Here is a 57,671-nt window from a genome sequence, read left to right on the forward strand (position 1 = left end):
ACACAGATTGTCTTGTCTAAATTGTTAAAGAACGTGGTTGCTAGTGCAACCTCACCGTAAGCCGTTGCTTCTTGGTGATTCACCTCTCTCGAAGTGGAAGCGCATTTTACATCGTTTGTTTTTGATGTCAACCTTGTTTTTAAACTTTTTAATTGTTTTTAAACTTGGTTTTGCGTTTCAGTTTGAAGTTGCTTGAAGCCACCTCAAAACGTGGAGCGCATTATAAATAGCTGAACTAAAAGATCAACACTTAAATGGTGTTTTTTTGCTGTTTAATGAAATTATTAGCTTAACCGTTCATTTCTCCATCATTTCTGCTAGTTTTATGCGTCTTTAGACTAGTTTTTTCACATTTTATTGTTCAATTTGTTACAAATGAGTAAACTAGCAACGGCCTTCAACCCAAAAAAACAATAGAAAGGTAGTTATATGAAAGTAGGCTTTATTCAGTGCACTATTATTAGTGCCATTTTTGCAATCGCAGGTTATTTATTATTTTCTTCAGCGAGTTTGGACGTTCACGTTCCATTGACTGTCTCCGCTGCACTTCTGATCAGCGGGATCGTTACGCCTTGGCTAGCTTCACTTATCCAAAGCTCACCTTCTTCAGATGGCGATGCTATCAGTTCAGATGCTGTTGAAACACTTTACGTCGGTAACTTGCCGTATCGTGCAAATGAAAGCGCAGTAAAAGAATATTTTAGTAGCTATGCGGAAGTTCAATCGGTTCGCCTAATGAAAGATCGCAAAACAGGTAAACGGAAAGGTTACGGCTTTATAGAAGTAGTAGCGAAAGATGTAGACTCTGTTATTGAAAAAACTAACGACTCCACTTTCCAAGAACGCACCTTAAAAGTGCGACCGGCGAAAGAGAAAGTCGAACACGCTTAAATAAAAAAGCCTGGTTTAAACCAGGCTTTTTTTATCTGTTACTTTTTACCTACCAGTTTTTACCTATGACTTAGAAGAAGACTCATTACTATCAATATTGATATCTGCCTGTGGCAATCCATCTAATAATGTCTGATTAAATGTGTGGAATCTATTTATCGCACTAATCAGGTCTGGTACCTGAACGTCTTCCATATTACTAATGAGTCCTGCTATTAATGCATTGTAATCTTCATTAGACGCTAAGGTAGTTTCAGCATTCTCAAACGTATTCATCATCTTTTCTAAATACTGAGATACTGGGCTTACTACATTACCATACTGGCTACGCTGATCCTTATCTTCGTTATAATGCTGTATATTTTCATAAGCCTTTAATACGTCAGTTTGGGTAGACCTATTTAACTGCAGTGCGTAACCCACTAATTCTTTATCGTCGAAGCCTAAACTCAATGCCTCTTCAAAGGCCTTGTCAACGTCACCTTTATAGAACGTATCTGCTAGGTCTTGAACTTGACCCACCAAATCGGCAATAGACTTCATTTCAGCTTCATCTAATTCTCCCTTCAGGGAAAAGCTAATTCCACTTCGTTCATAATATTCAAATGCCGTCGTTTGCTGTGCCGACACGCTAGTTGTTGTTGCGCCATCACCAGATCCATCACTGATTGATTGGGTTTGAAACGACGTTTGTTGACTAGCTTGGAATGACTGCAAGCTTTCAAAGCTAAAGGTGACTTCATCGCCGTCTTTTGTACGTATAGACAATTGTCCTGACTGCTCGTTAGATACCGACGCAGCGGCAAGTGTTGATACACGCGCTACATTGCCGTTCTCCACACCCTGTCGATTGAATATATCGGTTTCTAAATCGTCTATACCCGTATCGATAAGTTCACGACTTTTACTGATCCCGTTTTCAAGCTCTTCGTTCATGAAGCCTGCTAAGTCTTTTTCTGCCATTGCAAAGCCTCTGCTCACGCCTTCTCTTGCTTGGCTAAACAGACCGTTAAGCTTTTCATCACTCGCACCACCGTCAGCAGCACCGCGAATAACACCGCCCACAAAACGCATTACATTTTTAGCCACTTTTTCGAAATCGAATAGGCTATTGTTCTTTTCTTCTACTTTCTTATCAGCCAGCTCTTTTGGCTTCTGTCCATCAATCTCAAGAGTTTGACTAAGACTACCGCTGACTACCCGCAACCCAATACTCGTTTGCGTGCTGTTGACAGAAACTGTTGATGCCTGCTGCTTAGCTAGTTCAGCAGCCTGTTGCAATCCATCTTGCTGAAGCTGCTTTTTCAGTGCCTCATTAGGATGAACTGCTGTCTTTTGATCGGCCTTCTGATCGCCCATAAAAGCCTTGATTTGACCCACGTTCATAATTTGATCCTCACTATCCTCATATAGTTTATCGGCACTAACTCAATATTGTTTAATTTTAATACAGAATATTTTACTACGCTTAACATTTAGGTTTGCACATATTATAGAAGCCTCTACAATTCGCGTCCTTGTGAGAAGTGACATTTGAAACGACTTCTCTTGTAGATGTTAGCCCATAGCTTTTGATGGAGAACAATTGATGGAAAATAAGACGTCAGATACCAACCTATTGCAGTACCAAGAACAACTCGACGAAAAAGTAGCTCGTCTTGGTTCGCTGCTTTCTGCATTTGATGCACCATCATTGTCAGTATTTCCCTCATCACCTACGCATTACAGAATGCGAGCCGAGTTTAGGGTTTGGCACGATGGTGACGATCTTTTCCATATTATGTTTGATCAGCAAACAAAAGAAAAATATCGCGTAGATACGTTTGAACCTGCCTGTGAGGCAATCAATAAAGCCATGGCGGCACTTTTAGACATAGTGCGCCCGAGTGAATCACTGCGTCGAAAGCTGTTTCAAATCGATTACCTGTCTGCACTGTCAGGAGAATTAGTCATAAGTTTGTTGTACCACAGACAGCTAGACAGCGAGTGGGAACGCGAGGCAAATGAACTTAAAGATACCTTATCTAGGCTCTTTCCTGCAGTCAGTATTATTGGTAGAGCCCGCAAACAAAAGATTATTGTTGGGAATGACTTTGTAATCGAAAAGCTGCCCATTAATAACCGCGAATTTGTGTTTAAGCATATTGAGAATAGTTTTACCCAACCCAATGCCAAAGTGAATTGCGATATGATTGAATGGGCACTGGACTGCGTTAAGCCGCTTACTGGCGATCTGCTGGAAATGTACTGTGGCGCAGGTAACTTTTCAATTCCTCTGGCCATCCACTTCGATAATGTGATTGGTACCGAGATAGCGAAGCCTTCGGTAAACGCAGCCCAATACAATATTGAGCAAAACCATTTAAACAATGTAAAAATAGTACGATTAGCGGCAGAAGAATTTACTCAAGCCATGCGAGGCGAGCGTACTTTTAGTCGTTTGGAAGGTATTGAACTTAGCGATTATAACTTTACTACCGTGTTAGTCGATCCGCCTCGTGCAGGGCTAGACGAGGATTCATTAAAAATGATCCAAGATTACGACAATATTATTTATATATCCTGTAACCCTGAGACCTTAGCCGATAATTTGCAGGTATTGTGCACCACTCATGCTGTAGCTAAAACTGCGTTATTCGACCAATTTCCATTTACCCACCATATTGAAGCTGGCGTGTTGCTAACGAGAAAGTAATGGGTTGAAGGTAAGGTATTAATAGAAATCGCGCTGTTAATGCCTTATCTTTTTATCGTTGCTCCGAGTTGAACAAATCGCAATTGCGTTTTTACTTTCTCCCCAATTTCGCCGCGCAGCTTATCATCAGCCTCAAGGGCTTCTGCTCCTGCGCTAAAAACAAGTCTCACCATCGCGTCGGCTTGTATATGCGCCGATGCATATTCAACACCTTGCTTTTCAATTATGTAATCGGTTAACTCGTCAATAAAATGCTGAATCTCTCTGAATACGGCCAGTCGATAAGCTGACGACGTACCCGTGTGCTCTCGCAATAACAATCGAAATACATTGGTGTTTGCCGCAATAAACTCCATAAAGGTTTCAACGGATGTGTGAATAACACCACCGCCAGACGCAATTCGTCGCCTGGCCTGTCGCATTAATTGCCTTAGTGCTAAACCCGCCTCGTCGACCAACGTTAAACCAAGTTCGTCCATATCTTTGAAGTGTCGATAAAAGGAAGTAGGTGCAATACCCGCTTCTCGCGCTACTTCTCGAAGACTAATCGCTGATAAGCTTCTGTTTTCATCAAGCAAAGAAAATGCTGCATGAATAATATTTTGACGGGTTTTTAATTTTTGCTCTTGTCGGCTCACGTTAATACCACTTCTTTATTCCTTATCAGATTATCCCATTGTCTGCTTTAAGACGAAACATAACTTTGCACTACATTTTACATTAACGTCAGTGTTTTAGCATAAATACAGAACGCCAACGTAATAATAGTGTCCTAACATTGTCATCAAGTTTAAGAATAATCGAACTGGTCTATAATAATTAAAGTTTAGCTAGGTTAGCAGAACTTAACCTAGTTTTACTTGCCTGAGAATGCATAAAACGATAAATTAGCGAACAGTTGTAAGCCAAGTAGTCAAAAATGAAAAAACCTCCTCTTATATTAACGAACGTACTGGTATTTATTATATCCGGTGCGATTGCATTCATTGGTGCCCCACTGTGGGTGGCGCATCGCGGAATAGACTGGGTCGAAATAAGCGCAGCTATCTTCTTATTTTACTTTACCGGTATGTCGATCACTGCTGGTTATCATCGCCTGTGGTCGCACAAAACATACGATGCGAACATTGTAGTACGCGTAATTTTAGCGATTGGCGGTGCAATGGCGCTACAAAACAGCATATTACATTGGTCTTCAGATCACCGAGTCCATCATCGCCATGTAGACGACAATGACAACGATCCATACTCAGCAAAGAAAGGTCTGTGGTTTGCTCATATTGGCTGGATGCTTCGCGAGTACCAATCTAATCGTTACGATGATTATGGCAACTGCAAAGACCTGCAGAAAGACAAGGTAGTAATGTGGCAACATAACTATTACCTACCCATAGTATTAGTGGCTAATTTCGGAATTACTGGTCTGTTGGGTTGGTTGAACGGCGATGTAATGGGCATGATCCTAATTGCTGGCGTGCTTCGACTGGTACTTGTTCACCACGTGACGTTCTTCATCAATTCACTTGCTCATTTCTGGGGCGACCAGCCTTATACCGATAAGAACACAGCAAGAGACAATGGTTTGCTAGCATTTTTCACTTTTGGTGAGGGGTATCACAATTACCACCATATCTTTGAATATGACTATCGCAACGGCATTCGTTGGTATCAATTCGATCCGACAAAATGGCTAATTCGCGGGCTGTCGTTTGTTGGTTTAACCACGAACCTACGAAAGGTTCCTGAAGAGCGCATAGAAAAGGCGCTGGCGGCAATGCAGCTTCAACGAGCGAGCGAAAAAGTCTCGATGCTTCCAAATGCCGATGAAATGATGAATACCATTCAACAGGAGTACGATCTACTTATGCAACGCATGAGCGATTACTACTCTACGAAAAAGCGCATCATGCGAGTGAAGCAGAAATCTTTTCAACGCACACTCGAAGGTTTAGAGCTTACGTATAAGTACAAAGAATTGAAGCATTCATTTGCAGTTCAAAAAGAGAAGTGGCTGCAGCTTCAAACGCTCTCTTTGCAAATGGCTTAACCACCCATACATTACAACTGAAATGAAAAACCACATGTAATTCGTTGCATGTGGTTTTTTTTATGTGCTATTAACTACTAGAGTTATTTGTATAGGTAGTAGTAAGGTGTGAGTGAGATACAATGAAAGCAGCTCATACAATCCTTACGCGTTCACACTTAAACAGGAAGACAACATGGCAGCAAAGCAAAAAACTCCATCGTATCATTACGACGCAATAGTTATTGGCACAGGCCCTGGCGGAGAAGGGGTTGCGATGCAGCTAGCGAAAGCCGGTAAAAAAGTGGCGGTTGTTGAGCGTTATGAGGCAGTTGGAGGCGGGTGTACACATTGGGGAACTATCCCATCTAAGGCGCTTCGTCATTCGGTAAGTCGTTTAATTGAATATAACAGTTCGCCCCTCTTTGCTGACAATCATTTAAGCAGAAGCTTAACGTTTTCAGAAATCATGCGCCACGCCAGTGGTGTTGTTAATAGCCAGACCCGTTTAAGGTCGTCGTTTTACGACAGAAATCGCGTTACCTTATTTCACGGCGAAGCCAGCTTTATCGATGCACATACGCTTCAGATAACCCGCGAAGACGGGTCGAAAGACATTGTTACGGCAGGACAATTTGCATTAGCAACGGGGTCTCGCCCCTACACTCCTAAAGATATCGATTTCAATCACCCTCGTGTGTACAACTCAGACACCATTTTATCACTTAAGCACGATCCTAAATCTATTATCATTTACGGTGCAGGTGTTATTGGTTCGGAATACGCGAGTATTTTTCGCGGTCTGGGTGTGAAAGTAGACTTGGTCAATATGCGCGATCGCCTGCTATCGTTTCTCGATACAGAAATATCAGATGCGCTGAGCTATCACTTATGGAATAACGGTGTACTTATACGTCATAACGAAACCTATGCGTCGGTAGAGACAACAGACGATTCTGTCATTCTTAATTTAGAATCTGGTAAACGGATGAGGGCAGACTGTTTGCTATTTGCAAACGGAAGAACGGGTAACACAGACACGTTAAAGCTTGAGAATATCGGTTTAAAAGCTGACAGCAGAGGCCAGCTGAAAGTGAATGAAAATTACCAGACCGACGTAGATAATGTTTATGCTGTTGGAGATGTGATTGGGTATCCTAGTTTAGCATCTGCCGCTTATAACCAAGGCCGTTTTGCAGCTGAAGCAATGCTAGCTGGTAAGACTCATGCTTCATTGGTGGCCGATATTCCATCAGGTATCTACACCATTCCCGAAATTAGTTCAGTTGGTAAAACTGAGCAAGAGCTTACTGCAGCGAAAGTACCCTATGAAGTGGGGAGAGCTCAATTCAAGCACCTAGCGCGAGCTCAGATTGCATCTACCCAAACCGGTAGCTTGAAAATACTGTTCCATCGTGAAACTAAAGAGATACTGGGAATTCATTGTTTTGGTGAGCGTGCGTCTGAGATTGTGCATATCGGCCAGGCAATTATGCAGCAGAAAGGAGAAGGCAACACGATTGATTACTTTGTGAATACCACCTTTAACTATCCCACAATGGCAGAAGCTTACAGAGTTGCCGCTATCAATGGTTTGAACAGAATATTTTAGACAAAAAAAAGCCGGCAAATGCCGGCTTCTCGTATTAACACTTCATTTTAATTTCTGTTTGCTGCAAGCGCGTTTAGCGACTCTTTGTGTGCAACAATGTCAATATGCATTTTTTCTTGATCGAATGTCATAGTGGCAATCGCATAATCGCCTTGGCTTTCGCTCGCGATATTAACAAGTTCTTGTTGAGCATTACGGAAACTAATGTTGTTGCCAATTGTGTTGGCCATACATTGGTTATTCATTTCGAACGTTTTCGCGTCCATACAATCGAAAAGCTGGTCACTACCAGAGTCCGCATGCGCTATGCCAAATGAAGCTAAAAGGGCTAAACTGAATACTACTTTACGCATGTCTTTTCTCCTTAAGTACATTATTGTACTGTTAGTACAAGAATACGCCATTTATGGGAAGTAGTCAATCTGCATCATAGCTTTGTGACAGTAATATGACAAAGTGAAATATTTGGAGAAAAAATTGGCTGAATTTGCACACTTACTACACCGAGCCAAAACGTGTTCACTCTGCGCCAGTGAACTATCTCATCCGCCACGCCCAATTTTATCTTTAGCGGAACGCACAAAGGTACTTATTATTAGTCAAGCGCCAGGGTTAACGGCTCACAAAAACTATATCCCTTTTATTGACCCTAGCGGTACACGCCTGCGACAGTGGTTGGGCGTGGATAAAGAAACGTTTTACAAACCAGAACTGTTTTCCATTATGCCTATGGGCTTCTGTTTTCCAGGTTATAAGAATGGCGCAGATGCGCCACCTATGAAAATATGTGCTCCAACCTGGCATGAGTCTCTGCTTAAATTCGTACAACCCGAACTCACCATTTTAATAGGACGTTACGCGCAGCAGTACTATTTACCAAAATATAAAACGCTTACCGAAGCCATTAAAACAGAGCACGAGAACTTTATAGCGCTGCCTCACCCATCTGGACGGAACAATCGCTGGCTGGCGAAAAACCCGTGGTTTGAAACACAAACAGTACCCACTTTGCAAAAGACTGTCGCTGCGTTAATTGCCTAGGGCGCGATCTTTGTTGTATGGGTTTCAGACTTTACGTTTCGTCTCTAGGTAGCCTTGTGTTTTTTAGTAACTCAACTAACTGATCAAACGGCATTGGCTTGGCAAAGAAAAAGCCTTGAGCTTCATCGCAACCAAGTTTAATCATATAGATTGCTTGCTCTCGAGTTTCTACACCCTCTGCAATGGTTAACAACCCTAGCTTGTTTCCAAGAGTCACAATAGTTTCTGCAAGCACCGCAGCGGAGCCTGGTTGGATATCTTTTACAAAAGAACGATCGACTTTTAATCGGTCTAAGGGGAGCTGCTGCAAGTAACTCATTGAGGAGAAGCCTGTACCAAAATCGTCGATAGCTATTTTCACTCCGTAGTCTTTTAAAACGCGCAGTGCATCGATGACAATTTGTGGTTCATCCATAACCACGCTCTCGGTGATTTCTAGCTCGAGTAAACTTGGATCGCAATCAGCCTCGGTGAGCGCATTTTTGACTTTATCAACAAAAAACCGGTCTCTGAATTGCGGGATAGAGATATTTACCGCTACCCGCAGGTGTCCGTGACCAAGCTCTCTTAGCTGCTGGAGTCGTCGGCACGACTCTTCTAAAACCCACTCGCCAATATCAACAATAAGCCCGGAATACTCTGCTAGCGGCACAAAAACAGCTGGTGATATATAACCACCGTTTCCATCAGGCCAGCGCAGTAAACCCTCCATACCAACCACTTTGTCGGTCAGTAAATCTACCTGCGGTTGAAACCATAACTCTAGCTTTCGGGCTGCAAAATCGCTACGCAAACGTCGAATCATGTCTAGACGCCACGTTGTTTGGTCTTCAATATCTTTGGCGTAGTATTCAAAATTATCGGTAAGCTTTTTCTTTGCGCGGTTTAAGGCGATATTGGCTCGCTTGAGTAAATCGATGCCGATATTGCGCTCGTTATCTACTTTGCACAGGCCCACTTTTACTTTGACTGGCAGCACATGCTCATCAACCACAAAAGACGAATCGAACAGGGCATTGATTACTTCGGGGCAAACGTCACTTTCTGGGCCAATTAGGCCAAAAACATCGGCCGCTAATCTACTAAGACGTGTGGTGCTGGGTAACGTTGACTGCATTCTTTCGGCAATAGCTCGAAGTAAGTCGTTGCCGACTTCCTGCCCTAGCCCATCATTAACATCGGAGAAGTGATTAACATCAACAAGCGCGACGCAGCAATTTTTACTAGCGATATTGCCTGGGTTGTCTAGCATGTTGATAAATTGGTTGCGATTGGGAAGACGGGTTAGCCAATCTCTGAAAGCGGCGTTACGAAGCTCGTGAAATAAATTAACGTTTTCATATCCAACGGAAATGCTTGATAAAAACACTTCAAGCAGATGTTTATCTAATTCATTAATGCTCTGAGTTTGGCGCATATACACAGCAGCCTCAAAGCCTGCTCTACTTATGTATAAAACCGAACAGGATATATCGAATATATGTTGTTTTAATCGTAGGCAGCGATGCACATTTTCTGTAATTTCATCATTATGAATGGTATTTACAGGCTGATTGATAAATTCAGCATATTCTCCCGCCGCTCCAAGCACATAAATATTTTCATCATCTAGGTCAAGCAAGGAGCCCGCTCGCGCGCACAAGAGCCCTTCTGACTCAAGTCCAATCAGTGAACTAATTTGCGTAACTACGCCTTCACAAAATGCTTTGACAGAATGCTCTTCAAACAAATTTGCCGAGGAGGCAATAATTTTTTCGAGACCAATGCGACTCTGGCTAATGGTAATTATCTGTTGATAAGAGCGAATTGAGGAGATGATCGTTGTAAGTAGTTTAGACCTAGTAAGCTCTGTCTTGGTTTTGTAATCGTTAATATCGTAAAGCTTAATCACCTGCTCTTCAGGAGCAAAGCCAGGCTGACCGGTTCTAAGAATAATACGAGGCTCATTTAAGCCCATTTCTTCGCGAATGTACTTTACTACGTCGAATCCCGCGTCGTCGGTTTCCATCACTACGTCGAGAAGAATAATGGCAATGGTGTTGCCATAGTCATGGAGGCGCTCTTTCGCCTCTTTAGCTGAGTGGGCGTGAATGAAGTTCAACTTACGATCGTTGACTGTCAAATCAGACAACGCAAGACGGGTGACCGTGTGAATTTCTTCATCGTCATCAACAATAAGAATATTCCAGTCTTTCCCGAGCTTTAGCTCAATATCTGTCGCATCGTCATCTAAGAAGATAAGTTCGTCGTTTTCGTAATCCGTTGCCGACATAACCGCTTAATTCCCCAATTTAAATAAAACATAACTGCGCACAACTGTATCGAGCTTAACGATTACATTGATAAAACCGATGTGCAATGCAATAGTGACATCCTGTTACTCATTGTTACAAATGAAATTGTCACAACTTTTATGAAAATTAACCCACAGCATCTAACCCAAGAGGTAAAGAAAACGCCACCGCCTCTGCGTAGTAAAGAGGAGCCCGTTAATCCAGCGGCTCACACTAAAGACTCTACAAATAAAAATGCAGAAATTGAGGCGAGCAGGCAGCGTATGCTGTCTTGGTTTTCTAGAGTAGGTATTACCCCGTCGGCGCTGTCATTAGATCCGAAAAAACAAGAACATGCCCTCGAGCGGCGTAAAAAAATACTTCAGATACAAAAAGCGAATAATTTAAAATCTATACTCAATATAGCACTAAATGTAACAATCAACGAACAAACAAGCGACAACCTTGATCCAGATTGGTTTTTTGCATTTAGCACGTTAGCTGAAGAAATTTATAGCGCGCCAATGCAAGAACTATGGGGAAAAATTTTTGCTGTTGAAGTATCCAGGCCCGGTAGTTTTTCACTGCGAAGCTTACAAACTCTGAAATCTCTTACACATCGCGATGCCAAAGTGTTTATCAAGGCGGTTAACGTAGCGAGTAAACAAAATAATGACTCTGTGCCGCGTATCTTAGTGGGTTATCACAAGAGAAAAAGGCTGCTTTCAATTTTCAAAAAACCTGTGCCAGAACAGATTAACCTTGCGAGTGTGGGATTAAGCTATCCGGATTTGCTATCACTTCAAGAGATGAAACTGATTTATGCCAGTGAAATTGAAAGTGGTGAGTACAGAGAAGGACAGCAGACATCGTGGCGATGCGTTAACGACACCTTTTCACTTACGTGTAAAACCCAAGGCGTAGCGCTGGTTTATTATAAGTTTACGCCCGTTGGAAGTGAGCTGTTTAAGCTTGTGGGGAAAAATACAAACCCGCTCTATATGCAAAATATAAAAGCGATTTTAACTGAAGTGTTTAACATTGCATGACTGCTTGCCTCACACAAGTGAGACACATGCAGTCAGCCATGTAAATTAAATACCATCACCGAATTCGTGCAATCCGCACTCTCTTTTAAGACCAAAGAAGCGTGTATCTTGCTCTTCCATGCCCTCTTGTAACGACTGTGTGGTATGCCAGTCGCCAATAGACACGTAGCCTTGCTCCCAAAGCGGATGATAAGAGAGATTGTGCTCTTTTAGGTAGTAGTGCAGGTCTTTATTGCTCCAATCTATGATGGGATAGAGTTTAAACTGCCCAGACACTTTTTGCAGAACAGGTAACTTCCCTCGAGAATCTGACTGACTGCGACGCAAACCAGCAAACCAAGTTCCAGCATTAAGCTCTTGCAGCGCTCTTTGCATAGGCTCAACTTTGTTAAGAGAATTGTAAGTTTCAATTCCCTCTATGCCTTGCTCCCACAGTCTGCCAAATCGAGCTTCTTGCCATGCTGATGACATATTCGCTTGATATACATGTAGGTTAAGCTTGAGCTTAGCAACCAGTTCATCGATGAATTGGTAAGTCTCGGGAAACAAATACCCCGTGTCGGTTAACACAACAGGAATATCTGGCTTTGCTTGTGTCAGCATATGCAGCATTACCGCAGACTGAGCACCAAAGCTTGACGACACAATATGAGTATCAGGCAAATTATCAAAGGCCCATTCCACTCGTTGTTGTGCCGTCATCGCTTCAAGCGACCCGTTGATATCAGCAAGCTCTTCCTTGCTGATATCTAGCGATAATACTTGCTCTGTAACCGCCGTATTATTGCTCATAGAAATCACGCGCAGAATCAACTACCGGTTTAACAACGCCGGTACGAACAACAAAATCTCCAAACGCTTCGCCGTCTTCTCGATTGCTAGCCCACTGGCCAAACAGCGTATCGAGCTCTGACATAATTTCTTGCTCGCTGATGTTTTCACGATACATACGAGGGATACGTGTCCCCTCGCGGTCGCCACCTAAATGCAGGTTGTACTTGCCAGGGCCTTTTCCAACTAATCCTACTTCAGAAAGCATGGCACGACCACAGCCATTCGGACAGCCCGTTACGCGGAAAATCACGCTATCATCAGCAAGCCCGTGTTTGGCTAATAGTCCCTCAAGCTCAGTGACAGCGTCAGGTAAGTAACGCTCCGCTTCTGCCATTGCTAGCGGACAAGTTGGTAGTGACACACACGCCATTGAATCAAGACGTTGATTAGATACCGCAGGGGCAATTAATCCGTGCTCACGAGCCAATGCTTCTACTTTTTCCTTGTCGGCTGGCGCAACACCGGCGATAATCAGGTTTTGATTTGCCGTTAGCCTGAAATCGCCTTTATGAATCTTAGCAATTTCTGCACACCCTGTTTTTAAGGTCTTTCCTGGGTAATCTAGAATTCGGCCGTTTTCGATAAATACGGTTAAATGATAGTTACCGTCGATGCCTTCTACCCAGCCAAAGCGGTCGCCACGTTCGGTAAACTCAAACGGTCGACTCTCTTGAAATGTAACGTTTGCACGCTTTTCAACTTCAGCTTTAAAGTTATCTACACCAACGCGTTCAAGGGTGTATTTGGTTTTTGCATTCTTACGATTAACACGGTTACCCCAGTCGCGCTGTACAGTCACTACCGCTGCGGCAATATCGAGCGTATTTTCTAGTGGAATATAACCAAAGTCAGTGGCTTTGCGAGGATACGTACTTTTATCCCCGTGAGTCATGGCAAGACCACCACCTACTAATAGGTTAAAGCCAACCAGCTTGCCGTTTTCTGCAATGGCAACAAAATTCAAATCGTTAGCGTGTACGTCAACGTCGTTTTGCGGTGGAATAACAACCGTGGTTTTAAACTTACGTGGAAGATAGTTATCGCCAAGAATAGGTTCAACCGGCTTCTCTGTGGTTTCCACTTTTTCGCCATCTAACCAAATTTCAGCGTAAGCACGTGTTTTAGGAAGTAAGTGCTCGCTTATCTTTTTAGCCCACTCAAACGCCTCTAAATGCAGTTCTGATTCTACAGGGTTCGAGGTACACAATACGTTTCTGTTCACGTCACCGGCTGTCGCAATTGAATCGATGCCTGCTTTATTGAGCATCTGGTGCATCGACTTAATTTTTGGCTTGAGCACACCGTGAAACTGAAAAGTCTGTCGCGTAGTTAACCGGATACTGCCGTACAACGTGTGATCGGAAGCAAACTTGTCTATCGCTAGCCACTGGTCGGGCATAATTACGCCACCAGGTAACCGCGCACGCAACATCACATTTTGCAGCGGTTCAAGCTTTTGCTTAGCACGCTCTGCGCGAATATCTCTGTCATCCTGCTGATACATACCGTGGAAGCGAATTAACTGGAAGTTATCAGCCGTAAAGCCACCTGTAAGATCATCTTTCAGGTCAGTTTCTATTGTTCCGCGAAGGTTTTTACTTTCGCGCTTTAATCTTTCGTTGTCGGCTAATTTGCCCTCAACAACGAATGGAGAGTTTTCATTACTCATTAATAGACATCCTTTTGATAACGTTTCGCTTTACGCAACTCAACCACGTATGATTTTGCTTCCGCTTCTGACTTGCCACCGTGCTCTTGCACAATCTTGATCAGCGCTTCTTCAACATCTTTCGCCATGTGCATAGCATCGCCACACACATAGAAGTGAGCGCCCTGCTCTAACCATTCGAATACTTCTTTACCATTTTCGAGTAGTCGGTGCTGAACGTAAACCTTCTCTTCTTGATCACGTGAGAACGCTAACGTTATTTTGTCTAGCAAGCCTTCTTTTACATATCCTTGCCATTCAACTTGATACAAGAAGTCTTGGGTAAAGTGCGGGTTACCGAAAAATAACCAGTTTTTGCCCTCTGCTTCTTGTACGTCTCTCTCTTGCATAAACGACCTGAACGGCGCGATACCTGTTCCTGGGCCAACCATAATGACTGGCGTATTAGGGTCAGCAGGCAAGCGGAAGTTATCGTTGTTTTCAACGAACACCTCTACTTCACCATTTTCCTCAAGGTATTCGCAAAGGTAACCCGATGCGCCGCCCTGATGACGCTCTCCAAAAGCTTCATAATCAACGTGGGCCACTGTAAGGTGAACTTCGTCCTCTACATAGGCCTGGCTTGACGCAATTGAATAGAGTCGCGGCGTAAGAGGGCGCAGTGCGTCAACAAGTTGCTGCGCTGAAATACTGCCAACATGGTCGCGAACAATATCAATAATTTGTCTGTCGGCCATGTAAGTACGAAGTTGTGCTTTGTCTTCCATCAGCGCTGCCAAACCTTCCGACCCCGTCGCAGCCTGATAGGCCTTGATGAAATTAGGATAGCTCAGTGTTAACTCAAGCTTAGAGGTAAGCGCCTCTTTTAGCGTCATGGCACTTTCTGCCACCACTACCTCTGCATTTTCATCAAGAGAAAGCAGTGCAATAAGGTCGTTTACCAACGAAGGGGCATTTTTAAACCATACGCCAAGGGCATCGCCTGGTTTGTAGGTAATACCTGAGTCTTCAAGGCTAATTTCGATATGACGAATATCTTTAATTGAGTCTCTGCCGGTGATCTTTTGAGATTCAATCAACGATGCAGTATAAGGCGCTTTCTTTGTATAAGTTTGCGCCGGAGCCCCCGCAACCGCAACACCGGTTTGTGCCGCTACGGCCGGAGCTGCTGAGGCTGTGAAATCTTCTTTCAACGAGTCAATAAAGCTGTTCAGCCATGCTTCTGCTTCGGCCTCGTAATCTACGTCACAATCTAAGCGGTCGATAACCGCAGTTGCACCTAATTTAGATAAACGCTCGTCGAAGTCTTTGCCGGTTTGGCAGAAAAACTCGTAGCTACTATCTCCTAGGCTTACTACGCCGTACTTTGTATTCGCTAACTTCGGCGCTTTTTTACTTGCGACATATTCATGCAGCTCGATGGCGTCGTCTGGCGCATCGCCTTCACCATGAGTACTAACGAACACGGCAACGTGAGTTTCGCTTTTAAGGTTACGGGCTTTATAGTCCGCCATGCTTACTAGCTTGCTGTTATACCCTGCACCTTCTGCTTTCGCTTGGCACTCGTGAGCTAACGCTTTGGCGTTACCAGTTTGAGAGCCGTACAAAATAGTAAGAGTGGGAGCATCTCCCGCTGACACAGGTGCCGCTTGTAGCGACGGCGCCACTGCCCCGCCCTGCGCAGCAGCCATACCCGCAGCATAACCACTCACCCATGTGAGCTGATCACGATTTAGACCAGCAATAGCTTGCGTGATCGCATTCCACTGCTGTTCATTTACTACCGCGCCTGGCGCTGAATTTGACACTGTTGTTGAGTTAGAATCTTTTGACATAGTCTTATAGCCCTTTTTCGATGTCGCTAGGCTAACGACTTTATTCAAGAAGAGAAAAGAATAAATGAGACTTTTTTATTACTGAATGTGCTTAAAAGCATTATTGAAATAAAAAAGGCGCTATCTGCGTAGCAGAAGCGCCTTCATTAATACCTGTTACAAAGACTAGAAATGTAGCTCTAGCCCAGCAAATACGCCGTCAAACTCCATGTCGGCATAAACATCGTCTAAGTCTTCAATATCAACTGTGACGTTTCTGTAACCTAGTTGCACCGTCATGTCTATGGCAATACTTTCGATAAAAGAATAGGCAACAGCCACTTGATAATCACTTAACTCATGATCGTCAAAGGACAAGTAGCTTCCTTCGGCATATGCAGACAACCCTGTAAACGGTAAACCAACCTGAATTTTTGAGTAAGCCATTGGCACAATGCCTGAGAAATCTGCAGACCCTTGCGTCGCACTTGCTCTATCGTTTACTAGCAATGCACCATCGATGTATTTTGCATTGATACCTAAATCGAAACTTACCAAGTCGTTATCGAACAACTCGTAGTAAAGAATAAGATCGGTAGAGGTTAAATCAATATCGGTAGCAACTTCGCTGTTTGCCGTATAAAGCTGACCGTCAAAAGTAAAGCTAGAGTCGAGTGTTGTTACACCTGAATTGTCTAGAGTTGTTTGGTTTATCTTAACATTCGGTAAAAAAGGAACCGGATGCTCTAGTGCGATATACACCGACGAATTGGTTTCATCGTCAAAACTAAAGTTTGCCGTATTATTGGTATCGGCAAAGCCACCTGACGTGTCGGTTTGCCATGCCTGAGCCCCAACATAAACCCCAGCGATAGTATCAGCGTGTGAAGATACAGATACCAGTGCGCATCCGAGTGCGGCAACTAAAAGACTCTTTTTCATTCATTATCCTTGATTAAGAAGTTCAGATATTTCGATAAGTGCTGCATTGGCGCGAGAAATATAGTTAGCCATTACCAATGAATGATTAGCTAACATGCCAAAACCGCTTCCATTTAAAATCATTGGGCTAAACACTGACTGCTGTGTGGCCTCCAACTCTCGAATAATTTGCTCCATACTGACTAGCGCATTTTTATCTTTAAGCACGTCATAAAACTCTATTTCAACGGCTTTCAAAAAATGCAGTAAAGCCCATGACGCACCGCGTGCTTCATAAAAATTATCGTCAAGCTTCCACCAGCTTGTTTTGACCACACTTTGCTTTGCCACGGGTGTAGATTGGCGAGCATTTCTGTCACCTGCCAAGTCGGTGTTGATTCTAGCAGATCCAACGCTGGCACTTAACCTTTGCGAGTAGCTTCCCAATCTTTTTTCTACTTGCTTTAACCACTCTCGTAAATTATCAGCGCGGGTGTAAAACTGGCTATCGCTGTTTCGTGTGCTCGCTAATTCCTCTCGGTATTGCTTTAGAAGCGCGATACCGTCGGAATAACTCGATTCTGATGAAGGTAACGCCCAGCTTTGATGATCCATATTAAACTTGGGGTGAGCCTTTGTTAAATAGGGATTTTCCACTGATTGAGACTGAGAACGACTGAAGTCTTTTCGCATAGATAAGGCTAAATCGCGGATCATTTCCAGTGCCCCGAATTCCCATGCAGGCATATTATCAAGCAAAACACCGGGTGGAATGACGTCGTTAGACAAGTAACCGCCTGGCTTATCGAGCAAGGTTTCTGATACATCAATCATTGCGGTGGTAATTGTATAACCAGCAATTTGTGTTGGATTCTCTACAGTAGAAGATGTTTTCAAGCGGTCTTTAATATCATACGTATCAGGCGATAAGCTCCAGTACCATCCTATAAGCCAGAATATAATGACAAGTAGCACAGCGACAATCGCTATCCGTTTCGCGTTAATTGATTGTCTCATATAAACACCAACCTTCCTTTTTTACACAAAACAGCCGACCTGAGTCAGCTGTTTGAATTTTTATAATGACGAGAGAAATACTAACCCCAATAACGGGTATTCCCTATATGACCACTTTTTAGTACCTGAATACAACTTAATTCGATTTATGATAACTATAACGTATGGTGCATATTGTGCTCATTTTTCTGCGCGTATGATGCAGTATTGCGCTTTTTCAATGCATATAGGGCAATTGCAATAACGATGATAGGCCAAAATGCACTGACACCTGCCAACAACAATGCAAATAATACCGCGCCAAGGGCGAGTACCACAGTACCCACTACGCTCAAGGCGACAACAAACCCAACAATAGCCAACACAATACCCACTACAGAAAACACTGCTATATTCTCCCAAGGACTCAGCAATTCATCTGACATCACTAAATGCATTCCTAATGCATCCTCCACCACACTGCCGAGACAATTCATCAGCACGATGGCAATAACCAACGCCAATAGAAAATTTTTCATTACGCTAATCTCGGCAGTAAAATAACTGCTGCAAAGTACGCAAGTAAGATAATTACAGGCATGAAAACCAGGGCTGCAACTGCAGCGCCACGTACCCAGACTGCGTCAATGTCAAAGTAACGCGCAACGCCTGCACACACGCCCGAAATAACACCTGAATCTAAATCTCTATAAATACGTTTTTGTGATGACAATTTCATGATTTTCTCCAACAATCTTTTATTTACTTAGCTTTTATTGAACTAGCTTGTACGACCTAAGCGTTTACCACTAGAAAGGACTTAGCGACTGCGCCTAAACCATTAGGCGCTTGTTTAGCGCTTAAGCTACTTTTATTAACGCCTAAGCTACTTTTTTTCTCTTGAGTTCCGCTAACTCTTGTTCAATCGACTCATCCGCTTCTAGTGCCTGAAACTCTGCCGATAGTGATGCCGCTTCACCTGATTTAGTAAGGTCGTATGCATCAACCTGTGCCTCAAGGTAGTCAATACGCTGTTCGTAGTTTTCAAAACGAGACATGGCATCATCAATTTTGTTCTCGTGATCGGCCTGCTTCACTTTTAAACGGGTTTCAGCAGAATGCTTGCGCTGAATGAGCACTTTTTGTTTCGCTTTGGCCTCTGCCATTTTGGCATTGAGGCGAGAAGTATCATGTTGAATTTTTTCGATACTCTCAGCTAAGTGCGCTTCTTGTTCCTGCAACGAGGATAACTTAGCCACGTACTTTTGCTTTTCAACCAAGGCTGCTTTTGCAAGAGACTCTTTGTCGTTATTCATTGCAAGCTGCGCTTTACCCTGCCAGCTAGCAATTTCTTTATTCGTGTTGTCAATTTGACGCGCTAATGTTTTTTGTTGCGCGATATATCGAGCCGCGTCAGTACGCACTTCTACCAAGGTTTCTTCCATCTCTTGAATGATGAGACGAATAATTTTTTCAGGATCTTCTGCTTTGTCTAGCATTGCATTGATGTTGGCCTGAACAATATCGTTAATTCTTGAAAACATACCCATAATTATCTCTCCATAAAGATGTTGGCGAGTTACCAGCAATTAACTATCAAGATTGATGCGACGCTGACTTCTCTATTTCATTTTTGAAACTGTGGTTGGACACTGTAATTAACTGGGGAACTGTTCCACGTGTAATCACACTCTCCTGACGCTTTACTCATATAGGTATTACAATAGACGTGCCAAACCTTTAAAATATTGATAAATATGACTTTTTATAAAAATATGCATAAATCGGTGTTGTCCGAGGTAACTAGGAAACGATAATTTAGTATTTTTAACCACTCTTATTGTGAATTTAACCACATTGTTTTTGAGGCGCATATTCTTAGTCTCACGGCTTATATCGAGGTGCAGGTGTTAAATATGCACTCGGGCATAAAACGTTCTCGTGCATACTAGGTGTAGGTATGGGTGCTATAGGTGTGAGTTACTTATTGTTAGGCAGAGGCTGAGGTCTTATTTATTGGTGTGTTAGGTATAGGTGTATTAGGTATTGGTATATTAGCTATCGAAGTATCGTATCGGTGACAGCGAGGACTTGACTGCTGTTTAATGAGCCAGTTTATAAGTGCTATGACGAAAACGAAAAAAGCGCCAACGGCGCTTTTTAAAATTCGTGATTTTTCTGGAGGCTTTGCTGTTAACTATCTAGGTAACTTTGCTGATATCTAGTCAGCATCTTTTCCCTCAATATCTTTTACATCTGCACCTTTTACATCGTTATCTTTTAAAAAAGCACCGGCATTATCTGAGTCATCGTTAGTTGAGGCGATGTCGGTAACGCTTACACTTCCCATATGTTGGGTGCGAGCGCCGTCTAATTCAAAATGGTAAGACGTATTAGCCACTGACTGATAAACATCTGCAGATAGCTCGGTTGTCGTCATCGTCACTGCGGTAGTTACCATGTTTTGTAACAACGAATTGAGCACTGACTCTTGTGCGCTAGCTGCACCGCTTGCCATGCTTGCTGAAAGTAAAGTTGCTGCGATTAGTGAAGTTTTCATAATTTCCCTCGAAAGTCTTGTCAGTACAACAACACGTTGTCGTTGTGATATAAGACATATAGCGAGAGGTGTGCCAACTTCTTAAAATTAGCTTAAAGCAATGATTTATATACTTAAAATAAAAACTAAATATTAAGCTGGCTGAAAAAACATATTGAGCAAATATTAAACTTTAGTCAAAGACACTAACCTGTTAGTTTTTTTGACCACTGCTTTGACTATCTTTTTGGCTATTGTATTCGTCCAATTCTCGTTGTGCTGCCTCTACGGCACTCAACGCATTCATTAGCAAATGAGGATCAGGAGACTTTCCGGTACCGTTTTGGCTTAAATAACGACGCCATATACGACCACCAGCTTGCCCCTGAAATAAACCAAGCATATGGCGCGCTACATGCCACGGTTTGAAGTACGCATCTTCTTTGCGCTCAATGTGGCTCTCAATATATTGCTGCATTTTTAACACGGCTTCGCGTCGTGAAATACTTTTTGCCTGTGCATCACCAAATATTTCAGTGTCTACGTTAGCCATAATATACGGGTTTGCATACACTTCCCTGCCAATCATCACACCATCTACACTTTCCAACTGTGTTTTGGTATCGGCTAAGGTTTTTACACCGCCATTAATGCTGATTGATAATTCAGGGTGGGTTTCTTTTATGCGATGGACTCGCGGATAATTTAACGGCGGAATTTCACGATTTTCTTTAGGGCTTAACCCCTGAAGCCATGCTTTTCTTGCATGTACAATAAAAGTATCGCAACCAGCCCCAGCCACAATATCGATAAAGCGAGCAAAATCTTCGTCCTCATCCATATCATCAATACCAATACGACACTTCACCGTTACCGGAATATCGATCTCGGCCTGCATGGCCTTTACACAATCGGCCACCACATCAGGCTGCGCCATCAAACACGCACCAAAACTGCCGTTTTTTACTCTGTCGCTTGGGCACCCTACATTAATATTCACTTCGTCGTACCCGCGTTCTTGAGCCAACACCGCGCATCGTGCCATGTCAGTTGGATCGCTCCCTCCGAGCTGCAGCGCTAGAGGATGCTCCTCGGTATTAAAACCAAGGTAGTCTCCCTTTCCAAAGATAATAGCCCCCGTCGTTACCATTTCGGTATACAGAAGAGTGTGCTTTGAGAACAATCGTAAGAAATAGCGACAGTGTCTGTCTGTCCAATCCAGCATTGGTGCGACTGAGAAACGGCGGTCGAGAGTTTGAACGGTGGTATTCAATTTAAGCCTTTGTTTTATATTGATAATATCTAATTTCTTGAGTAAAGACCAAGTGCGGTATTTATCCCTTTAATTCCTTATTTTCACTCTTTCGGGGGAACTGAAAAGCTTCTTCGGGGGAACTGCTTTTTATTAAGGAATAATTTGATGGCGCATTATAGCATTTCAAAGAGAGTTAGGAAAAATCAAACTGTTTACTGTGCGAGGGTTAGAAATAAAGAGTCTGGAATAGTGACTTTTTCAAAATCGAAAACATTTCAAAATAAGGCCGCTGCAATGAAGTGGAAAAGTACATCGAAGTATTCTGCGACTCTGTTATGAAGCAAGTTAAGGCTGCCTACATGTTCGAGCAAAGAGTGCGAAAGCTCGTACTGAACTCTATAACGGCTCCCTTTCTCCCATAAAAATGTTGGACATGGATGTCTGATTGTTCATTAAAAGTCAACGTTCACTGTTAGTGAACACTTAAAAATAATGAACAACAATTGCAATGCTGTTCATTATTTCGTATCGTTCAATAATAGTGAACATAAAAAATAAGTGAACAAATGGATAACTTACTAGCCGAAGCTGCGAAACTGTTAGCCGCGAATATCAAGCTAAATGTCACTTATACGCATCACAATACACAAGATGCTCAGGTAACGGACGGACAGCTGACGATCATTCACGGAAACCAGAGGCATACTTGGTGTGTGGAAGAAAAAGAGAGACTTACTCGCCACAGACTGCAAAAACTTCAACTAGCAGAAACAGTTTTTAGCGACAAAAAAACGCTTATTGTCACAACCTATATCAATGAAAATATTGCCGAGCTTTGTCGGGAGTTACAAATCGATTATCTCGATATGGCGGGCAATGCGCACCTCAACATACCTCCTTTTTATATTGATATCAGAGGCAAGAAGCCACCTCAAGAGCATCAAATACAACACGCGCGAAAGCTAACTGGAAAGGCGTTTCAACCTAAAGGCATGAAACTGATCATGATGTTGTTATTAAAGCCTGAACTTGTTAATCAGCCAATGCGGGTACTTGCGGAGCAAGCTGAAATTGCTTTAGGTACGGTAAAACAAGTTTTAGATGACCTTAAGCAACTCACATTTATTCTCGACAAAGGGAAAAAGGGGGCCGTCCTCAACGAAAAAGATCTGCTTCTAACGAAATGGCTAGATGCTTATCCACACAACATGGAAGCAAAACTGGAGCAAAGGCTATATGTTCCTCAGGATATTGAGCAGCTTCGTAACGCACCGCTAAATAAGTACGGAGCAATCTGGGGCGGAGAAGTCGCCGCCGATGCCTACACACATTACCTTACCCCCAAAACATACCAGATATATGCTGATGCTGAAGCACATAAAGTCCTATTAAAAACTTTCAGGCTACGCCGACTACGTGCTGAAGAGACAGGCGTTAATATACTAAAAATTGTAGAGCCGCCTGTAGTGCTTGAAAAAATTAAAGGCGCATTGCCTAGCTGTGTCGCTCCACTATTAGTATATGCGGAACTAATTAACAGCGATGATCCTCGCAATCTTGAAACCGCAAAAAGGATTTACCGTGACTATCTCGCTTGATGTATCAGAAAAGCTGCCCAAAGGCCTTGTCGAGGCATATAGCCAAATCCATGGTATTGCCGCAGAGCTAAGCGTCCCGTTGCTAATTGTAGGGGCTACTGCACGGGATATTATCTTGGTTCACGGCTATAACGCCGCAATTGAGCGCGGTACGAAAGATGTGGACTTTGGTATCGAGGTGCAGGATTGGGGGCATTATGAAATGTTACGAACTGCACTGATAGAAGCAGGATTTACACCGCATTCGAAGAAGGCACATCAACTAGATACGACTGACAGTGACGGCTTGCCTTGGGAAATCGATCTGATTCCGTTTGGTGGGGTCAGTGATGATAACGGCCAGATCGCTTGGCCGCCCACACAGGATTTTGTCATGAGCGTGCTAGGGTTCTATGAAGTTTATCAAAACGCTTGGGAAGTTACCCTCATAAAAAGCCCCAAAATTAGCGTAAAAGTAGCATCTCCCTCTGGAATATTGTTACTGAAACTTATCGCCTGGACTGAACGAGGTCGTGAGTATCAGGGAAAAGACGCTATTGATATCTATTATGTAATAAAACACTACAGCAAAATTCCTGCAGTTGTAGATGCGCTTTACGAACGAGATTATATGGATGTCCAGGATTACGACATTATGAGAGCCACCGCAATGATGCTAGCGGACGAAATCGCGGCTATCGCAAAGGAAAAAACATTGACCTACATAAAGCAGGCTTTGCTAGACAAGGATAGTGTCTTAGAGCGTCTTAAGGTTGATATAACGAAGCATACTGTCGCAGGTTATGAAGAAGTCGACATACTCATAGAGATTATGAAAGGTAGGCTAGATGGAGGATAAAACCATCGGTTGTTTCTGGATATAGACGTCGGTTTAATTATCCTGAGAAACACCATGAGAATACAACAAATTAACGATAGTTAGGATCGGTGAAAAAATAAGAAGACGCCGGAGAAAAGCCGACGCCTTTTAAGTAGCTTTAGATTAAACCTAAGTGACCCGCGTGAAACTCAAGGTGATCTTCAATGAAAGACGCAATAAAGAAATAACTGTGGTCGTACCCTTCATGCATATTGAGCGTAAGCTGTGTGTCAGATTGCTGAGCACCGTGCACTAAGGCTTGGGGTTTAAGCTGCTCCTGCATGAACTCATCGCTTGTCCCTTGCTCTACTAGCAATGGAATACTGTGGGTCTTACTTGCTAGCAACAAGGCTGAGTCGTATGCTTTCCACTGCTCGGTATCCTCACCAAGGTAATGGCTAAACGCTTTTTTACCCCATTCGCACTCAGTAGGATTTGCCACAGGACTAAATGCTGACACTGAAACAAACCGATTGGGGTTTCGCATACCGATAACGAGGGCACCATGTCCGCCCATTGAATGACCGCTAAGTGCACGCTCCTTCGTTACCGGAAAATTGCTCTCAACCAACGCTGGAAGCTCATCGGTAATGTAAGAATACATGTTGTAGTGTTTATCCCACGGGGCTTGTGTAGCGTCGAGATAAAAGCCAGCTCCTAGTCCAAAATCATAGGAACCATTTTCATCGTCGGGAACGCCTTCTCCACGGGGAGAAGTATCTGGTGCGACAATCGCCATACCAAGTTCACTCGCCAACTTCATAGCGCCAGCTTTTTGCATAAAATTCTGATCAGTACACGTTAGCCCCGATAGCCAATACAGCACTGGTACTGGTTTTTCTTTACTGGCGAATGGCGGTAAAAATATGGCGAACGTCATTTCGCAATTCGTAGACTTTGACGGATGACTATAACGAAGGTGGGTGCCTCCAAATGCTCTGTTTTCGCTGATAAGCTTCATTACCGCTCCTTTATTCATGATTTTTGTACCTTTATTGACGAATCAGTAAAGGCTCTATCGGATTTTAGATCAAGTTCGTTTACACTAAGCGCCTAAATTTTGAGGTAAGTACAATGGTTAAAGCACTATTGCATCATATTGTCGGCACGATTTCTGTTATTTTCTATTTTGTTAACACGGTAATTTGGGCTACCCCTATTATCGTATTATCGGTATTTAAACTTATCCCAGTGTCGCAGTGGCGACGCTTTATCTCGTATCTTCTCGATACCTGTGCAACAGCGTGGATTGGCGTCAATAACATTAACCAGCGTATAAGCAGCGGCACTACCTTTCACGTAAAAGGTTTAGAACAACTGACTCGTAACGACTGGTATTTAGTGACTGCGAATCACCAGTCGTGGGTAGATATTCTTGTTCTTCAACGGGTTTTCAACCGCAAAATTCCATTTTTAAAGTTTTTCCTCAAAAAAGAACTTATTTATGTGCCTATTTTAGGCTTGGCATGGTGGGCCCTCGATTTTCCATTTATGCGCAGATATTCAAAGTCATTTTTGGCTAAGCACCCTCACTTAAAAGGTAAGGACATGGAAACTACTCGCAAAGCGTGCGAAAAATTTCGCTCTAAGCCTGTGAGTATTATGAATTTCGTAGAAGGTACTCGTTTCACGCAATCAAAACACGACAGACAGGCGTCGCCCTTTGCGCATTTATTAAAACCAAAGGCTGGCGGTATTGCATTTGTGCTTTCGGCAATGGGAGAGCAACTGCACAAACTCATTGATGTCACTATCGACTACCCTGGTGGCGTGCCCACATTTTGGGATTTCGTGAGCGGTAGAGTGCGCGATATTCGTGTGAATATAAGCGTGATGCCTATTCAAGAAATTATGGACAGTGGCATATTCCAAGACACTTACTTCGATGACCCTCAGGTTCGTGTCCGTTTTCAAGCGTGGCTTAATGAACGCTGGCAAGCAAAAGACAACCTATTAGAAGAATTAAACGCAACGCAGAAGCCTTTATGATCCGTAACATTCTCGCTCCCATTACCTTTGTAGTTCATATCACCCTGCAATTACTCAATTTAGCCTTTTGGGGTGGTCTTATCATCACATTAGGGCTAGTAAAACTACTACTCCCTAATGGCAAGGTTAAAACGCTATGGAATAGTGTGATGCATGGCCTTATGTTTAGTTTTGGTCGTCTTAGCGTTTTACTTATTCGCCTTTTTAACAACATCGACATTGAATATGCGGTGCATGGCGAACTTGCTAAAGACAGGTGGTATTTAATCATTGCTAATCATCTAAGCTACCTCGATATAATTTTGCTTATTGAATTTGCCACCAAGCGTATTCCAGCACCCAAGTTCTTTTTGAAAAAAGAACTAATATGGCTACCCTTTGTGGGTTTAGGGGCATGGGCGTTAGATATGCCTTTTATGCGCCGATATACTCGCGCGTACATTGAGAAGAACCCGCACAAGAAAGGTAAAGATTTAGAAACAACGAAAGCGTACTGTGAAAAATTTAGAACCGTACCCACTACGGTAATTAACTTTGTTGAAGGCACTCGGTTTACCCCGCAGAAGCACGCGTTAAAGAAAAGCCCCTATACACATTTATTGCCGGCAAAAGCGGGAGGCGTTTCTTTTACTTTAGCCGCCATGGGTGAATTATTTACTAACGTTTTAGATATTTCATTGCTATACCCACACAATAAAAAGCATCCGATGATGGCCATGCTCTGCGGCACTATGACGAAAATTGTCATTGACGTCAACGTAGTGTCGGTTCCAGAATTGCAGCAGCACTCAACGCGCAATGAATCAGAATTCCGTCTTTATTTCCAAGATTGGTTGAACGACCTGTGGAAAAATAAAGATTCACGCATCAAAAACCTTTTGGAGTCTTGATTGATGGAAGTAACTACCTCTGTTCGCGATACGTTTGTACATCTAGTACACGATGTATTTCCGAACCTCACAACGGGTGAACCACTTTATAACGTACTTGCAGGTGGCTGCATTCTACTATCCGCTGTGATTATCTATGTTTTTGCTCGCTTGTTAATCAGGCCGCAAATAGCGCGCTTAGTGTATAGATCGAACAATGTTTGGGATAACGCGCTGCAGGAGTACGGCTTTTTCAGGCGTTTGATGCACTTGTTTCCAGCGTTATTTATTTACGTAACCACGCCGCTACTTATTGACGAAGAGGCTGTTCTCTTCGGCCTAATGGTGAAAAGTTCGCAGCTATACATGCTGTACAGTGGACTTCTCGCGCTTTATGCCCTTTTGAGTACCGTGGAGTATGTATACAACTCCTCTGCACTGGCTAGGCGCGCGCCTATCACAGGCTTTATTCAGGTAACAAAGCTTGGGTTCGCTATCGTTACTATACTCCTTTGTATATCGCTGATTGTTGACAGAAGCCCTCTGCTCATAGTGTCTGGCCTAACTGCAATTGCCGCCGTACTTCTTTTAATATTCAGAGATACCATTTTAGGTTTTGTCGCCGGAATTCAAATTGCAGCAAATCGCATGTTCAATACGGGCGACTGGATTTCTATGCAAAAGTATGAGGTTGACGGCGAAATCAAGGAAATAGGACTTACCAACGTCAAGGTACAAAACTGGGATAAAACCATCTCTACCTTACCTACCTATAGCTTAACAACAGAAGCCGTAAAAAACTGGCGTGGGATGCAAGAGTCTGGCGGACGCAGAATTAAACGCGCCATCCACTTAGATGTGCATTCAATAAAGCTTTGCGACAATGAAATGTTAGAGCGTTTTTCCAAAATTCGCTATATCAATGATTATATTGAGAAAAAGAAAAACGAACTGCAGGCTTACCACAGAGACTACTCAATTGATGAGTCAGACTTACTGAACAGTCGACGTTTGACTAACATTGGAACGTTTCGCGCGTATTTAGAGGCTTACTTGAGAAAGCACCCTCACATTCATCAAGAACTCACGCTAATGGTAAGACAGTTGCCGCCTACGGAGCTCGGATTGCCACTGGAGATTTATTGCTTCAGCGCAAGACAAGAATGGGTGGATTACGAAAAAGTACAGGCTGACATTTTTGACCACGTTATGGCCATGCTTGAGCCTTTCGACTTGCGAGCTTACCAACGAGATAGCCACTTAGGCGCACTGGTGAATAGAAGCTCCGAGTCGCCTAGCCCTTGATAAAAAATCCAGCTAGAGGCAACATTGAAAAATAAAAAAACCGGCATTTGCCGGTTTTTTTATTTGTTTGTGTTGTTAAGCCAGTGCATAACTCATCAAAAAGAAGATGACCAAACCAGTAACACCGAAAAAGCCATACTCTACTTTTTCTTGCATACCTTCAGCACCCGCTTTCGCTGTAATAAAGCCCATAATGATGCTGCTAAGCCCAAGCGTAAAGGCAATTAGCGCAACACCGAACATAATTGCATTAGTCCAATCAGCCATTGTGTTAACCCCTTAATTTAATTGGCCGTATTATGCATGAATTAAACCCTATTGAACATATTACAGTGAGGTTTAATTTTGTACTTTGCCCACAAGATTGATCTTAGTCAAAATAGCTATTTTATTATTGTTTTGGCCAAAAAATTAGGGAGCTCGTTAAACCCTAAAAAACTTAAACTTATAAACCATTGAAAGTATTAACTTTAAATAAATGGCATCGGCATTGCTACGTCTATAACTATTAACAAAGATAAATAGATTTAAGAAGAGACAACGCGAGAGATATAAAAGCGTAGGTGGTAGTTAGATTCACTATCGTATTTACGATTTATCTCAAAATAGCGTTTGCTCACCCATACACAGTTTAATTTTCGTTACGTCACGATTAGGGAATTTACAATGTCGAACACGTTTTTACTTTCAGTTACTGTTGCCACAGCACTAGTGAGTGGCCAAGCTATGGCCCATGATAATAGTTGCGATATCGAGCTAGATGGTCAGATTAAGTACTATCAAGGCAATCTCACTGTAGATATGGAAAATGGGTCAACACTCACCATCAATCCAAATCGGGACCTGTCGATAAACGGCGAGTCGGTAGCGCTTAATAAAGAGCAGCAAGTTTACGTTAACGACTATTACAATAGTATCGACACTGCTATTCCCATGACATTAACTATTGCCAGTGAAGGTTTAGAGGTTGCCAGTGTAGCCGTAACAGAAGTATTTGGTGAACTACTTGGCAGTGACAGCGGCCTAGACAGTGACTTTCAAGCACTCTTCGATTCTCTAGATCAAAAGCTTGCTCGTTCGTTTTATGATGATGCTGGCAATATACGTATCGACTCAACACAGTTTGATGAGCCTGGCTGGTTTGACGAAAGCTGGGAAGCCGAGTTTGAAGCGCAGATAGAGTCTCTAGTCAGTGAATCAATGGGCCGTATTCTTATTGCCCTTGGTACACAAATGCTGTGGGAAGGAGGCGATATGTCTGAGTTTGAACAGAAAATGGAACGCTTTGGCGAAGATTTGGAGTATCGTTTAGAAGCAAAAGCCGCTTCTTTGGAAGAAAAAGGCGAAGCTCTTTGCGACGTTCTTAAAAAAGCAGATTATGCAGAGTCTAAGATGCAAGCCTCTATTGCCGGGCTTGATGAGCTAAACCTTATCGATTTAGACAGTCACAGCAAGATGAAAATGTAGGCTTAGCCACACCTTTTTCCTAGTTTAACTGCACTAGTCAAACATAGTTAACATCTATCCTGACACGGAAAGCTGGTGAAATAACCATAGCGCTTACCGACCAAGCCGAACATATAATACATATGTTCGGCTTTTTGCTTTTACGCCAAAAGGTTTAAATACTACACGCATGGAGTAAGTCGTTCTTTGCCTGATATACTAATAGCCTAGATACAGTATTACATAGGCTAGGGCCGTAGCACTTTAACTTGGACGCCAGTGCTAAAATACAAACATCTTAATTATAGGCATGAAGGACACGTAACAAATGCAGAAAAAAATAGTGATTACCGGTTACGGCTGGATGGCAGGTTATTTAGGCAATGCGTTATTAAGTAGCGATAGCCCTATAGACGCACACGTGGTGGGCACTACCAGAAGTGACGAAAAGTTGGTGCAAATGTCTAAGCACAATATTACAGGTATTAAGTTTGCACTTGGCGATGACACTTCACAACTATGCCAACACATGAAGGATGCAACCTTCATTATTAACATTCCACCGGGTAGGCGTAGCACTCAGCTAGACGGCTTCACTCAGCAGGTTATTGCCCTTATTAACGATGCGGTTGCGGCAAACGTGGCGCATATTATTTTTGTAAGCACCACATCGGTTTACGGTGACAGTACTAACCAAACCCTCACAGAAACCAGTGCCCCCGCTCCTGAAACTGCATCGGCAAAAGCACACGTAGCCATAGAAGAACATCTTGCCTCGTTGTCATCTAAGGTGAATTACACCGTGCTTCGCTTGGCAGGCTTAGTTGGCCCAGACCGTCACCCTGCGCGCTCATTGAGCGGCCGTGAGTTACCCGCGGGTAATAAGCGAATTAACCTAGTGCATATCGCTGACGTTGTTAAGGGGTTGCTCGCGGTTATTGAAACGCCCCCACACAATTGCACACTGCACTTGTGTAGCGCACTTCACCCTAAACGCGGTGAATATTATTCTCGCGCTGCATCAGCATTAAACCTGCCTTTGCCACTATTTTCTGATACTGAATCTGAGGCAATGGGCAAGGTAATAGACGCTAGTGCAAGCTGGCAGGCGCTTGATATTACACCAGCCTATGCAAACCCAGATGATATGTATTGATGAATATGTATTGATGAAGCACTGGCGCTTTATACGACTGTGTCGTCCTAAAAACTGTTAACGTATTTCAGGGCGGGACCGAAAAATTAAAAAGGGGGTAGCAACTGCTACCCCCTTTTTTTGATGTTAATTTTATCTTTTAATCGGCTTACCCGCTAAAGCGTTGACACTTTTGAGGGCGTAAAGGTATGGGTAACCTGTGGCGTTTAACCGAACAGACTAAAATTAAAGTACTTCACCGCTACCGTGTTAACAAAAATAACGAGCAAAATAACCGGAATGAAGGTTTTCAGTGAAATGTCGACGTATTTCTCAAACCAACTTCCTCTATAGTTATCGCTGCCTTCTTCTAGCGAAGCATTGAAATTTGCAGTCTTCCAACGATAGGTAACGAATAAGCAAATCAGCAGTCCGTTAAGCGGCAATATGGTTTCGTAGAAGACGTCAATAATCACATCAAAAAACGATTTATCGGCACCGGCGTAACTTACGAACGTTGTCAGCACGTCGATTTTTCCGAACGACAGCGCGCTCAATATGGCCAATACAATCATGATGCTGCCTAGCGATGTAAGAGCCCACTTACGACTTACCCCTTTCTCATCCATTAATGCAGCAACGGGTACTTCAAAGATAGAGACCAATGAGGTAATCGCAGCAAAGAACACTAACAAGAAGAATAAACTGGCCACTACAGATGCGCCTAAATAACCGATAGACTCTTGTAATGCCAAGAATATACTCGGTAAATAAGTAAATATCATGCCTACCGACGATTCACTTAAGTCTGCTGGGTCTATCTCTGGGTTAAAAGAGAATATTGCAGGTAGGATCATCAAGCCTGCGGTAAACGCAACGGCGGTATCCATTAAAGCAACAAGTTTTGCCGAATTAGGAACGTCTGACTTTTTGTCGATGTAGCTACCATAGGTAATGAGAATACCCATACCTAGTGATAGTGAGAAAAAGGCTTGTGCTAACGCGCCGTTTATCACCGATGCATTCAATTTAGAAAAATCAGGCACAATGTAAAACTTAACGCCCGCCATCGCATTGTCTTGAGTGAGTACAAAAATCACCAAGCCAATAAGCATAACGAACAACGCTGGCATCAGCAGCTTCGCTGCTTTTTCAATCCCTTCTTTAACACCGCCTTGCAGTATTAAGTAGACCACGCCAACAACAACTGCCATATACGCAAAAATAGACGGCGAATTGATGAATATCCCAAACGTGTCGGGATTAGCCAACTGGTCTAGGTTACCGCTAACGGCTTCATATAAATAACCGAAAATCCATACGGTGATCACCATATAAAACACGGCAATCATAAATGGGGTAGCAATGGCTAGCCACCCTGCAAGCTTCCACTTTGTACTGTTATTGCTAATTGCGCTGTAGGCGCCCAATGGATCTTTTTTAGCATGACGACCCACTGACATTTCAGCCATCATCACAGGTAAGCAAATGGCAAAAACGAATATGGCATACATTAATAGAAATGCGCCCCCGCCATTTTTTGCTGCCCCTACTGGAAAGCCAACCAAATTACCAATACCAACTGCAGAGCCTGCAGCTGCCAAAATAAAACCTATGCGCGATCCGAACTGTTCTCTGGCCCCGCTCATATCCCTTCCTCTTGTTGAGTTATTGTTATGTTTATTAGGATGGTATGTTTTGAAATGACTCGCAACGGCGTCAACGCCCAGTAGTTCTGACCATTTAAGAGTATTGTAGACTCTATAGGCCAATCAATACGCTGCACCATACCCAAGAAAGTATGGTAACAGCAGTGTAATAAAAAGTCTTGATGTTGGACTCAACGAAATAGTAACAAAGCGTATTACCAAGTTACCACTTCACCGTCCCAGTCTATAAAATGGCAGGATTGGTCGCGATCTAGCTTAGATACGTGGGTAAATAGCTGATCGGCTGTAAAGGCTGGCGTGAACAGTTTCTTCTCTGCCACGTTTTTCTGAAATGGTTTTGACAACTCGGTGTCTACTGTACCTGGGTGGTAACACACCAACATGGCATTTTTCACTCGGCGCTTGTATTCAATGGACGCGGTTTTAACCAGCATATTAAGTGCAGCCTTAGAAGCGCGATATCCATACCAGCCACCAAATCCATTATCGGATATGCTGCCAACACGAGCGCTTAGGCAAACGACAGTGGCATGACTTTTATCCATTATGTTCACTAGATGCTTTAGCCACAAAGCAGGAATAATTGAATTCACGGCAAAATAGGAAGCCAGTGCGCTTTCGCTCATATCTTCTAAACGCTTCTCAGGGTTTACTCCTAAGTCGTCGTCTTTTAATACGCCTGTCGTCACAACCACATTATTCAGTTTGATGCCTTGGCTTTTCAGTTCCTCTACAAAAGCAGAAATGCTAGCTTCGTCATGCTCTGCTATGGTTTTTGCGGAGACGTTATCAGGCCAACTGCTGTCGACGTATCCGCTTCGACTTACCGCAATAACCTCATCGCCATTATCTGCAAATCGACTAACTAACGCATTACCGATGCCGCCTGAGGCACCAATTATTAGTGTTTTACTTGTCATTGGGCTCTCCTGGTATACAGCGCTCGCAGCTGCGCTTTTTGCCTGTTAATAAATAAGAAATTGTGTATCTGTGTTTAGCAAAAATGTTGTAAAAACCGTCGGCAATAATACGAATGCCAGGCCAACGCAAAGGCGCATAAAGCCAACCAACGCCTACTGCTTTCCACGCTTCATGGGTAACATCTAAGCCAGTTATCAAGGTTCCATCCTCTCGAAGTGCATGAATTCTTGCATTCAATGCATGCCAGTCTAATGTGGGGTAACGCTCACTAAAATCTGGCTCTTGTATGTCAACGAGTGTTAATCGATTGTGCTTGTCTCGCTTTCTCAAGTGCTTCATTTCAGTCATGCACAGCGGACAATAGCCATCATAAAAAATAATCACTACAAAACCTCAAGTTAATTGGAAACGTACTAAAGCGCACGCAGTATGTATTTTTGTATTTGTTATTCGTTTATACGCTAAAAAAACATGCTTGGATGACTTGAGTTAGACGCAGGTGGAACCCACACTACAGTCATTGAAATTGAGAGGTTTAATCATGGCAAATTTACAGGTCGCCACATTGGCAGGCGGATGCTTTTGGTGCATAGAGTCAGCGTATAATACCGTTGAGGGTGTTGAAAAAGCGATATCGGGGTACGCCGGCGGCGAAGAACCGTCACCTTCTTACCAATCGGTATGTGGTGGCAGTACCGGACATGCTGAAGTGGTACAAGTTACCTTTGATGCAGACACCATTGGCTATCGCGAGATATTGGAAATCTTTTTTGCGCTGCACGATCCAACGCAGCTTAATCGTCAAGGTAATGATGTAGGCACGCAGTATAGAAGCGCGATTTTCTATCACAACGAAGGGCAAAAAGAAGAGGCGGAAAAAATAATTGCTGAGATTACCGCTGAGGAAATTTGGCCCAACCCCGTCGTTACCGAGGTGGTTGAAGTGAACAATTATCACCCGGCCGAAGACTACCATCAGGATTATTTCAAAAATAATCCGCAAAATCAGTATTGCTCGATGGTACTGGCGCCCAAACTGGCGAAGTTTAAAAAGACATTCGCATCGCGACTTCGCAAAGACGTTTAAATAAGTGACTAACAATTTAAGCGTCTAATAACGTAAACGCTTAATAGACAAAAAGGGGCAATCATTGCCCCTTTTTAGTTCCTACACAAAATCTATAAGATTGGCGAAATTAGATACCCTTCGCTTTTGCTGCATCCACTATTATTACGCGCTATTCATCAACCATAGACAATCAATTGATTTAATCTACCGCTTTTAATCGAACGTCGACTATTGAAACCAAGCGTCGTTCAGTGGCACCGAGAATAACAGCGGCGCTAAGTCTTTGTACTTTTCTTCATCAGCTTTGCACGAGGCATTTTTTAAGTAATTCTTTTCCCATGGGTCGTTTATAATCCACAGTATATTTTCTATGGTCACTAGCCCTTCCATCGACGCATTATCCATCACGTAATCTTTGCAGGCTTCAGTACCTTTCACCATAAAAGTAACGGGTACTCGTAGTGTAGGTTGCTCACCTGCCACATCTATTATCCATAACTCGTCATCGTTTCTCGCCGCAGCAATCAGAAAAGCGCGGTCATTAACCTTGTGTAGCGTCAATCCGTTAATAGGGTGATTGCCCGACGGAAACTTAGGTAATAAAAATGCGGGTTCTTTAACTACGGCAAAGTCTGTCGTTGAAAAAAAGTTTTCATCAACATTTACGCTAAAAATACGAGGCTGATCTGCGATATCTTTTTCTAACCCCAGGTACATGGTTCCATCTGCGTCCATCGCGATGCCTTCAATACCGTCATTTGGGAAGTTGCCTACGTTAAATGACGCTGGAAATTGCAGTGGACGAACATGGGTCATTGCAAAATCGCCGTTGGCTTTGCGCGCCAAACGCACTAGCAATGTTGGATAATCTGTTGAACCTGTAGTGCTATATTTTGACTCACAGCGGGGGCTAAGTGCACCGGTTCGTGTGGCATCTTCAGTAACGGTGTAAATAACGTTGGCGTCTCTGGGGTCTACTGCGAGTGCTTCTAAATCAGGTTCGGCACTTAGGTAATTGTAAAAGCAGCTTCTTCTTACTTTGGTTGAAAAAGAAAAGGTACTGCTTGAAGACAGCAGCGTTGATGTGGCGGGGTCGATGCTGTGCAATTTTAATTGCTGGCTTTTGTCGGCGCTGGCGTCTGCTATTGTTAAAAGCTTATCGTTAATCGCCACCAACCCAGATGTTTGTGGGTCAAACATCACCTTGCCATTTTGTTGCGTTATCCAGTTTCCCACCGTAATCACGGTCAAATCTTCTTTTTCAGGGGTAATAATGACCTCTTTTGTCTCACTGCATGCAGTTATAATTAGTGCAGTAACGCAGATAAGCAGCGCATTTTTTAGCATCAAGATAGTTCCTTTTTTGGCAGTGGTTTACAGTACAAAGCCATAGTGAGCCATGCAAAAAAATAGATTAGATGGCGCACGTTTTCAGAGTACGAATCATGCACTGGCCTAAACATAAGATAAGCACTAGCTAAGCATGAATAAATTGTAAGCGAGTATATAGAGCATACCGTTTATACACAAAAAAGAGTAAAATACGAAAAAAATGCACACGTGATGTCATCACTATGGGGAACGAACTATTTCAACACTAGGCTCTCAATCAGGCTCTCAATTAGATTCCCATTCAGAATCTGAGCGAGACAATCGAACAGAACGTCAAACCGACCTTCCATTGGTTATTGCTGGTCCAATCGTTCGCAAGGTTACCGAGGATACTTGTCATATCTGGTTGGTGACGTCGTTGCCTAGTGCCCCTTCCATTCATCTTACGCAACGCGGTAATAATGTTGAGGTTGAGGTTGAGGTTGAGTATCACGCAGAAAGCGTACAGGTGGGCCAATACGCCTACATCCATTTATTATCAGCAACTGTCTCACACAAGTTTAGCGATAACGAACGAGTGTATTATCAATTGGATTTTACCGATAAAGCCACAAGTGAAAAGTGGCATATCGAGCAACAGCGTTTACTGTATAGCGCAGAAGATAGCTTAAGTTTTCATTATACCGAGACGCCAGAAACTATTTTACACGGCTCTTGCCGCAAACCACATTTTGACGGTGACGATGCTCTCGCGCAAGTAGATACCCTCATTGAAAAAGGCCTAGCAGGCAGCTCATCACTTCCAGATGTATTACTGATGACGGGCGATCAGATTTATGCCGATGACGTGGCCGGACCGATGTTAAAGGCCATCCATCATTGCTGCGACTTACTGGGGCTATACCACGAAGGGTTGGAAGGCGCCGTTGTTAGCAATACGGCAAAGCTAGCGCAGCACTCTCATGGGTTTTATGAACGCGAGCAGTTGCTGCCACAAATCGCGACCAATACCGTGTTGTCATCTCTCTTTTTCGGTGCGAAAAAGAAACCTGTGTTCACATCAGTAAATGCACAAAACCACCTTATTGGCAGTGCTGAAATTCTCGCGATGTATTTTTTGGTTTGGTCTGACGCTCTCTGGCCATTGATTGACATCGATAATAGCCATATACCTCAGCAGTACCGAGACACTTTTGAGAAAGAACAAAAAGCCATCGACGGCTTTGTAAAGCAGCTTCCCTCGGTAAGACGGGCACTCGCTCATGTACCCACTTATATGATATTTGATGATCATGATGTCACTGACGATTGGAATTTAACCCGCGGTTGGGAGCAAGAAGTTTACGCTAACCCGCTGTCTAAGCGCATGATTGGTAACGCGCTTATTGGGTACTTGCTCTGTCAGGGCTGGGGTAATGCGCCTAAGAAAGTGGCTTCCCTTATTGGCGATGCGCAAAAAGTGTTTAGTAGTAGCGACTTAAATGAACACGACACATTTATTGATAAGCTGCTCGATTTCAGCGAATGGCATTATCGACTTGATACGTCGCCCCCTATTGAGGTATTAGATACTCGCACGCAGCGATGGCGCTCTGAATCTAGTCTCAATAAGCCGTCAGGCCTTATGGACTGGGAAGCCCTTTGCGAGTTTCAACACTCTATCATTGGCAAAGAAGCCGTTATCGTTGTGTCTGCTGCTCCTATTTATGGGGTGAAGATTATTGAAGCGATACAAAAGCTGTTCACTTTTTTTGGCAAGGCATTAACTGTCGATGCTGAAAACTGGATGGCACACAGAGGCACGGCCAACGTGATGCTCAATATTTTCAGGCATTACAAAACGCCACCAGAATTTATTATTCTATCTGGCGACGTACACTATTCGTTTGTTTACGATGTGCGGCTGCGATTTAGACGCAACAGCCCTCATATTACCCAGTTTACCTGTAGCGGCTTAAAAAATGCGTTTCCAGAAACCTTGATCACTTGGTTCGATAGACTTAACCGCCTTCTTTACGGTGCCAAGTCGCCCCTGAACGTATTTACCAAACGTCGCAATATGTCGGTAAAAGCGAGACCGCCAAATAATGGCGAGAAAGAACTATTTAATGGCTGTGCTATTGGTGTATTAAATATTTCACACAAAGGTAAGGATGTTCACTGCAAAGCTTTGTTGAGTAACGGGAAAGAGGTAGTATTCTCCCCTGTAAATAACGACTAGCAAAAAAAGAGGTATCTAATGAGTGATGGCGCCCTGTCTATAGGTTTATTTTTCGGCTCGACGACCTGTTATACCGAAATGGCAGCGGAAAAAATTCAAGCCCAGCTTAATAGTTTGTTCGATGACAACGTAGTTCATCTTCACAATATTAAAGATGTGAATTTGTCGCGCACCTCAGACTACGACATTATCATTTTTGGCATTTCTACCTGGGATTTCGGTGAACTACAGGAAGACTGGGAGTCTCATTGGGAAGACGTACACCAACTTGACCTGTCGGGTAAAACCATAGCGCTATTTGGACTTGGCGATCAGCTGGGCTATGGCGAGTGGTTTCAAGATGCCCTTGGTATGCTTCACGATGCCATACTCCCCTCAAACTGCAACATAGTAGGCTATTGGCCTAACGAAGGTTACGACTTTACCGCCTCTAAAGCACTTACCGAAGATAAAAGCCACTTCGTAGGCTTGTCGCTAGACGACGAAAATCAATATGATGATACCGATGCTAGAATTGAAGCATGGTGCGAACAACTCCTCATTTCTTTAGCTTAACGTTACTACGGGCGCAGATAGGTATAAGTGAGCGTGGAAACTAAAGGGCGCATTCATCAATCGTTTTATCGAAACGGCCCTAGCCACAGGGACGGCGCCGACGTGTCTTTTCAAGACATTAGAAAGTTGTTTAATTTTGCCACCATTACGGTAGGCAGATGGGTTACACCGCAAGAACAACAAATAGCAGCCAATTTATTCTTCGATGCGCTTTACGACCTCACCACAATATTGAATATAAACGAACAGGTGCTTTCGCTAAACGGCTCGCTGTCACTGGCTTTTGGAAGCGGTGGGCAAAAAAACACAAGTGCGCACTATCACAGTGGAAAGCGGCAGTTAGCGCTGGCGAAAAATGCGGGAGCCGGCTCTTTGGCTCACGAGTGGTTTCATGCATTTGATCATTACATTGCACCACGTATGTTCGAGGGACTATCCCACGGCACTTTCGCCACGCAAGCGTGGTTAGATAACGCCACCATGAATACCCACCCGCTTAATCAAAAGTTAAGCGACTGCTTTGACCTCATGTTTTTAGATCACAACAAAAGACCCAATGACTACTTTGTAAAATCTGTTGAGGCCGATAGAGCGCTTAAAACATTTTATTACGCCATGCCCCAAGAAATGGCAGCTCGCGCCTTCGAATCGTGTATTCAGGATCACGAGATTAAAAACGCATTTTTAGTTCAAGGTACAAAAAAATCCACAGAAGCTAGACTTGGCATTTACCCTCATGGTAATTTGCGTGTAACACTCAATCAGGCATTGATGTTGTATTTTTACCAATTAGGCGTCGCCATTTCGCACAAACGTTAGAAATTAGTCGTTTTATTACCGCGAAATTGAGCATTTTTCCAGCAACAAGTGGTTACGAGCACACTGTTTTGTACAAAAGCCTGTATATTTTTGTAACAAGCAGTATACTATTGAGCTCGAACGTAACAGAAGAAAGAAGACGAGATGAAAAGAAAAAAGCATACCTCGGCCGAAGACGAGGCTCAGATTGATATGACCCCCATGTTGGACATCGTGTTCATCATGTTGATTTTCTTCATCGTAACGACCTCGTTCGTAAAAGAAAAAGGGTTAGACGTTAATCGTCCAGAAGACAATCAAGCTAAAAACGATAAGCCATCAAAAGCGCTTTCAATTCGTATTGAAGAAGACGGCACTATTATGATGGGTGGACGTGAAGTTGACGTTCGTCGCGTTGTTGCAAACACGCAAACTTATCTTGCTGAAAATAATACGGACACTGCTGCTATCCAAGCCGACGAAGAAGCTGAACACGGCGTTGTGGTAGAAGTAATGAACCAAGTAAAAATTGCAGGTATTTCAAAAGTATCTGTATTAGTTAAAAAGGGATAACATCTCTTTTTGCTAAAAAAAGCCGCCCTCGGGCGGCTTTTTTCGTATTGGTTTCTATACGAATGTATAACTTAGTTGGGAGTGCAAAATGTATACAAGTGTTATTTTTTAAATCACAAAAGTGATATCATGACTAGGAAGTCTTTGGAGTATCTAATGAAGAGTACATTTTTTTACGCTACTGCGACAGCAGTTGGTTTTTTGTTTTCAGTATCAGTTGCTCAGGCTGGTAAAATCGAACTAAGTAGTGCATTTGATTACAATGCCTTTATCTTTGAAAACTTCGAAGGTAGATATTCAGATGTTGAAGGCCGCCTAGCGGTTGCTGGAGACATGACTGTAAACGACTTTAACGTCGGCCTTCTTCTCTCTCCTGACCTATCGTCTTCATCTCTCGCAGTAGGTGGAAATTTAGACTTCACTAGAGGTAATGTACACGGGGGTGATACAACAGTTTCGAATTCAATAGTTGCAAACAATGTGATGTTTGATAAGGCTGTTAACGCAGAACAAGATGTTACTCTTACCCAATCAACTGTTCAAAGCGGCGGTATTAGTAGTAATGGAAAGACTACGCTAAATGATTCAAACATTGCGCAAGGTGATATTCGGTCAAATCAAATTGTGTTAACCGGTAATAAACCGAATAGCGAAGAGTACGGGTCAAGCGTAGACGATGGTAGTCTAGTTGCGCAATCTGATGTGTCTTTAACAAAAAGTAGAGTGAACGGTTCTGTCAGCGCCGGAGGGACTATTACTGCAACAGATTCCGATGTTTCAGGTGATATTCAGCAAAATGTTAGCACTCAAACGACTGAATTCAAAAATATCGACTTCGATAATATGATAAATGAAGTGACTGCGCAGTCTGCAGATTTTGCAGAAAGGACGATTAACGGAAAAACGACTCTCACATGCGGCGACAAAGACTGTACCAATCCAGCACAAACGATCAATGAAATAAAATTTTCAGGTACTGACGATATCAATTTTTACTCCGTCAGTGCTGATTGGTTTAGTGCCAAAGACAAACAGATCACCTATGACTTTTCTACTACAAGCTACAACATCATTAATGTCTTTGGCGACAGCGTTGAACTATTTAATACTGGCTTTTTCAATGCAGCATTCACAGAAGAAAACGAGTATTTCAAGGAGCAAGGGCAGTACAAAGACAACAATAATGATGTAGGAAGACGCCACGATGGTCGTTACACAAACAACATACTGTTTAATTTTGTAGATGCATTAGACATTGACTTTTATTCTGTAGGCATAAAAGGCAGTGTGCTAGCTCCCTTTGCAGACGTTAATTTTTATGAAGGACATATTGACGGGAACCTTATTGCAAAAAGCTTGAGTTCGCCAAATGAAACTAGAACTAACGACAAAGGCGAAGTCTACACATTACCTACAGGCCAAGTGAATAATTATAAATTCGGTGCTATTGATGTAAATGAGCCGGCATCGGTAGCAATACTTTTTGGTGCTGGATTTCTTTTATTATCTCGCAGAAGGCAGCGCGTTAGTTTAGCGTAAGTAAACTATTATCATTAAAGCGCAAACCCACGTAACCGAGGTGACGACAACAGAAGCTCGTCACTGGTTACGCCACTTCCATCTCCTCCTCGCCATCTAAGTTGAATGCCAGCCTCAAAGGCTTGGTATTCCACGGCAAATGCCTTACTCATATAGCCTGCTACAATCCAGTCTCCACCGATACGATATTGCGCCTCAGCGAGGAAATTTCCGCTTAGTCCTGTGGTTTCAGAATAAGGCAAGGCCTCTGACGGGGCGGCATCGCTTTCGATATCAGGGGAAGTGATGAGCGGAAAACGAGAGTCAGCCGTTTGCTCTAGTCGTGAAAGGGCTATTGCATTACTGAGCTTTAGCTGCCAATTAAGTGCTTCTAGTGTGAGTAACTCTGAATACAATCCTAGGGAGATAAAGTAATTGGGGCTAAAGTAGCCTCCATTACCATAGGTAAAACCACTTCGATTATGCTTATATCCAGAGTAACTTGCGAAGGGACCAACGCGCCAATAATCTAGCTTATCTGAGATGTCTGTAGCTATATCGTAACTAACATCACCCCGCACAGAAAAGGCAGTATTACTGTCTACTGTCTCACCATTCATGGTACTTACTTGTAATGTGCCGGCCACAGACCAACGCGGTGCCATTTCATAAGCTGCTAGCCCTCGTATGCCGTCTTCCAATACATAGCCCCACGCGCCCTCGTTTCTTGCATTGAACGAGCCTGTTTGGCTAAGCATGCTGTCCTCTTTAGGGTAACGGAACAAGGTAGTGGCAAGAGTCAGCTTAGGTAAAAACCACGTTGCAGAAATTTGACCGGTAATATCAGCGTTTACGGGCTGATCAAACATGCCGTATTCCACATTTGCATAAAAGTTGAAGCCCACGTCTTGATAGGCAATATCGGCCCTTAGGCCTTTATCTTCAAACCCGGTGATATTGTTTGATACCGCGCTACGCACTCCATCTCCCAGCAAATCATCGCCCAGCCACGCTCCAGACTGTGCCGCGCCACTATAGAACTGCTTATAATCCAAAAAGACCCGCCATTGCCAACCTTTGTAAATATCCCCAATACCAATATAACTGGTTAAAACGTCGAAATTTCCTAGCCCAGGTTGACCTGAGCGAGAGCGAGTTGTGATGCCAGAAACCACACTGAACGCATCTTTAGTCTGCGCCGTTGTTGAACGCGTATCGGCGTTTATATAGGAAAGTAGAAATTGTTTTCTAGGCCATGCGCTACTATTCACCTGCGCCTGTCGGCGGGTATTTACGAGCGGAAATGCTGATGCAAGCTGATTTAACTTTAGCCTGTTATCACTATTTAGCCTGACTAACTCGCCGGCAATAACATCATCATCTGGATTTTGCTTCAGCACTTTTTCAAACGCTAACGTCGCCGTTTCCCCATCGCCATATTTTGCTGCAGCCCAACCCAGTAAGGTTAGCTCATCGAGGGTTAAGGCTCTTATATCGCCTAGTTGCTGGGCAGTTTCAATGCTGTTTTTGTAATCCTCATCTTCATAAAAATAGAGTTGCTGCTGCGCTAGGCCATCTGCACATCGACGTAAAAAGCGTTCTGTATCAATGCTGCACGCCAACTGTCTGGCCCTTGCATGCTTTTGCTGTGCGTTTAGCGATAGGTACTGACCATCGGCGTTTTGCGATAACACAAAGAGTTCATAGGCCTCGTTGTACGCATCTTCATTGTATTTTCGCCACGCACTTCCTTCTATAAGCGACGTGATCAAACTTGTGTTGGCACCACCGTCTTTGTTGCCTTTGCCGTTGGCAAGCAAACTCGCAAGCTGCTCTATGTCTCTTTGCTGTATAGCACTGTTCACTATAAAAGTAGTGATGGATTCTAAGCCTTGTTGAGCGGAGCGACGCTGTACTTCATTTAGGCTAAGCACCAGTGTGCTATCAAACTGCGTGCGCGCTACGTTAAGTTGCCCACGATCAATAGCCGCCCACCCCATCAGTAAATAGAAGTTTGGCTGGTTTTCTTTCTCTGCTAGGGCTAATAGCTTATTAAACTCTGTATTTGATATTTGTCTGCGAGCTTGGGGTGTTTTTTCTGCGAATATCGCTAGTGGCGATTTAGGTGCGTCGCTTACAGAACTAGGCTCATTTGATACAAGCTCCTTTTGGCTTGAAGCTGTCTGGCGATCACTCTCCTGTTGACTAGCACCCTGCTGACTAGCGCCTTGATTTGCTCGTGACAGATTATTCAGTCGGTCTAGCGCGTTTTGCAGTGGCTTCGATGGCTGCCAGCTAGGATATTGATAGCGCAAGCGCCCATACTCGTCGTTTGCGAGAGACTTCTGCCCCTCTTCGATATGAAACCATAGCCCGGTGACATCGGGCTGACTTTCGTCAAAAGCATCAAACCCTAGCTCGCGTTCTTCATAAGTAGTTTTAGATTGACCGTGAGCCATGTGAGAGGCCAACGCGGCTAATATGGCTACTAGCAAAAGTGAAAAAAGGGATAACCGGTTATTTATAGTCACGCTTCTCACCCCGAGATATCCGAGACGGCCAGCATTGAAAGTAACACCAGACTTGCTGAATAATAGTCAACGTCTCTGTTAATATCAGGCCACTTAGGCGTTGTGTCATTAACGATGTTATTAACCGCTTGCTCAACGGCATGCATGCCAAGGGTCATAGCATATTCCGCTGGTTTCTCGTCATCTAGCGAAAGGGTTGCTGGCACATAATCTTGTGACCACCATTTTGCGAATGGGCTTAACACATCATTGCGTTCAGCACCGGCTAAAAAAGTGTCAGACCATGCTAAATGCAGTGGAATTCGCACCGCATTGAACCCAAATTCACTGGCAATAACATTGTCTATTGAAAAACTACCCTTGTATAAACGCGTCCAATCAGAGGGCAGTTGATGAGATGAGAACCGGGCTTTCTGCACTACCGATATGCCGCTGGCGAATAATTCCTGCCAAATACTGGGGTTTTCAGAGTAGTCCGAAAAGGCCGACAGGGCTGGGAACACCCAGTATGAAAGATTGAACTGAACGCCGCCTTCGTTACTACTGAGACTAACGCCATCGCCGTCATAAAAGCCTGATTCACCGGGTAGTAATAAAGTGTAGCCATCCCGTGTTACTATCAGCTTTTCTTCTATGGCCTGAATAATTCTGCGCGCTTCGTCTTCATAACTCGATGTATTCCAACGTTTTGCTGCCCTAAGCAGTGCCCAAGCAATTAATATATCGCCATCTGAAGCGTTATTGGGGTCGTCAACACAAGCGGTGTCCTTCGTAGTACAAGGTGTATAGCGCCAGCTAAACAAACCGTCAGAACGCTGCAATACGGTTTGAGTCCATTGCCACATGCTATCAAAAGCTGCTCGGTCATTAGCATGAGCAGCGAACAACATACCGTAGCCTTGCCCCTCAGAGTGAGAGACCTCATCATTGCCGGTGTCCACTATTCTACCGTCGATAACAAAGAGCGCTTTGTAAGCGCTAAAACGCTGTTCAAATTGCTTATTATCAGAGTCCGTACAAGACACCAACAGCAATGCTAAGCAAAAAACAGCGGCGGCTTTAACTCTCATTACCATGAGTCTTGTACTTTTTTATTCCGACGTTTAAGCAGTAAGTAAATAAGCAAGCTGATTGAGAAAACCAGAACCACAAAACCAACTAACCAGTACCAAGGGTTGTTGGAAAGCCATAGTCTGAGTTGAAGCCACGCATCGTCAGATTCGCCAATCTCGTAGGTTTCATTCACCTGCATAACAAGGGACGGTGCGCGGCTGTCGCTCCAAGCAAAGAAATCACCGGCTAACTGCCCCCACATCGATAAGCTCACTAAATCACTCACTCTGTCGTTGAGCAACTCAGAGGTTTGTGCGGCAAGGATAAACAATGTGTCGTTACTTTCTGGGTTGGCGTGTGCGGTAAAAATAGCCTGCGGCCCTAAGTCGCTTTCTTGTATTGTGTTACCTTCCACTTTCATGGCTTTGAATGATCTGTCTTGAGTCAGATTCCTCACCCGGTTATGTAGGTTATTTTGAAGTTGATAAGACCAGCGCTTTGTCGCCTCTATTGCCGTTGTAAACTCAGACTGTTGCACTTGTGACAGTGAATCTGGCGTGCCCAATATAATTGCCGAGCCTGCAATCGCGTTCGATGGCATGCTTTCAAGCGCCATATTATTGATAGTCAGATTAAGGAGCGGAGCGTTAGCCACCTGCGCTAATTTTGCACTTATCGTTAGTGCACTATCCATAAAGTCTGAAGACGGAATAATGATAGATGATGCAGGGGCTGACTCAAATCGAGCTAAGGGGTAAGCCGTTTCGCCGAACAACGCTAAATTCGGCTGCACCGCTACATGTCCCGCATCAGGAAGGTCGATAGCAGAGGTGCTCTCTAACTGAAATATTAAATGACTCCCCGCGACTTCATCACAAGCTACTCCCGCGAGAGGCGCACGAAGCGTCACATCAAAGTCGATATTGTTTGCTCCGCCTTTTAAGTATCTTGCAGGGACCGATAACTTGTAGTTTTTGAACACTTGTCCGTTCGGGTTATCAAGCGCAAGACCATGTACCAATTCATCGTTTACTTTCACATTCATAATAGAGCCAGGTCCATTACCCGCTCCGTACCCGAAATTAAGGAGTAAACTAACGCTGGCATTTTCCGGTACATAAAAATCAGCGGGTAGTAAGAAGGAGGCACGTTTTGAAAAGTCTCCTTCATCTCTAAATCTTGCCGCCGAAATACCTAAATCTTGAAACTCATAAGCGGTATCAGGGGCTGCAATTAGCTGTTTTTGTAATCGGCTTGCTTCCATACCAGAGTGAGACAGTACGGTAATTTGAGAAGTTACATTTATCTCATCGTCCATAACTGCCAAGGTTTGCGCAGCTTTGTGTACATCGTCAGTGGTATTGCCACTGACGATAAGACGAAACGTGGAAGGGATAATCACGCGGTTGCCGATAGAAAATGAAGGCGTTACTTCTGTTTTTAAATAAGGACCTTTAATACTGTTAACCGTGGTATCGGATAGCACAGGTGAGAGCGAGGAGGCAGTACCTACTATTACATGTAACTGTTGCGTTTGACTCTTAGCTAACGCGTTGCCAGAACGGTTATTTTGAGAACTCCCCCGTGTATACCATGCTGAGCGCTCATAACGCTGAATACTTTCTTCTGTCCAGCGCTGTCCCTCATTAGCAGTGTCTAATTCAGGTAATACATATCCCTCATCAAAGGTCTCATGCTTTAGCTCAAGGGGTTGATATTGATTGCGAAGCGCTAGTGCCTGACCCACTAATGAAAGAGTACGCTTGGTAATGTCGTCTTCCACATCTGTTGCTGTAATCAACGACACGTCTCGCAAGCCACCAATTCCTGGATTGAAGAAGCCATCTAACTTATCGAATGTGAAATTATCAACATTATTACTTGAGGTTATTTGCAAGGTTGAATTATACATATTCACCTCGCTCCATAGTTCAGGTGCACTGCCATCTACACACTGATTTGCATAATGCTGACTAACATTGAATGTAAGCGTATTGAAGCCATCTCGCCATAACTTAGCCGGTATGGGAACTTCAGAAATAAGTGATGGCCGGTCGGGGTCGAACCGTATTTGACCGATGGTGGCGTTATTAAAACGTACAACAAGCTGAGAACGCTTCTCTATGAGTGCCTTAGAGCTGATTACATCTAACGTAAGCACAGCGTTATCAACGTCGGTAATTGAAGCCAGAGGAATAGCAAAGTCGATTGAATCTGCCTTACCCTCTAGCCGAATAATGCTTTCGCCGGCAAAAAAATCGGTGAGACGATAGGTATTTGTTTCAGCATTAACGGTAAATGCCAATAGTAAGCTCAACAACAACGTAGGATAGATTTTTATCATTTTTGTTTATTCCTTGGCAGAACTTATTTTGTGACTTATTTTTTTGCCTGCAATATCTAGAGCATGTAGGAAATGCAAAAGAGCAGGTTTTAACCCAACACTAAGTACGTGCTTAGCACCATACCAGTACGTAATCGCTCGCGTTCTCCTTCGCTGAAATGACATCCATCTGCGGCTATCTGCTAATGCAAAAGCAACAACTTCACTGTGCTCCTTTTCTGTTGAAGGGGAAAACTGCACGCGAAGCAATGATAATTTACTATCGTAGTTCAAAACCGTGACAGGCAAGTGAACGTTCTTATTTAATGCCTCGCACCACGTTGTCAGTTTGGCTTGGTCAGAAAATAACGCCCCTTCACCTTTTAACTTCATTCTTGCTCCGCCTATGGAGAGATCCACAAGGTCGCCAACCCACGCCTGTCCTTTTTGGGTTCGTAATACAACGTTGTTGGTAGCGGGCAACCTAGATTGCGATCGCACTTGTTTTCTTTCTAACAAGACGCTCAACACCGACATCAACAATAACAGGTTGAATCCATTCCACAGCATAACAACCACGGTGAGCTCTCTGCTGAGAGGCTCGGAGATAAATTTATACACTCCAGTGAAAAAAGCAAATAACAATATGAGAATAAGCCAATAAAAGACATTGGCGAGCGGCGACACAAAAGTTTTGTCTAAACTTTCCCCTTTTGGCGTAACCACAAAGGAAGGCTCTCGCGGCTTGACGAAAACTTTAATTAGCGCTTTGAGTGTGAAAGCACACTGTAGAATTTCGTATATTTCAGAAACCAAGGGCCATCGCGTTCGTCCAAACAGCATAGTGGAAATCATATACGTCGCAACAACATGAGGAATGGTATAGGCCAGTATTTCAAGCATAGAGGCATGGTATACCTGAAGCCCAAACACAAGATAAGCCAAAGGCATGAGCAGAAAAATAATGCGCGCAAAAGGAAATAACCAAAACAAGATAGAGCTCATATACCCTACACGCTGATACCACTTGAGCCCCTCGGCTTTAAAGGGCTTTTTTAGCAAAAGAATCTGCGTCATTCCTTGTGCCCAGCGCATTCGCTGCTGAATGAACGCATCAAACGTTTCGGGTGCCAAACCGCTCACCATTGGTCTGTCTACATAAACCGATTCATAGCCTAATTTATGCAAATCTAACGCGGTTTCTGCGTCTTCAGTAATTGACTCACCGGATATGCCCCCTACCAACTCGAGATGCGCTCGCCTCATCAGGGCCGCTGAGCCACAAAAGAACGAACTGCCCCAGTAATCGAGGCCTTTTTGAATAGTCCCATAAAACATGTCGTTTTCAGAGGGCATTCTCGTGAAGGCTGAAAAATAGTTTCGCTCAACAGGGTCAGGGTTCGCCATAAAATGTGGAGTTTGCACCAAAAAGACGTTTTCGTTTTTCAGCATCCAAGGCACGGTTCTATCGAGAAAATCTGATGTGGGCACATGGTCGGCATCTAAAATGACAATAAGGTCACTGCTAGTATTCCCTATAGCACTATTTACATTGCCCGCTTTCGCAAATTCGTTCTTTGCGCGAGTGTGATAGTCAATATCGTGTTTTTTACAAAGCGCCTGAAGGTTGCTTCGTCGTTTCTTTGCCGCTGCTGCAGCAGTTTCATTACTTGCATTAATTTTTTGATCGGTACCGCCATCGTCAAGCAGGTGGATAAATAGCTTGTCCTTGGGATAGTCGAGGATTTTAGCGGCGCGAATAGTCACCTCAAGAATATCAATATCTTCATTATAGGTGGGGATCATAACGTCCACAGAAGGCAAGCGCTCTGTGTCTATATCTTTTAAAGTGAGCAGCGGCCTACTAAGAGGAAACGCATTGACAATAGCACCTAAAACAGAGGTGATGCCTGCATAAATTTCAGCAATGAATAATAGCCAAACTGCTACAAGCGAAAAAATGTCGGTATAGGTGAGCGTATACAGTCCTCGCCACAGCAAATAACGAGTGGTTAAGGCAGTGCCCAATACAAGGGCTAAAATTCGGAAAAAGTGTTGATGGGGCTGTGTATGTTGGGCTTCTTTGCTACACCAGGAAATTGAAATTAGCACTAGCAGTGACGCGAAGAGTTGTCCAATAGCATCCATTGGCGCTAACAAAATGGCGCCAAGCAGCACAGAGGCTAATAATAGAGCGCCTATGTACTGTACGGGGTTCGATACGTTCTCATGTGGCGAGCTGTCCAATATTGCGATCCGCTATGTGTATTTTTGTGACACTCGCATAGTTTGCCCTGTTAATTAGCGTAACTTCACCATTTGACAGTTCAACTTCGTGATTGCTCTTATAGAACATTCTAGAAATGCTATCACGTTGCTCTTGTGCACTTTTCGTTGCAACACACCACGCAGGGTACGTCGCAACTCCGCATAAACATATTAGTATAATGCCATAAAAAACAGAAGGAGGTAATGATGGCGCAACGAATAATGAAAACAGTAACATAGCCATACTTGCGGTAACCAAAATAGCCGTTAGTTTACGGTAGCGAGTAATGCTATTGAGTGTGCGCTCCGCGTTTAATAGCAGGAACAGCCTATTCTGCCAAAGCTTTTCGGTCTCTAGTTGTGATTGAATACCGATCACGCCAGAAGGTGTGTCTGGCATCGCACCATCGCTTTGTGAGCGATGTTGACCCTTTGCTAGTTCATATATATTTACAGGCACGCAGTCTGCAAACTTACGCTCTAATTCGTCGCTAAAATCATTCCTTTGATGTTCACTGCGAAACTTATGTTCTTTGTTCATAACGCATCTCCCCAAAACCTCGAGTGAGTTTACTTCTACCCACTATTAGGAAACATCGCGGCATTCATACTTACTAATTGATAAGAATACGCTTACATACGCAGAAGTGTTATTGAACTTTCGCCTATTGAACTTTAGGCTTATTGTATACATGGAGATAAAAGAAAGTGAACACTCACACTTTAGAATTAAAACAGCGCAAAAAAGGGCCACTATTTCAATGAAATAATGGCCCTTTTTGAATTTTGACGGCTCCGACTTTTAACGTTATGGATTACCGCTTTAGCTTACTAATAATGCTGATGAGGTTACTTATGTTAAACACAGTGCCAAAAATGCTTCCCACCGAAATGGCATAGAGTAAGCCCAGTGACTCGGCCACAAGAAAGGTTCTTCGTATTTGATGGGTGTCTCTTATTACAATAGAGCCAATGGTAAAAATGAGTGAGGAAGCATAGGCGATAAATATGTTCCAGTGATGCTCAAGCACAAACCACTCGTAGCATAAAAAACCAATATTAATCCCTATAAAGGCAAACAGAATAAGGTTACTTCTGTTTTTAATCGCAATGATGTTGCGAACGCTAGCGAGAAGAGTCCCTACCCCTGCGGCCATCGCATCTAGCATAAAGAAATGGGCACTCAAACTTGCCAAAGCAAACGCGGATATCAGCAGATAGCGGTCAACATTATTTTGTCGGTACCCAATGAAATTTAAAACAACAGCAACTGCACCAAATGCTTCGGCAACGACAACCATGATTTCTTCTCTTTTAAAATTTTAGATAAAACGGGCGGCAAAGCGCCTTGAACGCAGATGAATACTCACCATTGTGTTCGCGTATTGTAAGGGATGGATACGTCTCCTCAAATTCAGCGACGCTCTCGCTATCTTCATCATTAGCGCGTTGAGCCTGAAAACGGTAGACGCATAGGTAGGGATCACTTTTGCTGTCGTGTTTTACCACCAAGCAACCGGTCACAAATAAATTAAATGCTAACGCGGCTTGCTCTATTTCGGCCATTCGCCGATAGGGGTAAACGCAGTAAAGACTTCCCGCTGCAGATACGTTATTGGCCGCAAACTGAAAAAGTGCAGTCGGCGAAAGTAAGCCGGTTTGTCGAGCACTGTGTCGTGCATCGCTTTGGCTAGCAAAGGCATTGGTGGGTTTATTACTGTGCTCAAAATAGGGCGGGTTCGATACAATAATATCAAAGCTGGTCTTTGGCTTATAAACCTCTAAGGCCTGGTGGTGCACCGAAATTCGTTTCGACCACTTTGACATCTCAGCATTATCTCTCGCCTGCTGCGCCGCACTTTCATCTACTTCAATTGCATGTATGTCGACAGCGTCGTCCGTTTTTTGCGCCATCATAAGTGCGAGAATGCCCGTTCCAGTACCGATGTCCAGCACACTTTTGGCCCCATTGGGATTTACCCAACTTCCAAGAATGAGACTATCGGTATTCACCTTCATGGCACACTTATCTTGCGCCACACTGAATTGCTTACAACGAAACATTTTTTATGAACATGGATTATAAAAACACGGCAGACATTTTACCTCATCTAATCTACCCCATCACGCCTGATGGAATAGATAGGTAGGAATAGATAGAAATTGGAATAAGCACTAGCGCAAAGCCAATACTTTACTAGACCTTTTTAGCTCACGCTTTATATTTAACCGCTTTGTATTTTTAACCCATTTACCATTTTTGCAATGACATCATATTTCTTGCTACATCAATGGGCGCCACGGGACGATACTTTTTAAGCGGCCCTTTCATTATAGATTGCCAAATAGGCGCGGTTTTTTGCGCAACATCTTCAAGTAAGCGAGATTCATCTCGGTTCCCTAGCAGCAATGACGGCCTGACCGCGGATGCGTTTGGCAGCTGTGGCATACGCATAATGGCATTTTCAAGCTCGCCTTTTACCCTAAGGTAAAAATTACTACTTTTTGCATCAGCCCCCACAGAAGACACCCAAACAAAGCTATCGGCACGCTGAGCACGGGTAAGCTGTGCAGCAACGTGAATGTATTCAAAATCTACACGTCGAAATGCTTTTTTCGAACCCGCCTTTTTGAGGGTGGTGCCTAAACAGCAGTACACATGATTAACGCTAAAGTAACCTTGATAGTCTTGAAGATTTTCAAAGTCGATAACCACCGGCCTTAACCGGTTGTGTGGGTCGTTGAACATCTGTGAAGACAGGGGCTTGCGCACCAAGCATGTCACTTCATCGTAACGCCTGTCCTGTAAAAGCATATTTACGAGCGTTCGTCCGACTAAACCTGTCGCTCCTAGCACCATTGCGGATTTCATACTTTGCACCTTGTATCATGTGATGGTTTCTCTACAATCTAACCTTCGACAGTAAAATATGCAGATAACAATGAAAAAAGCCCTTTTAATTGGAGCCGCTATGCTCTCTACTGCTTTACACGCTGAAACGCTCACTATTGAGCGAATTTTCTCATCACCCTCTTTAGACGGCAGCGCCCCTCGCACACTCAAAGTGTCTCCCGATGGCGCGCGCGTTACGTTCTTAAAAGGAAAGCAAACCGACTACGAACGTCTCGACCTGTGGGAATACCACATCGACAGTGGCGAAACCCGCATGCTGTTTAATTCTAACGACTTACAAAGCGGTGAAGAAGTACTTTCTGATGAAGAGAAAGCCCGTCGCGAGCGTATGCGCCTAAAAGGTAGCGGTATAGTAAGCTACGAATGGTCTGACGATGGTAAAGCTCTGCTCTTCCCTCTTGGCGGTGATGTGTACTATCACAAACTCGGCGAAAAAGGAGCCAAGCAGCTACTCGATACCGATGCATTTGAGACAGACATTAAACTATCTCCGAAGGGTAATTACATTTCTTATGTTCGCGATCAGAACCTTTATGTAAAACATATTGCCTCGGGCAAAGAGATGGCAATTACTAAAGACGGCGGTGACAACATCAAGTTTGGTATGGCCGAGTTTGTTTCCCAAGAGGAAATGGGAAGAATGACCGGGTATTGGTGGGCGCCAGATGAAAGCAAAATTGCGTTTACTAAAGTAGACGAAAGCCCTGTAGACGTTATTACGCGTACTGAGATTTACGCTGATGACATCAAACTGGTTGAACAAAGGTACCCTAAAGCGGGTACACCCAATGTGGTTGTGGAACTTGCCATTCAGTCGCTAGACACAAACGAGCGTACGTGGGTAGATTTAGGCGAAGATAAAGATGTGTACTTTGCCAGAGGCCAATGGATGCCGGACAGCACGACATTTACCTACCAATGGCAAACACGCGACCAGCAAAACCTTGAGCTGCGTGCGTACAACACGCAAACAAAAAAACAGCGTGTACTGTTAAATGAAAGCAGTGATACCTGGGTTAACTTGCACGACGACCTGTATTTTCTCAAAGACAAAGGTCAGTTTGTTTGGGCCTCTGAGCGAGACGGATTCAAGCACCTATACCTTTTCGATAACAGCGGCAAAATGGTTAAGCAGCTCACGTCGGGAGACTGGGTGGTTGACAGTATTGAAGCCATCGACACGCAAAACGACCGCATTTTCTTTTCTGGCCGCAAAGACACACCGTTGGAAAGTCACATTTATGTCGTTCCTTTTGATGGAAAAGGCACCAGCGATATAGCACGTATTACTGAATTAGGCGCCTATCATGACGCAACTTTCAGCAGTGACGCCTCTATTTTTATTGACCGTTTCTCTACTGTTAACTCCCCTTTCCAAGTCAGTTTAAACGATGCTTCTGGCAAACGTATTACTTGGCTTGAAGAGAATAAGGTAGAAGAAGGCCATCCTTTGCACGCCTATATGGACAGTTGGACTAAGCCTGAGTTTGGCGACATTCAAACAAAAGACGGTGCGACGCTAAAATACCGTATCTACAAGCCAGAGAGCGCAGTAGAAAACCCGAATAAGAAACTGCCTGTTATCGTGTATTTATATGGCGGCCCCCACGCACAAGTTGTTACCAATAAGTGGGCGGGAAATCGTGGCTTACTAATGCAACACTGGGTTGATCAGGGTTATGTGGTCTTCACGGTAGATAATCGGGGCTCTAACTACCGAGGCAAAGCGTTTGAAGATCCTATTTACAAAAAAATGGGCTTTATCGAGGTTGATGACCAAGTTGCCGGCGTAGAGTATTTACGCACGCTGCCTTTCGTTGATGCCAACAACATTGGTATTCACGGACACAGTTATGGTGGCTACATGACCCTTATGGCCATGTTTAAAGCGGGCGACTATTTCGCTGCAGGTGTATCTGGTGCTCCCGTTACCGACTGGCGTTTATACGACACCCACTACACCGAGCGATACATGGGTAACCCAAACACCGAGAACGATGCCTACACTGCGTCTTCTGTCTTTCCATACGCGAAAGACTTGAAAGGCGACTTGCTGATTTACCACGGAATGGCTGATGACAACGTACTCTTTACCCACTCCACAATGCTTTATAAGCACTTGCAGGACTTGGCTATCCCGTTTGAAACCATGGACTACCCAGGTAAAAAGCACAGTCTTCGCGGTAAGCAAACTGGCATTCACTTATACAAAACTATTACCAACTTCTTTGAGAGAAATTTGAAGTAAGCAGGGTTTGGCGAAAAGGCTTATGGGAAAAACTTAAGCTACGAAAAAGGGCATAACAATGTTTTGTTATGCCCTTTTTTATTTTGAAAGCGTCTTAGCCGCCTAACGACAACCGTATATTTTATGCAAACATTTGATTGGCAAGGTTCTTTTGCACTGCCTGAGCCGATGAAGCGCTCAGTTCAATCTCGATAGCATCTGATTTACCCGACAGCCAAATTTTAAGCTCTGCATCGGTGTCAAAGTGCCCTGCTGTTTCAACAATAAACTGGGTAATAGATTTATACGGAATAGAGTGATAATTCACTTTTCGCCCCGTCAGCCCTTGCTTATCAATGATTATTAATCGCTTATTGGTAAACACGCTTAAGTCACGAACCAATTTAAATGCCGACGTAACCGTTTCATTATCAGCAAGTATTGGAGACAGTTCTTCCTGAACATCTTCAGAACTTGTCTCGCTCGCATTTCCCATTATTGTATCGAATAAACCCATTTTATTTTCCTTTTCAAACTGCTGAGAACTACACAGACGCAAGCTTCACTCGCCATTGAACTCTGTGTGCCAGAGGCTTAGGCTTGTCGAGAGCAAACCCCTGCCCAAAGTCTACATTAAGCTTTTGCAGCACTTGGGCCGTTGCATTATCTACAACAAACTCGGCGACGGTTTGTTTTCCCATGCTGTGAGCAATGTTATTGATGGCAGTTACTGTAGCATGGTCTATTGGATCGTGAACAATATTTCGCACGAAGGAACCATCAATTTTTACGTAGTCCACATCAAGGTTTTTAAGATAGGTAAACGATGACATTCCTGCCCCAAAATCATCTAAGGCAAAGCTACAGCCAATATCTCTGAGTGTAGAAATGAAATGCTTTGCGGCGGCCAAGTTGGTAACGGCTGTGGTTTCCGTTATTTCAAAGCAAACTTTTTCAGCAGGCACCGTGGTTCCCTGCATGCGCTGTACTATTTTTTGTAATGCAATCTCATCACCAAGGGTTATACCCGACAAATTGATGGCGACTTTGCCCACATTATCGAGATGGGCAGGGTTGGCTTCTAGCGTTTTCAATGTGTTATCAACGACCCACAAGTCCACTTTATTCATCAATCCGTGGCGCTCGGCAAGGGGAATAAATAACCCCGGGCTAATAAGGCCGCTTTCGCTTGCGTTTAACCTCAGTAAGATTTCATAGTGCTGAGGATAATGCGTGCTTACCTCACTAGGTACGGTAAGAGGCATAATGGCTTGGCTATAAAGCTCAAAACCATCGTTTTGTAACGCTTTGTGAAGCGCCTGCAGCACCTTATTTTCGCTGTCGTCGATGGCAAGTTGAGCATCTCCGTCTCGGTAAACAAAATAACGATTACGTCCCAGATGCTTTGCCTTATAGCAGGCATTGTCTGCCGCTTTTATTAATGTCTCTGCGCTTTGTGTTTGCGCATTTATTTCGATAACGCCGATACTAGCGCCAACAAAAAATAATTTATCGTCGTACACAAAGCGATAGTTTGAAATGGCAAGTAACAGCTTATCCAACCGTTTTAAAACAGCGTCTAGACCTTGATCTCTAAAAATAATGCAGAATTCGTCACCACCGATACGAGCCAGTAAATCATCTCCGTTTACGTATTGCCTGAACACCGTGGAGACTTCTTTTAACAGCTTATCACCTGCTGGATGACCGCAACTGTCGTTCACTAATTTAAAGCGATCCATATCAATAAAACACATTACACTGCGACGCTGATTCTGACTGTGTGTGTCGCGTATATTGCGCAGCACTGAAGAGGTAGAATCACCCACTAATTCAGCTGTTTTATTCTCTGTCCTTGTCTCTGCCCTTATCTCTGTGAGGATATCCCTAAGCTGTGCATTAAAGGCATAGCGGTTGAGCAAGCCTGTTAATTGGTCGTGATTTGCTTGAAAGTGAACTTCTTCGTGCAATGCCAACTCTTTGGTGACGTCACGGGCAATCCCCTCTACCGCGGTCAAATCTCCCTTCTCATTTAAAATTGGTGTATCTGAGAACTCGACGACATAGCTTTTTCCACATTGTCCTCGATAATGCACCAAATAGGGTGCAGGCTTTTGACCTCTTGCTATTGCCTCTCTTATCTCAAAAGTTTCGTCCGGCACTTGCTGCACGTAGCGCGACTCGTGTGCGCAAAACTGTTCCGGCTTGTAGCCTAGTATTTTCTCAACACCGGCACTCACGTAAATAAAACTGTGTTCTGCTGTTTTGGTGTATACAAAATGGCGGTGCATACCGTCGACTAAGCGGCGATAACGCTCCTCACTATCCTCTAAATCTTTCTGCGCTTTAAAGCGCTCGGTCACATCGCGAATAGTTAAGGCAATATTATTACCTGCATTTACCACCTGAATTTTTATCCACTCAGGCACAACCTTATCGCTATTAATGGCGACGTAACCCTCATAGGGCGCTCCGTTTTTAGCAACATTGGCCGCTTTTTCGAACTCTTCTGGAATACCTAAAAAACGAGACTGCTCGGCCAAACTCATTTTTTTCATTACATCAACCGCTCCTCTGAAAAGGTATTCACTGTATGAGTTTGCTTCTACCAAGGTGTAGTCATTCTGCGAGGGCTGATAAATGAGCAATGCATCTAGCGACGCTTCGCTGGCGGTAAGATAGCGCTGCTGACTCACCGAAAGGTGCACAGCGCCTTTTAGCTGCTTATGGAATACGTAGCTCACCAACGCAGACATCAGTAAGCCAATGACAATGATCAGCATTCCTGGATTAAATGGGCTAAATTGAGACTGCATGGAAAGGGTGATATCACGGTCTATAAACTTAAAAGGAGGCAGTGAGACGAGTGTCCCATCATCCAC

50 protein-coding genes (1 of these 50 running past the window's edge) are annotated in these 57,671 nt (G+C 43.6%); 20 read left to right on the forward strand and 30 right to left on the reverse strand.

Translation table 11 applies throughout. The features are described from left to right. The first annotated feature begins 429 nt into the window (after positions 1–429). Positions 430–891 (forward strand): RNA recognition motif domain-containing protein, encoded by a 462-nt coding sequence (locus JV36_RS0104790; RefSeq protein WP_032095585.1) that lies wholly within the window; start codon positions 430–432, stop codon positions 889–891. Between the two features lie 63 nt (positions 892–954). On the opposite strand, the gene JV36_RS0104795 is transcribed toward JV36_RS0104790, so the two are convergent. After that, positions 955–2,277 carry a DUF5610 domain-containing protein gene (locus tag JV36_RS0104795; protein ID WP_032095584.1) on the reverse strand — a complete coding sequence of 441 codons (1,323 nt, stop codon included), beginning with the start codon at positions 2,275–2,277 and terminating at the stop codon, positions 955–957. Positions 2,278–2,479: 202 nt separating this feature from the next. Here JV36_RS0104795 and trmA point away from each other — a divergent pair, with 202 nt between their 5' ends. Continuing rightward, a complete protein-coding gene (trmA, locus tag JV36_RS0104800) occupies positions 2,480–3,586 on the forward strand; it encodes a tRNA (uridine(54)-C5)-methyltransferase TrmA (protein WP_032095583.1) in 1,107 nt (368 codons plus the stop codon). A 44-nt stretch (positions 3,587–3,630) separates the two neighbouring features. Here trmA and fabR read toward each other — a convergent pair whose 3' ends face one another. Then, complete coding sequence (gene fabR, locus JV36_RS0104805) at positions 3,631–4,224, reverse strand: HTH-type transcriptional repressor FabR (RefSeq protein WP_032095582.1); 594 nt, start codon at positions 4,222–4,224, stop codon at positions 3,631–3,633. Between the two features lie 281 nt (positions 4,225–4,505). On the opposite strand from fabR, the gene JV36_RS0104810 reads away from it, so the two are divergent. Both JV36_RS0104810 and sthA read left to right on the forward strand, forming a co-directional pair. Then, positions 4,506–5,633 (forward strand): acyl-CoA desaturase, encoded by a 1,128-nt coding sequence (locus tag JV36_RS0104810; protein ID WP_032095581.1) that lies wholly within the window; start codon positions 4,506–4,508, stop codon positions 5,631–5,633. Between the two features lie 175 nt (positions 5,634–5,808). Then, a complete protein-coding gene (gene sthA, locus JV36_RS0104815; RefSeq protein ID WP_032095580.1) occupies positions 5,809–7,224 on the forward strand; it encodes a Si-specific NAD(P)(+) transhydrogenase in 1,416 nt (471 codons plus the stop codon). Positions 7,225–7,271: 47 nt separating this feature from the next. On the opposite strand, the gene JV36_RS0104820 is transcribed toward sthA, so the two are convergent. After that, positions 7,272–7,577: a hypothetical protein gene (locus JV36_RS0104820; protein WP_032095579.1), complete on the reverse strand. Its 306-nt coding sequence runs from the start codon at positions 7,575–7,577 to the stop codon at positions 7,272–7,274. Between the two features lie 124 nt (positions 7,578–7,701). Between JV36_RS0104820 and JV36_RS0104825 the strand changes: the two genes are divergently transcribed. Beyond that, positions 7,702–8,265, forward strand: coding sequence for a uracil-DNA glycosylase family protein (locus JV36_RS0104825; protein ID WP_235207773.1), 564 nt, complete (start codon positions 7,702–7,704; stop codon positions 8,263–8,265). Between the two features lie 31 nt (positions 8,266–8,296). On the opposite strand, the gene JV36_RS0104830 is transcribed toward JV36_RS0104825, so the two are convergent. Continuing rightward, positions 8,297–10,537 carry a bifunctional diguanylate cyclase/phosphodiesterase gene (locus tag JV36_RS0104830; protein ID WP_032095577.1) on the reverse strand — a complete coding sequence of 747 codons (2,241 nt, stop codon included), beginning with the start codon at positions 10,535–10,537 and terminating at the stop codon, positions 8,297–8,299. A gap of 141 nt (positions 10,538–10,678) precedes the next feature. Between JV36_RS0104830 and JV36_RS0104835 the strand changes: the two genes are divergently transcribed. Next, positions 10,679–11,587 (forward strand): TIGR03899 family protein, encoded by a 909-nt coding sequence (locus JV36_RS0104835; protein ID WP_081926529.1) that lies wholly within the window; start codon positions 10,679–10,681, stop codon positions 11,585–11,587. 45 nt (positions 11,588–11,632) lie between these two features. Here JV36_RS0104835 and JV36_RS0104840 read toward each other — a convergent pair whose 3' ends face one another. The 10 genes from JV36_RS0104840 to dusA form a co-directional block, all read right to left on the reverse strand. Next, positions 11,633–12,379: a phosphoadenylyl-sulfate reductase gene (locus tag JV36_RS0104840; RefSeq protein ID WP_032095576.1), complete on the reverse strand. Its 747-nt coding sequence runs from the start codon at positions 12,377–12,379 to the stop codon at positions 11,633–11,635. Next, a complete protein-coding gene (gene cysI, locus JV36_RS0104845; protein WP_032095575.1) occupies positions 12,369–14,090 on the reverse strand; it encodes an assimilatory sulfite reductase (NADPH) hemoprotein subunit in 1,722 nt (573 codons plus the stop codon). The genes JV36_RS0104840 and cysI overlap by 11 nt, the downstream gene beginning before the upstream one ends. Continuing rightward, positions 14,090–15,925 carry an assimilatory sulfite reductase (NADPH) flavoprotein subunit gene (locus tag JV36_RS0104850; protein WP_052010118.1) on the reverse strand — a complete coding sequence of 612 codons (1,836 nt, stop codon included), beginning with the start codon at positions 15,923–15,925 and terminating at the stop codon, positions 14,090–14,092. Before JV36_RS0104850 ends, cysI begins: the two co-directional genes overlap by 1 nt. Before the next feature lie 165 nt (positions 15,926–16,090). Next, positions 16,091–16,846 carry a TIGR04219 family outer membrane beta-barrel protein gene (locus tag JV36_RS0104855; protein ID WP_032095574.1) on the reverse strand — a complete coding sequence of 252 codons (756 nt, stop codon included), beginning with the start codon at positions 16,844–16,846 and terminating at the stop codon, positions 16,091–16,093. A 3-nt stretch (positions 16,847–16,849) separates the two neighbouring features. After that, positions 16,850–17,842 carry a DUF2333 family protein gene (locus tag JV36_RS0104860; protein WP_032095573.1) on the reverse strand — a complete coding sequence of 331 codons (993 nt, stop codon included), beginning with the start codon at positions 17,840–17,842 and terminating at the stop codon, positions 16,850–16,852. Positions 17,843–17,997: 155 nt separating this feature from the next. Then, entirely contained in the window at positions 17,998–18,360 is a 363-nt protein-coding gene (locus JV36_RS0104865; protein ID WP_032095572.1) for a hypothetical protein, read from the reverse strand. Continuing rightward, a complete protein-coding gene (locus JV36_RS0104870) occupies positions 18,360–18,560 on the reverse strand; it encodes a PspC domain-containing protein (protein ID WP_032095571.1) in 201 nt (66 codons plus the stop codon). Before JV36_RS0104870 ends, JV36_RS0104865 begins: the two co-directional genes overlap by 1 nt. A 142-nt stretch (positions 18,561–18,702) precedes the next feature. After that, on the reverse strand, positions 18,703–19,371 hold the full coding sequence (pspA, locus tag JV36_RS0104875) for a phage shock protein PspA (RefSeq protein WP_032095570.1): 669 nt from the start codon (positions 19,369–19,371) through the stop codon (positions 18,703–18,705). A gap of 671 nt (positions 19,372–20,042) precedes the next feature. Continuing rightward, on the reverse strand, positions 20,043–20,381 hold the full coding sequence (locus JV36_RS0104880; RefSeq protein WP_235207774.1) for a hypothetical protein: 339 nt from the start codon (positions 20,379–20,381) through the stop codon (positions 20,043–20,045). A gap of 193 nt (positions 20,382–20,574) precedes the next feature. After that, entirely contained in the window at positions 20,575–21,585 is a 1,011-nt protein-coding gene (dusA, locus tag JV36_RS0104885; RefSeq protein ID WP_235207778.1) for a tRNA dihydrouridine(20/20a) synthase DusA, read from the reverse strand. A 596-nt stretch (positions 21,586–22,181) separates the two neighbouring features. On the opposite strand from dusA, the gene JV36_RS0104890 reads away from it, so the two are divergent. Together JV36_RS0104890 and JV36_RS0104895 are read left to right on the forward strand one after the other, a co-directional pair. Then, positions 22,182–23,213 carry a type IV toxin-antitoxin system AbiEi family antitoxin gene (locus tag JV36_RS0104890; protein WP_032095568.1) on the forward strand — a complete coding sequence of 344 codons (1,032 nt, stop codon included), beginning with the start codon at positions 22,182–22,184 and terminating at the stop codon, positions 23,211–23,213. Beyond that, positions 23,197–24,051 carry a nucleotidyl transferase AbiEii/AbiGii toxin family protein gene (locus tag JV36_RS0104895; protein WP_032095567.1) on the forward strand — a complete coding sequence of 285 codons (855 nt, stop codon included), beginning with the start codon at positions 23,197–23,199 and terminating at the stop codon, positions 24,049–24,051. The genes JV36_RS0104890 and JV36_RS0104895 overlap by 17 nt, the downstream gene beginning before the upstream one ends. 139 nt (positions 24,052–24,190) lie before the next feature. On the opposite strand, the gene fghA is transcribed toward JV36_RS0104895, so the two are convergent. Further along, a complete protein-coding gene (gene fghA, locus JV36_RS0104900) occupies positions 24,191–25,033 on the reverse strand; it encodes an S-formylglutathione hydrolase (protein WP_032095566.1) in 843 nt (280 codons plus the stop codon). A 113-nt stretch (positions 25,034–25,146) separates the two neighbouring features. On the opposite strand from fghA, the gene JV36_RS0104905 reads away from it, so the two are divergent. The 3 genes from JV36_RS0104905 to JV36_RS0104915 are packed head-to-tail and all read left to right on the forward strand — an operon-like array spanning position 25,147 to position 28,235. Beyond that, positions 25,147–26,061, forward strand: coding sequence for an acyltransferase (locus tag JV36_RS0104905; protein ID WP_032095565.1), 915 nt, complete (start codon positions 25,147–25,149; stop codon positions 26,059–26,061). Continuing rightward, positions 26,058–26,951 carry an acyltransferase gene (locus JV36_RS0104910; RefSeq protein WP_032095564.1) on the forward strand — a complete coding sequence of 298 codons (894 nt, stop codon included), beginning with the start codon at positions 26,058–26,060 and terminating at the stop codon, positions 26,949–26,951. The genes JV36_RS0104905 and JV36_RS0104910 overlap by 4 nt, the downstream gene beginning before the upstream one ends. A gap of 3 nt (positions 26,952–26,954) precedes the next feature. After that, a complete protein-coding gene (locus tag JV36_RS0104915) occupies positions 26,955–28,235 on the forward strand; it encodes a mechanosensitive ion channel family protein (RefSeq protein ID WP_032095563.1) in 1,281 nt (426 codons plus the stop codon). 75 nt (positions 28,236–28,310) lie between these two features. Here the strand turns inward: JV36_RS0104915 and JV36_RS0104920 are convergent, their stop codons facing one another. Beyond that, positions 28,311–28,502 (reverse strand): hypothetical protein, encoded by a 192-nt coding sequence (locus tag JV36_RS0104920; RefSeq protein WP_032095562.1) that lies wholly within the window; start codon positions 28,500–28,502, stop codon positions 28,311–28,313. A gap of 399 nt (positions 28,503–28,901) precedes the next feature. Between JV36_RS0104920 and JV36_RS0104925 the strand changes: the two genes are divergently transcribed. Further along, on the forward strand, positions 28,902–29,702 hold the full coding sequence (locus JV36_RS0104925) for a DUF2884 family protein (RefSeq protein WP_032095561.1): 801 nt from the start codon (positions 28,902–28,904) through the stop codon (positions 29,700–29,702). A 307-nt stretch (positions 29,703–30,009) separates the two neighbouring features. Further along, entirely contained in the window at positions 30,010–30,837 is an 828-nt protein-coding gene (locus tag JV36_RS0104930; RefSeq protein ID WP_032095560.1) for an NAD(P)H-binding protein, read from the forward strand. Between the two features lie 206 nt (positions 30,838–31,043). On the opposite strand, the gene JV36_RS0104935 is transcribed toward JV36_RS0104930, so the two are convergent. The 3 genes from JV36_RS0104935 to JV36_RS0104945 all read right to left on the reverse strand — a co-directional run bounded on the left by JV36_RS0104935 (position 31,044) and on the right by JV36_RS0104945 (position 33,791). Beyond that, positions 31,044–32,465, reverse strand: coding sequence for a sodium-dependent transporter (locus JV36_RS0104935; protein ID WP_032095559.1), 1,422 nt, complete (start codon positions 32,463–32,465; stop codon positions 31,044–31,046). A 215-nt stretch (positions 32,466–32,680) separates the two neighbouring features. Then, entirely contained in the window at positions 32,681–33,406 is a 726-nt protein-coding gene (locus tag JV36_RS0104940) for an SDR family NAD(P)-dependent oxidoreductase (RefSeq protein WP_032095558.1), read from the reverse strand. Beyond that, on the reverse strand, positions 33,396–33,791 hold the full coding sequence (locus JV36_RS0104945; RefSeq protein WP_032095557.1) for a thiol-disulfide oxidoreductase DCC family protein: 396 nt from the start codon (positions 33,789–33,791) through the stop codon (positions 33,396–33,398). The genes JV36_RS0104940 and JV36_RS0104945 overlap by 11 nt, the downstream gene beginning before the upstream one ends. A gap of 157 nt (positions 33,792–33,948) precedes the next feature. Between JV36_RS0104945 and msrA the strand changes: the two genes are divergently transcribed. Further along, complete coding sequence (gene msrA, locus JV36_RS0104950; protein WP_032095556.1) at positions 33,949–34,494, forward strand: peptide-methionine (S)-S-oxide reductase MsrA; 546 nt, start codon at positions 33,949–33,951, stop codon at positions 34,492–34,494. Positions 34,495–34,704: 210 nt separating this feature from the next. Here msrA and JV36_RS0104955 read toward each other — a convergent pair whose 3' ends face one another. Further along, the gene (locus JV36_RS0104955; protein ID WP_032095555.1) at positions 34,705–35,823 is read right to left on the reverse strand and encodes a hypothetical protein; all 1,119 of its coding nucleotides are present in this window, start codon (positions 35,821–35,823) and stop codon (positions 34,705–34,707) included. A 334-nt stretch (positions 35,824–36,157) separates the two neighbouring features. Here JV36_RS0104955 and JV36_RS0104960 point away from each other — a divergent pair, with 334 nt between their 5' ends. The 5 genes from JV36_RS0104960 (at position 36,158) to JV36_RS0104980 (ending at position 41,494) form a co-directional block, all read left to right on the forward strand. Further along, the gene (locus tag JV36_RS0104960; RefSeq protein ID WP_032095554.1) at positions 36,158–38,029 is read left to right on the forward strand and encodes an isoleucyl-tRNA synthetase; all 1,872 of its coding nucleotides are present in this window, start codon (positions 36,158–36,160) and stop codon (positions 38,027–38,029) included. A gap of 18 nt (positions 38,030–38,047) precedes the next feature. Beyond that, positions 38,048–38,584 (forward strand): flavodoxin FldB, encoded by a 537-nt coding sequence (fldB, locus tag JV36_RS0104965; protein WP_032095553.1) that lies wholly within the window; start codon positions 38,048–38,050, stop codon positions 38,582–38,584. Between the two features lie 33 nt (positions 38,585–38,617). Further along, complete coding sequence (locus tag JV36_RS0104970) at positions 38,618–39,403, forward strand: CLCA_X family protein (protein WP_032095552.1); 786 nt, start codon at positions 38,618–38,620, stop codon at positions 39,401–39,403. 144 nt (positions 39,404–39,547) lie between these two features. Then, positions 39,548–39,955, forward strand: coding sequence for an ExbD/TolR family protein (locus JV36_RS0104975; protein ID WP_032095551.1), 408 nt, complete (start codon positions 39,548–39,550; stop codon positions 39,953–39,955). 156 nt (positions 39,956–40,111) lie between these two features. Then, positions 40,112–41,494: a choice-of-anchor A family protein gene (locus JV36_RS0104980; RefSeq protein ID WP_052010117.1), complete on the forward strand. Its 1,383-nt coding sequence runs from the start codon at positions 40,112–40,114 to the stop codon at positions 41,492–41,494. Between the two features lie 14 nt (positions 41,495–41,508). On the opposite strand, the gene JV36_RS0104985 is transcribed toward JV36_RS0104980, so the two are convergent. From JV36_RS0104985 to JV36_RS0105020, 8 genes are all read right to left on the reverse strand, one after another. After that, a complete protein-coding gene (locus JV36_RS0104985) occupies positions 41,509–44,004 on the reverse strand; it encodes a cellulose synthase subunit BcsC-related outer membrane protein (protein WP_235207775.1) in 2,496 nt (831 codons plus the stop codon). A gap of 5 nt (positions 44,005–44,009) precedes the next feature. Then, positions 44,010–45,080, reverse strand: coding sequence for a glycosyl hydrolase family 8 (locus JV36_RS0104990; RefSeq protein ID WP_052010116.1), 1,071 nt, complete (start codon positions 45,078–45,080; stop codon positions 44,010–44,012). Then, the gene (locus JV36_RS0104995; protein ID WP_032095550.1) at positions 45,074–47,401 is read right to left on the reverse strand and encodes a cellulose synthase BcsB subunit; all 2,328 of its coding nucleotides are present in this window, start codon (positions 47,399–47,401) and stop codon (positions 45,074–45,076) included. Before JV36_RS0104995 ends, JV36_RS0104990 begins: the two co-directional genes overlap by 7 nt. Positions 47,402–47,407: 6 nt before the next feature. Then, positions 47,408–49,627 (reverse strand): UDP-forming cellulose synthase catalytic subunit, encoded by a 2,220-nt coding sequence (gene bcsA / locus JV36_RS0105000; protein WP_052010115.1) that lies wholly within the window; start codon positions 49,625–49,627, stop codon positions 47,408–47,410. Then, a complete protein-coding gene (locus tag JV36_RS0105005; RefSeq protein WP_032095549.1) occupies positions 49,608–50,189 on the reverse strand; it encodes a hypothetical protein in 582 nt (193 codons plus the stop codon). Before JV36_RS0105005 ends, bcsA begins: the two co-directional genes overlap by 20 nt. A 274-nt stretch (positions 50,190–50,463) precedes the next feature. Continuing rightward, positions 50,464–50,949 carry a YgjV family protein gene (locus tag JV36_RS0105010; protein ID WP_032095548.1) on the reverse strand — a complete coding sequence of 162 codons (486 nt, stop codon included), beginning with the start codon at positions 50,947–50,949 and terminating at the stop codon, positions 50,464–50,466. Between the two features lie 13 nt (positions 50,950–50,962). Next, positions 50,963–51,688 (reverse strand): tRNA1(Val) (adenine(37)-N6)-methyltransferase, encoded by a 726-nt coding sequence (locus JV36_RS0105015; RefSeq protein ID WP_052010114.1) that lies wholly within the window; start codon positions 51,686–51,688, stop codon positions 50,963–50,965. 211 nt (positions 51,689–51,899) lie between these two features. Continuing rightward, the gene (locus JV36_RS0105020) at positions 51,900–52,520 is read right to left on the reverse strand and encodes an NAD(P)H-binding protein (RefSeq protein WP_032095546.1); all 621 of its coding nucleotides are present in this window, start codon (positions 52,518–52,520) and stop codon (positions 51,900–51,902) included. Positions 52,521–52,590: 70 nt separating this feature from the next. On the opposite strand from JV36_RS0105020, the gene JV36_RS0105025 reads away from it, so the two are divergent. Next, positions 52,591–54,810, forward strand: a complete 2,220-nt coding sequence (locus JV36_RS0105025; RefSeq protein ID WP_032095545.1) for a S9 family peptidase — start codon at positions 52,591–52,593, stop codon at positions 54,808–54,810. 121 nt (positions 54,811–54,931) lie between these two features. Here JV36_RS0105025 and JV36_RS0105030 read toward each other — a convergent pair whose 3' ends face one another. Both JV36_RS0105030 and JV36_RS0105035 read right to left on the reverse strand, forming a co-directional pair. Further along, entirely contained in the window at positions 54,932–55,306 is a 375-nt protein-coding gene (locus JV36_RS0105030) for a PH domain-containing protein (protein WP_032095544.1), read from the reverse strand. A 28-nt stretch (positions 55,307–55,334) separates the two neighbouring features. Next, positions 55,335–57,671, reverse strand: the 3' portion of a protein-coding gene (locus JV36_RS0105035; protein WP_032095543.1) for a putative bifunctional diguanylate cyclase/phosphodiesterase. Its footprint extends 648 nt past the window's final position; the window shows 2,337 of its 2,985 coding nt (coding positions 649–2,985); its start codon lies beyond the right edge, outside the window; it ends in the stop codon at positions 55,335–55,337.

The organism is Alteromonas sp. LOR (genome assembly GCF_000753865.1).
In the GTDB taxonomy this organism is placed as follows: domain Bacteria; phylum Pseudomonadota; class Gammaproteobacteria; order Enterobacterales; family Alteromonadaceae; genus Alteromonas.

Coding starts and splice junctions, on each gene's coding strand:
- JV36_RS0104790 (WP_032095585.1), top strand. CDS start 430: ATGAAAGTAGGCTTTATTCAGTGCACTATTATTAGTGCCATTTTTGCA.
- JV36_RS0104795 (WP_032095584.1), bottom strand. CDS start 2,277: ATGAACGTGGGTCAAATCAAGGCTTTTATGGGCGATCAGAAGGCCGAT.
- trmA (WP_032095583.1), top strand. CDS start 2,480: ATGGAAAATAAGACGTCAGATACCAACCTATTGCAGTACCAAGAACAA.
- JV36_RS0104810 (WP_032095581.1), top strand. CDS start 4,506: ATGAAAAAACCTCCTCTTATATTAACGAACGTACTGGTATTTATTATA.
- sthA (WP_032095580.1), top strand. CDS start 5,809: ATGGCAGCAAAGCAAAAAACTCCATCGTATCATTACGACGCAATAGTT.
- JV36_RS0104820 (WP_032095579.1), bottom strand. CDS start 7,577: ATGCGTAAAGTAGTATTCAGTTTAGCCCTTTTAGCTTCATTTGGCATA.
- JV36_RS0104830 (WP_032095577.1), bottom strand. CDS start 10,537: ATGTCGGCAACGGATTACGAAAACGACGAACTTATCTTCTTAGATGAC.
- JV36_RS0104835 (WP_081926529.1), top strand. CDS start 10,679: ATGAAAATTAACCCACAGCATCTAACCCAAGAGGTAAAGAAAACGCCA.
- JV36_RS0104840 (WP_032095576.1), bottom strand. CDS start 12,379: ATGAGCAATAATACGGCGGTTACAGAGCAAGTATTATCGCTAGATATC.
- cysI (WP_032095575.1), bottom strand. CDS start 14,090: ATGAGTAATGAAAACTCTCCATTCGTTGTTGAGGGCAAATTAGCCGAC.
- JV36_RS0104850 (WP_052010118.1), bottom strand. CDS start 15,925: ATGTCAAAAGATTCTAACTCAACAACAGTGTCAAATTCAGCGCCAGGC.
- JV36_RS0104855 (WP_032095574.1), bottom strand. CDS start 16,846: ATGAAAAAGAGTCTTTTAGTTGCCGCACTCGGATGCGCACTGGTATCT.
- JV36_RS0104860 (WP_032095573.1), bottom strand. CDS start 17,842: ATGAGACAATCAATTAACGCGAAACGGATAGCGATTGTCGCTGTGCTA.
- JV36_RS0104865 (WP_032095572.1), bottom strand. CDS start 18,360: ATGAAAAATTTTCTATTGGCGTTGGTTATTGCCATCGTGCTGATGAAT.
- JV36_RS0104870 (WP_032095571.1), bottom strand. CDS start 18,560: ATGAAATTGTCATCACAAAAACGTATTTATAGAGATTTAGATTCAGGT.
- pspA (WP_032095570.1), bottom strand. CDS start 19,371: ATGGGTATGTTTTCAAGAATTAACGATATTGTTCAGGCCAACATCAAT.
- JV36_RS0104880 (WP_235207774.1), bottom strand. CDS start 20,381: ATGAAAACTTCACTAATCGCAGCAACTTTACTTTCAGCAAGCATGGCA.
- dusA (WP_235207778.1), bottom strand. CDS start 21,585: ATGCTGGATTGGACAGACAGACACTGTCGCTATTTCTTACGATTGTTC.
- JV36_RS0104890 (WP_032095568.1), top strand. CDS start 22,182: ATGGATAACTTACTAGCCGAAGCTGCGAAACTGTTAGCCGCGAATATC.
- fghA (WP_032095566.1), bottom strand. CDS start 25,033: ATGAAGCTTATCAGCGAAAACAGAGCATTTGGAGGCACCCACCTTCGT.
- JV36_RS0104905 (WP_032095565.1), top strand. CDS start 25,147: ATGGTTAAAGCACTATTGCATCATATTGTCGGCACGATTTCTGTTATT.
- JV36_RS0104910 (WP_032095564.1), top strand. CDS start 26,058: ATGATCCGTAACATTCTCGCTCCCATTACCTTTGTAGTTCATATCACC.
- JV36_RS0104915 (WP_032095563.1), top strand. CDS start 26,955: ATGGAAGTAACTACCTCTGTTCGCGATACGTTTGTACATCTAGTACAC.
- JV36_RS0104920 (WP_032095562.1), bottom strand. CDS start 28,502: ATGGCTGATTGGACTAATGCAATTATGTTCGGTGTTGCGCTAATTGCC.
- JV36_RS0104925 (WP_032095561.1), top strand. CDS start 28,902: ATGTCGAACACGTTTTTACTTTCAGTTACTGTTGCCACAGCACTAGTG.
- JV36_RS0104930 (WP_032095560.1), top strand. CDS start 30,010: ATGCAGAAAAAAATAGTGATTACCGGTTACGGCTGGATGGCAGGTTAT.
- JV36_RS0104935 (WP_032095559.1), bottom strand. CDS start 32,465: ATGAGCGGGGCCAGAGAACAGTTCGGATCGCGCATAGGTTTTATTTTG.
- JV36_RS0104940 (WP_032095558.1), bottom strand. CDS start 33,406: ATGACAAGTAAAACACTAATAATTGGTGCCTCAGGCGGCATCGGTAAT.
- msrA (WP_032095556.1), top strand. CDS start 33,949: ATGGCAAATTTACAGGTCGCCACATTGGCAGGCGGATGCTTTTGGTGC.
- JV36_RS0104955 (WP_032095555.1), bottom strand. CDS start 35,823: ATGCTAAAAAATGCGCTGCTTATCTGCGTTACTGCACTAATTATAACT.
- fldB (WP_032095553.1), top strand. CDS start 38,048: ATGAGTGATGGCGCCCTGTCTATAGGTTTATTTTTCGGCTCGACGACC.
- JV36_RS0104975 (WP_032095551.1), top strand. CDS start 39,548: ATGAAAAGAAAAAAGCATACCTCGGCCGAAGACGAGGCTCAGATTGAT.
- JV36_RS0104980 (WP_052010117.1), top strand. CDS start 40,112: ATGAAGAGTACATTTTTTTACGCTACTGCGACAGCAGTTGGTTTTTTG.
- JV36_RS0104990 (WP_052010116.1), bottom strand. CDS start 45,080: ATGGTAATGAGAGTTAAAGCCGCCGCTGTTTTTTGCTTAGCATTGCTG.
- JV36_RS0104995 (WP_032095550.1), bottom strand. CDS start 47,401: ATGATAAAAATCTATCCTACGTTGTTGTTGAGCTTACTATTGGCATTT.
- JV36_RS0105005 (WP_032095549.1), bottom strand. CDS start 50,189: ATGAACAAAGAACATAAGTTTCGCAGTGAACATCAAAGGAATGATTTT.
- JV36_RS0105010 (WP_032095548.1), bottom strand. CDS start 50,949: ATGGTTGTCGTTGCCGAAGCATTTGGTGCAGTTGCTGTTGTTTTAAAT.
- JV36_RS0105020 (WP_032095546.1), bottom strand. CDS start 52,520: ATGAAATCCGCAATGGTGCTAGGAGCGACAGGTTTAGTCGGACGAACG.
- JV36_RS0105025 (WP_032095545.1), top strand. CDS start 52,591: ATGAAAAAAGCCCTTTTAATTGGAGCCGCTATGCTCTCTACTGCTTTA.
- JV36_RS0105030 (WP_032095544.1), bottom strand. CDS start 55,306: ATGGGTTTATTCGATACAATAATGGGAAATGCGAGCGAGACAAGTTCT.